Origin of the sequence: Natronosalvus halobius (assembly GCF_024138145.1) — an archaeon.
GTDB lineage: Archaea > Halobacteriota > Halobacteria > Halobacteriales > Natrialbaceae > Natronosalvus > Natronosalvus halobius.
In genome coordinates this window covers 3218219-3275889 of the sequence record NZ_CP099997.1, presented here as the reverse complement: position 1 = coordinate 3275889, position 57671 = coordinate 3218219, and the positions used below count along the sequence as shown (strand labels likewise).

General features: G+C 58.3%; 46 protein-coding genes and 4 pseudogenes (2 of these 50 running past the window's edge). 21 read left to right on the top strand and 29 right to left on the bottom strand.

Annotated features, from left to right (window positions below; genetic code table 11):
• From NGM15_RS15860 to NGM15_RS15850, 4 genes and pseudogenes are all read left to right on the top strand, one after another.
• A protein-coding gene (locus NGM15_RS15860; RefSeq protein WP_253433034.1) for a polysaccharide deacetylase family protein crosses the window boundary here: on the top strand, positions 1-1098 show its 3' portion. 189 nt of this gene lie to the left of the window's left edge; 1098 of the gene's 1287 nt are visible here — the last part of the coding sequence; the start codon falls outside the window, past its left edge; its stop codon occupies positions 1096-1098.
• A gap of 246 nt (positions 1099-1344) precedes the next feature.
• On the top strand, positions 1345-2049 hold the full coding sequence (locus NGM15_RS15855; RefSeq protein WP_253433031.1) for a DUF7847 domain-containing protein: 705 nt from the start codon (positions 1345-1347) through the stop codon (positions 2047-2049).
• A gap of 263 nt (positions 2050-2312) precedes the next feature.
• The gene (locus NGM15_RS18770) at positions 2313-2435 is read left to right on the top strand and encodes a hypothetical protein (RefSeq protein WP_256498878.1); all 123 of its coding nucleotides are present in this window, start codon (positions 2313-2315) and stop codon (positions 2433-2435) included.
• Positions 2435-2932: pseudogene (locus tag NGM15_RS15850) on the top strand (RNA-guided endonuclease InsQ/TnpB family protein); the annotation flags it as partial. The gene NGM15_RS18770 and the pseudogene NGM15_RS15850, both read left to right, overlap by 1 nt.
• Positions 2933-2976: 44 nt before the next feature.
• On the opposite strand, the gene NGM15_RS15845 reads toward NGM15_RS15850, so the two are convergent.
• The 15 genes and pseudogenes from NGM15_RS15845 to NGM15_RS15770 all read right to left on the bottom strand — a co-directional run bounded on the left by NGM15_RS15845 (position 2977) and on the right by NGM15_RS15770 (position 14217).
• Positions 2977-3474 carry a type II toxin-antitoxin system VapC family toxin gene (locus NGM15_RS15845; protein ID WP_253433029.1) on the bottom strand — a complete coding sequence of 166 codons (498 nt, stop codon included), beginning with the start codon at positions 3472-3474 and terminating at the stop codon, positions 2977-2979.
• Positions 3475-3480: 6 nt separating this feature from the next.
• Complete coding sequence (locus NGM15_RS15840) at positions 3481-3792, bottom strand: hypothetical protein (RefSeq protein WP_253433026.1); 312 nt, start codon at positions 3790-3792, stop codon at positions 3481-3483.
• A gap of 381 nt (positions 3793-4173) precedes the next feature.
• Positions 4174-4683, bottom strand: a complete 510-nt coding sequence (locus NGM15_RS15835) for a helix-turn-helix domain-containing protein (protein WP_253433023.1) — start codon at positions 4681-4683, stop codon at positions 4174-4176.
• Positions 4684-5066: 383 nt separating this feature from the next.
• The gene (locus tag NGM15_RS15830; protein WP_253438157.1) at positions 5067-6734 is read right to left on the bottom strand and encodes a bifunctional N(6)-L-threonylcarbamoyladenine synthase/serine/threonine protein kinase; all 1668 of its coding nucleotides are present in this window, start codon (positions 6732-6734) and stop codon (positions 5067-5069) included.
• Between the two features lie 199 nt (positions 6735-6933).
• Positions 6934-7068, bottom strand: coding sequence for a 30S ribosomal protein S27ae (locus NGM15_RS15825; RefSeq protein ID WP_253433020.1), 135 nt, complete (start codon positions 7066-7068; stop codon positions 6934-6936).
• Position 7069: 1 nt separating this feature from the next.
• Complete coding sequence (locus NGM15_RS15820; RefSeq protein ID WP_253433017.1) at positions 7070-7381, bottom strand: 30S ribosomal protein S24e; 312 nt, start codon at positions 7379-7381, stop codon at positions 7070-7072.
• 439 nt (positions 7382-7820) lie between these two features.
• Entirely contained in the window at positions 7821-8855 is a 1035-nt protein-coding gene (locus tag NGM15_RS15815) for a WD40/YVTN/BNR-like repeat-containing protein (RefSeq protein WP_253433015.1), read from the bottom strand.
• Positions 8856-8956: 101 nt separating this feature from the next.
• The gene (locus NGM15_RS15810; protein WP_253433012.1) at positions 8957-9865 is read right to left on the bottom strand and encodes a hypothetical protein; all 909 of its coding nucleotides are present in this window, start codon (positions 9863-9865) and stop codon (positions 8957-8959) included.
• Positions 9866-9880: 15 nt separating this feature from the next.
• The gene (locus tag NGM15_RS15805; RefSeq protein ID WP_253433010.1) at positions 9881-11011 is read right to left on the bottom strand and encodes a DUF4330 family protein; all 1131 of its coding nucleotides are present in this window, start codon (positions 11009-11011) and stop codon (positions 9881-9883) included.
• Positions 11012-11210: 199 nt separating this feature from the next.
• Positions 11211-11948: a UTP--glucose-1-phosphate uridylyltransferase AglF gene (gene aglF, locus NGM15_RS15800; RefSeq protein ID WP_253433007.1), complete on the bottom strand. Its 738-nt coding sequence runs from the start codon at positions 11946-11948 to the stop codon at positions 11211-11213.
• An 88-nt stretch (positions 11949-12036) separates the two neighbouring features.
• The gene (locus NGM15_RS15795) at positions 12037-12237 is read right to left on the bottom strand and encodes a hypothetical protein (protein WP_253433004.1); all 201 of its coding nucleotides are present in this window, start codon (positions 12235-12237) and stop codon (positions 12037-12039) included.
• Positions 12234-12537 (bottom strand): annotated as a pseudogene (locus tag NGM15_RS18965) (UPF0175 family protein). The gene NGM15_RS15795 and the pseudogene NGM15_RS18965 overlap by 4 nt, the downstream one beginning before the upstream one ends.
• 101 nt (positions 12538-12638) lie before the next feature.
• Complete coding sequence (locus tag NGM15_RS15780; protein ID WP_253433001.1) at positions 12639-13124, bottom strand: metal-dependent hydrolase; 486 nt, start codon at positions 13122-13124, stop codon at positions 12639-12641.
• Complete coding sequence (locus NGM15_RS15775; protein WP_253432998.1) at positions 13117-13626, bottom strand: OB-like fold-containing membrane protein; 510 nt, start codon at positions 13624-13626, stop codon at positions 13117-13119. The genes NGM15_RS15780 and NGM15_RS15775 overlap by 8 nt, the downstream gene beginning before the upstream one ends.
• A gap of 87 nt (positions 13627-13713) precedes the next feature.
• Positions 13714-14217: a methyltransferase family protein gene (locus NGM15_RS15770; protein ID WP_253432995.1), complete on the bottom strand. Its 504-nt coding sequence runs from the start codon at positions 14215-14217 to the stop codon at positions 13714-13716.
• Positions 14218-14425: 208 nt separating this feature from the next.
• Between NGM15_RS15770 and NGM15_RS15765 the strand changes: the two genes are divergently transcribed.
• Entirely contained in the window at positions 14426-15259 is an 834-nt protein-coding gene (locus NGM15_RS15765; RefSeq protein WP_253432992.1) for an SDR family NAD(P)-dependent oxidoreductase, read from the top strand.
• A 53-nt stretch (positions 15260-15312) separates the two neighbouring features.
• Here the strand turns inward: NGM15_RS15765 and NGM15_RS15760 are convergent, their stop codons facing one another.
• Together NGM15_RS15760 and NGM15_RS18765 are read right to left on the bottom strand one after the other, a co-directional pair.
• On the bottom strand, positions 15313-16533 hold the full coding sequence (locus tag NGM15_RS15760) for an RNA-guided endonuclease InsQ/TnpB family protein (protein WP_253432989.1): 1221 nt from the start codon (positions 16531-16533) through the stop codon (positions 15313-15315).
• The gene (locus NGM15_RS18765; RefSeq protein ID WP_256498877.1) at positions 16530-16652 is read right to left on the bottom strand and encodes a hypothetical protein; all 123 of its coding nucleotides are present in this window, start codon (positions 16650-16652) and stop codon (positions 16530-16532) included. The genes NGM15_RS15760 and NGM15_RS18765 overlap by 4 nt, the downstream gene beginning before the upstream one ends.
• Before the next feature lie 215 nt (positions 16653-16867).
• Here NGM15_RS18765 and NGM15_RS15755 point away from each other — a divergent pair, with 215 nt between their 5' ends.
• The 6 genes and pseudogenes from NGM15_RS15755 to NGM15_RS15730 all read left to right on the top strand — a co-directional run bounded on the left by NGM15_RS15755 (position 16868) and on the right by NGM15_RS15730 (position 21477).
• Positions 16868-17719: an undecaprenyl-diphosphate phosphatase gene (locus NGM15_RS15755; protein ID WP_253432986.1), complete on the top strand. Its 852-nt coding sequence runs from the start codon at positions 16868-16870 to the stop codon at positions 17717-17719.
• Positions 17720-17818: 99 nt separating this feature from the next.
• Positions 17819-18334: a winged helix-turn-helix domain-containing protein gene (locus NGM15_RS15750; RefSeq protein WP_253432983.1), complete on the top strand. Its 516-nt coding sequence runs from the start codon at positions 17819-17821 to the stop codon at positions 18332-18334.
• Entirely contained in the window at positions 18331-18777 is a 447-nt protein-coding gene (locus NGM15_RS15745) for a toxin-antitoxin system TumE family protein (protein WP_253432980.1), read from the top strand. Before NGM15_RS15750 ends, NGM15_RS15745 begins: the two co-directional genes overlap by 4 nt.
• Positions 18778-18926: 149 nt before the next feature.
• On the top strand, positions 18927-19253 hold the full coding sequence (locus NGM15_RS15740; RefSeq protein WP_253432978.1) for a TRAM domain-containing protein: 327 nt from the start codon (positions 18927-18929) through the stop codon (positions 19251-19253).
• Positions 19254-19397: 144 nt separating this feature from the next.
• Positions 19398-20924 carry a DUF7289 family protein gene (locus NGM15_RS15735; RefSeq protein ID WP_253432975.1) on the top strand — a complete coding sequence of 509 codons (1527 nt, stop codon included), beginning with the start codon at positions 19398-19400 and terminating at the stop codon, positions 20922-20924.
• Between the two features lie 181 nt (positions 20925-21105).
• Positions 21106-21477 (top strand): annotated as a pseudogene (locus NGM15_RS15730) (MarR family transcriptional regulator).
• A gap of 285 nt (positions 21478-21762) precedes the next feature.
• Here NGM15_RS15730 and NGM15_RS15725 read toward each other — a convergent pair.
• A pseudogene (locus NGM15_RS15725) lies at positions 21763-22193 on the bottom strand (zinc ribbon domain-containing protein); the annotation flags it as partial.
• A 105-nt stretch (positions 22194-22298) separates the two neighbouring features.
• Between NGM15_RS15725 and glmM the strand changes: the two are divergent.
• Positions 22299-23648: a phosphoglucosamine mutase gene (gene glmM, locus NGM15_RS15720; protein WP_253432972.1), complete on the top strand. Its 1350-nt coding sequence runs from the start codon at positions 22299-22301 to the stop codon at positions 23646-23648.
• A gap of 16 nt (positions 23649-23664) precedes the next feature.
• On the opposite strand, the gene NGM15_RS15715 is transcribed toward glmM, so the two are convergent.
• A complete protein-coding gene (locus NGM15_RS15715; protein ID WP_253432969.1) occupies positions 23665-24414 on the bottom strand; it encodes an SDR family NAD(P)-dependent oxidoreductase in 750 nt (249 codons plus the stop codon).
• Complete coding sequence (locus NGM15_RS15710; protein ID WP_253432966.1) at positions 24411-25292, bottom strand: hypothetical protein; 882 nt, start codon at positions 25290-25292, stop codon at positions 24411-24413. The genes NGM15_RS15715 and NGM15_RS15710 overlap by 4 nt, the downstream gene beginning before the upstream one ends.
• 83 nt (positions 25293-25375) lie before the next feature.
• Here NGM15_RS15710 and NGM15_RS15705 point away from each other — a divergent pair, with 83 nt between their 5' ends.
• Positions 25376-25771 (top strand): MarR family winged helix-turn-helix transcriptional regulator, encoded by a 396-nt coding sequence (locus NGM15_RS15705; RefSeq protein WP_253432964.1) that lies wholly within the window; start codon positions 25376-25378, stop codon positions 25769-25771.
• Positions 25772-25942: 171 nt separating this feature from the next.
• On the opposite strand, the gene aglF (NGM15_RS15700) is transcribed toward NGM15_RS15705, so the two are convergent.
• Both aglF (NGM15_RS15700) and NGM15_RS15695 read right to left on the bottom strand, forming a co-directional pair.
• Positions 25943-26674, bottom strand: coding sequence for a UTP--glucose-1-phosphate uridylyltransferase AglF (gene aglF, locus NGM15_RS15700; protein ID WP_253432961.1), 732 nt, complete (start codon positions 26672-26674; stop codon positions 25943-25945).
• 131 nt (positions 26675-26805) lie between these two features.
• Positions 26806-27933, bottom strand: a complete 1128-nt coding sequence (locus NGM15_RS15695; RefSeq protein ID WP_253432959.1) for an ATP-binding response regulator — start codon at positions 27931-27933, stop codon at positions 26806-26808.
• A 175-nt stretch (positions 27934-28108) separates the two neighbouring features.
• Between NGM15_RS15695 and NGM15_RS15690 the strand changes: the two genes are divergently transcribed.
• The 3 genes from NGM15_RS15690 (at position 28109) to NGM15_RS15680 (ending at position 42943) form a co-directional block, all read left to right on the top strand.
• Positions 28109-28918, top strand: coding sequence for a winged helix-turn-helix transcriptional regulator (locus NGM15_RS15690; protein WP_253432957.1), 810 nt, complete (start codon positions 28109-28111; stop codon positions 28916-28918).
• A gap of 199 nt (positions 28919-29117) precedes the next feature.
• The gene (locus NGM15_RS15685; protein ID WP_253432954.1) at positions 29118-40760 is read left to right on the top strand and encodes a right-handed parallel beta-helix repeat-containing protein; all 11643 of its coding nucleotides are present in this window, start codon (positions 29118-29120) and stop codon (positions 40758-40760) included.
• A 176-nt stretch (positions 40761-40936) separates the two neighbouring features.
• Positions 40937-42943 (top strand): histidine kinase N-terminal 7TM domain-containing protein, encoded by a 2007-nt coding sequence (locus tag NGM15_RS15680; RefSeq protein WP_253432952.1) that lies wholly within the window; start codon positions 40937-40939, stop codon positions 42941-42943.
• Between the two features lie 127 nt (positions 42944-43070).
• Here the strand turns inward: NGM15_RS15680 and NGM15_RS15675 are convergent, their stop codons facing one another.
• Positions 43071-45653, bottom strand: coding sequence for a DUF6259 domain-containing protein (locus tag NGM15_RS15675; RefSeq protein ID WP_253432949.1), 2583 nt, complete (start codon positions 45651-45653; stop codon positions 43071-43073).
• Between the two features lie 227 nt (positions 45654-45880).
• Positions 45881-46870: a sulfatase-like hydrolase/transferase gene (locus NGM15_RS15670; RefSeq protein ID WP_253432947.1), complete on the bottom strand. Its 990-nt coding sequence runs from the start codon at positions 46868-46870 to the stop codon at positions 45881-45883.
• A gap of 311 nt (positions 46871-47181) precedes the next feature.
• Here NGM15_RS15670 and NGM15_RS15665 point away from each other — a divergent pair, with 311 nt between their 5' ends.
• The 4 genes from NGM15_RS15665 (at position 47182) to NGM15_RS15650 (ending at position 52200) form a co-directional block, all read left to right on the top strand.
• Positions 47182-48639, top strand: coding sequence for a sugar transferase (locus tag NGM15_RS15665; RefSeq protein ID WP_253432944.1), 1458 nt, complete (start codon positions 47182-47184; stop codon positions 48637-48639).
• A gap of 416 nt (positions 48640-49055) precedes the next feature.
• A complete protein-coding gene (locus NGM15_RS15660) occupies positions 49056-49721 on the top strand; it encodes a hypothetical protein (RefSeq protein ID WP_253432941.1) in 666 nt (221 codons plus the stop codon).
• A 295-nt stretch (positions 49722-50016) separates the two neighbouring features.
• A complete protein-coding gene (locus NGM15_RS15655) occupies positions 50017-50811 on the top strand; it encodes a hypothetical protein (RefSeq protein ID WP_253432938.1) in 795 nt (264 codons plus the stop codon).
• 225 nt (positions 50812-51036) lie between these two features.
• Positions 51037-52200: a glycosyltransferase family 2 protein gene (locus NGM15_RS15650; RefSeq protein WP_253432935.1), complete on the top strand. Its 1164-nt coding sequence runs from the start codon at positions 51037-51039 to the stop codon at positions 52198-52200.
• A 78-nt stretch (positions 52201-52278) separates the two neighbouring features.
• Here NGM15_RS15650 and NGM15_RS15645 read toward each other — a convergent pair whose 3' ends face one another.
• Genes NGM15_RS15645 through NGM15_RS15630 form a run of 4 tightly spaced genes read right to left on the bottom strand, consistent with a single transcriptional unit; the run spans position 52279 to position 56245 of the window.
• Positions 52279-53667, bottom strand: coding sequence for a nucleotide sugar dehydrogenase (locus NGM15_RS15645; RefSeq protein ID WP_253432932.1), 1389 nt, complete (start codon positions 53665-53667; stop codon positions 52279-52281).
• Positions 53660-54637, bottom strand: coding sequence for a Gfo/Idh/MocA family protein (locus NGM15_RS15640; protein WP_253432929.1), 978 nt, complete (start codon positions 54635-54637; stop codon positions 53660-53662). The genes NGM15_RS15645 and NGM15_RS15640 overlap by 8 nt, the downstream gene beginning before the upstream one ends.
• Entirely contained in the window at positions 54627-55700 is a 1074-nt protein-coding gene (locus NGM15_RS15635) for a DegT/DnrJ/EryC1/StrS family aminotransferase (protein ID WP_253432926.1), read from the bottom strand. The genes NGM15_RS15640 and NGM15_RS15635 overlap by 11 nt, the downstream gene beginning before the upstream one ends.
• Entirely contained in the window at positions 55697-56245 is a 549-nt protein-coding gene (locus tag NGM15_RS15630) for an acyltransferase (protein ID WP_253432923.1), read from the bottom strand. Before NGM15_RS15630 ends, NGM15_RS15635 begins: the two co-directional genes overlap by 4 nt.
• Before the next feature lie 148 nt (positions 56246-56393).
• On the opposite strand from NGM15_RS15630, the gene wecB reads away from it, so the two are divergent.
• Positions 56394-57458: a non-hydrolyzing UDP-N-acetylglucosamine 2-epimerase gene (wecB, locus tag NGM15_RS15625; protein ID WP_253432920.1), complete on the top strand. Its 1065-nt coding sequence runs from the start codon at positions 56394-56396 to the stop codon at positions 57456-57458.
• A 2-nt stretch (positions 57459-57460) separates the two neighbouring features.
• On the opposite strand, the gene NGM15_RS15620 is transcribed toward wecB, so the two are convergent.
• Positions 57461-57671: the 3' portion of a hypothetical protein gene (locus NGM15_RS15620; protein ID WP_253432918.1), read on the bottom strand. The gene runs 1256 nt beyond the window's last position; only the last 211 of its 1467 coding nucleotides appear in the window; its start codon lies beyond the right edge, outside the window; the stop codon is at positions 57461-57463.

The window sequence follows — 57671 nt, the reverse complement described above, 5'->3', positions numbered from 1 at the left end:
AACGGTGACGGCGACGTGCCGACGGAAGCCGAAACCTTCGACGACTTCGAAGACCTCTCCGACTGGCAGGTCGTCTCCGGGTCGGCAAGCCCCTACACCGACTACTCGGTCGTCGGCTCCCAGTCCGTCCTTCTCGAGGCGAGCGAAGAAGAGTCCCAGGTTCGCATCGCGCGCGAACTCGACGAACCCCTCGACGTGACCCAGATCACGCCCGGACTGGCCGTGGCCTCCCACTCGACGGTCAACGTCGGCATCCAGCTCTACGACGAGACCCGCGACAAGGTGGTCTACCGCCAGCGGACCCACGGTATGTCCATTCGTCACGTGAACTTCGGCGTCGAGTACATCAACGGCGACCCCGACCTGAGCGCGATCACTGAGATCCACATCTCGATCTGGGTCGGCGACGGCACGGCCGAGGCCTGGATCGACGACCTCCACTTCGTTCCCAAGCCCGATCCGACCGTCCTCCTCCAGTTCGACGGCGGCTACGAATCTCACCTCACCGAGGCCATGCCCCTCCTCGAGGAGTACGGCTACTCCGCGACGGCGTTCGTCCCCCCATCCCGCCTCCGTGCCTCCGAGGACGACGAGGGCGACCGCCTCACCGCAGATCAGGTCGCCGAACTCGCCGACGCCGGCTGGACCATCGGAAGCTACGGCGCTCACGGCAACGACCTGACGGCCCTCGAGGGCGATCGGACGCCCGCGAGCGAAATAGAAGACGCGGCCGCCTGGCTCGAGGACGAGGGCTACGACGCCGAGTACGTCGCCTACCCGGGCGGGGCGTACAACGACGAGGCAATCGAAGCTGTCGAAGCGAACCACGAACTCGGCTTCACGGGCGGCTACCCCGTCAACGGCTACCTCACGAACGCCGCACTGTGCCCGCGTCTGGTCCACCCCGACGGCGACGAGGCTCGCGAGGCCCTCGAGACGACGGCCGAACTAGGCGGCATCACCGCCATCTCGTTCGTCCGATTCGACGGCGGCGTCGGCGAACTCGAGGCCACCCTGGGACACGTCCAGGAACTCGAAGAAGCCGGCGAGATAGAGGTCGTCACGCCCCAGGACGTCGCCGGCGAGTACGTGCTCTAGGCCGGATTCGGTTGCGTTTCTTTTGTGAAGGGCTCGAGTGTCGAGCGACCGTCGAGCGATGGGTTCGACCGATCGAGCAGCGCTCCGTTCGTTTGGCCGAATCCTCGTCGAATGAGAGCGCCACCCGACGATCGGGGAGAGGAACCAATCCCGCGAGAACTGTCCGACTTTCAGACACATGTCTGCGTACTAGTATATGCTGCTCGGACGCCTACTAGTGGTATGGGAATTCCTATTATCGATACAATGACTGATGGGTTCGAGCGAGCCACGACTCGAAACGGACTACGGTTCGTCGCCGTCTTCGCCATTCTCTCGATCGCGAGCGTCCTTCTATCGCCGATGCGACTCGACACTGGCGAGCCAGTAGCGCCGACCGTCGGGATCGCCGGCGCGTTCGCCGGATTGCTCTCGATCGTCGTCGCTATCGCCACCGTCGTCGCCGCAATCGTCGCCCTGCGCACGTTCGCCGCGGGCGAAACGGAGACGATTCCGGACGCGTTCGTGCGTCGGAACGTCGGCTGGGCGACGCTCAACGTAATCCTCGGCGGGATCGCGTTCGCCCTGATCGTCGCCTTCGGAACCGTCCTGTTCGTCGTTCCAGGACTGTTCTTGCTCGTCAGCCTCTACTACTGGAGCGTCTTCGTCGCCGTCGAGGACCAGAACGCGCTCGAGGGCTTTCGCAGCAGTTGGCAGCTCACCCGCGGCAACCGGCTTCAGCTGTTCGGCCTCGGCGTCGCCGTCTTCGTGACCGGCGCCGTCGTCACGGCGGCGTTCGCCCTTCCGGTCGCCCTTCTTGGCATCGTCGGGGGCATCCTGGCTCAGGTCGTCAGCGCAGCCATCACGGTGTACGTGCTCGCGACGACCGTCAGCGCGTACGAGCAGCTTCGTGACGGCGGGCCTGGCGAGCACCCCGACACTCAGCCGACCGTTCCAGGAACGCCGGCCTGAGCGATTCGTCGACGCTCTCCCTTCAGAAACACTAGTCGTGTTCAGAAGGTGGTAGAGGAATTGAGACGCTAAGCCCCCTTCCTCAGCGAGCGAAGCGAGCAGGGAGGGGATACAGCGTCCCTAGAAATCGAAGATTTCTGGTGTACGAACGAGACGCGAAACGTCTCGTCAACGCCGCTCGTTTTTCATACACTCTACTACGGCAGACCCACAGGCCCACGTTGCGCAAGAGTTATGCGCATAAGTGCACATAATGCGCATATATGAGACGGAAGAACATCACCATTCGAGAGGACCAAGCCGAGTGGGTAGAGAATAACCATCTGAACCTCTCGTCGTTCGTCCGTGGCCAACTCGACGAACTCATTGAGGAACGTGAGACCTGATGTACTACGCCTACAAGTATCGCCTCGAGCCGTCCGACGCCCAATGCGAGGAGTTGGACCGCCACCGCGATATCTGTAGGCAACTGTACAATCATGCGCTTTACCGCTTCGAGCAAATCCCCGAGAGCGCAGGCACACTCAATCAGCGTGTTCGGTCCATCCGTGACGAAATTCCGTCTCTGAAAGACTGGTGGGATGGCCTCTCGGACGTATACTCAACAGTCCTGCAAACAGCGGTCATGCGAATCGAGTAGAACGTCACATCTCTTGGGGGACTCAAGCAGAACGGCTACGGCGTCGGGATGCTCAAGTGGAAGCCACCGCGCGAGTTCCGCAGTTTCACGTACACCCAGTCTGGCTTCAAGCTCGACAAGAAGGGCGGTCAGACTGTGCTGTCACTTTCGAAACTCGCGGACATACCAATCCGGCTCCACCGAGAGATTCCCGACGACGTCGCACTCAAGCAGGTCACGCTCAAAAAGGAGCCGTCAGGCGAGCGGGAGGGTGGGGTAGTTCACAGGAATCGGCCGCGAGGCGCTGCTCAGTTCTGGTTTCGATAGGGGAGTGTCGTCACATCGAACGCATCGTAGTGCTGGTCGTACGTAAGAATGTGATCGACCTCCAGTGCGTCCATGTGTGCTGCAACGACGAAATCAGTGAATGACGCATCTAGATCCGTCCACTCGACGAACGTTGCTTTGGCGGCATCGAAGACGGCCTCGGAGACATCTTCGAACTGGTAGAGCGTACTCTCGTCAAGTGTCGTGAGAAACGAGACCGCGTTCCGCATTGATGACTGCTTTTTCAACCGCGTTGCCGCCTTGTCAACGATGTGGTCGTTAACGATGAGCCGACGATAGGGAAGGTCACCATCGCGAACGAACGCCATGAACGCCCGCGAGACCGGATGCATCCGATCGCGGGGGTTGAACAGTGCATAGAGGAACTTCGGGCCAACGACGGCCTGGTGTCGAACGTGGCCAGGTCGGAAATGCTCGGCCGTGACCGTCCCAATCGGTGTGTCGACTGGCTCTGCCATGTGACGTCAGGATCGCGCGGATGGGTCGTCGGCGAGCGTGAACGATTCCTCGCTACCGTCCCACTTCTCAAGGAGATCATCTTCGTCGCGAGCGTCAGTTTCCGCCGACGTTGGAAGTGAGTCTTCCTCGAGTTCGTCGAGGACGGTGAACGCTCGGTCGTTTGGATCCGCTCGCTGTTGTCGTTCGACCCACTCGATGAGCGCCTCGTGCCCGGCCTCTTTGAGCGACAGCCCGTGTTCTCGAGCGAACTCACGAAACTGTTCGTATTCGTCCCCGGTCAACTCCGTCTGGACGTGCTTAGTGTCGTTGCTGCTCATAGGGATCACAGTTGTTACTCATCTCTACCCGCCCATGGAACAAAAGATGTTTGCATGTCTGGTCTCATGAGACCGGCTACAGATAGAAGGCAAGATAGCGCATTATCCACTAGAAGTTGAAATACGAAGCCAGAGCAGGCCACGAGTCGATCGATGAGTGCTCGATATCTGGGCCTCGAGGTGCTGTGCCTAACTGGGGGAAACGTCACAGTTCCCAGACGAACGCCGCAGCGAGTGCAGTGACGGCAACACAACGGTAACACATTGTAACGAGAACTAGCGGCTACCAGATAAGCGATGGAAACTCCCTGAAAACGTCGTTCCTGTGGCGTGTCGACGATAATCGGCAGATCGCTATCGCAGTCGCAGCGGTTGTGGGAGTTATAGTGAGTTGAGTCGAGGGAGGAACGCAGAAAGCAGTAAACCGAACGCGAGGTGTTGAACCATCGTCGCCTCGAGCGTCGCGCGTACGTGGTCCTCGTTCGAAATCGAGTATTCCTTCGTGCGGACCATTGGGTGCATCTCCAGGAAGGCCTCGTCCTCGAGATCGTGAAGCGCTGGATAGACGATGCCCGGGCTCAACTGGACGTCGAAATAGGTGGCTAGCGTAGAGAGGAGTTCCTTGCCGTTGGCCCCGTCGTGGAGGGTGACGAGCATCAGGAGGACCTCGTCGAGATTTTCTTTGAGAAGCGCGTCCTCGAACCGAACGTCGTCGGCAGGGAGGACGCTAACGACCTGCGCCATCATCTCCTCGAGGTCACGTTCGACCGCGGACTGGTGGCTTTCGTTACGGTCGACAGAGAGGGTGTTCGGTTCTGCCGCGGTATTCATCGATCCCTCGTTCGCCAATTTGCTGAGAATCGCGCCCGTGTGTTTCGTGTGATTACTCATGGGTGATCGCTCCTCGAGACTCGTGACCGGAAATCAAACCGTTGTTCGTTAATTGATTCATGAAATACAAGAATACATATACGTTGTACGCCAAAAGACAGACTAGCTTGCCTTGAAGGTATGCGAAGTGTACTCAATGGCTAGCATAGCAAAATCGAGTTGGCACAGCCACTGTTGGTGACAGACGGTTTGGGGGCGTATTCGCTGTACGGTACGGTGATAGTCAGCAGTGCGGGATACGGTTCTTCCCAGGCCGTTGGAAGGCTGACTCATCTCGAGTACAGAAAAGGACAATCTGACCGGTCGTGAACTACCCAATCCGCCTCAGCCTCGACTTCGGACTTGCGGCTCCGCTGTAGCCAGGGACCCCAGAACAATCTGAATCACTCCTTTTCGACGTACCGACCCCGGCGCTCGATCTCGCGGAGACGCTCGAGGACCGCCTCGTCCCCGGCCTCGCGGTAGCCCACCCGGAGTGCCTCCCTGAGCGGCTCGGGCTCGTCGGCCGTCCCGACCAGGCTCTGGTCGAAGACGTGGAGGTCCATCGCGTAGTCCTCCAGGTGGTCGGAGTGATAGCCCAGCCCGAAGTCGATCAGGTAGGTTCGGTCGGCGTCGACGCGCACGTTTCGCGTCGTCGGATCGCCGTGGACGAACCCCGCCTCGTGGATGGTTGCGAGCGACCGTCCAACGGATTCGACCCGGTCGATCGTCAGCGCTTTCTGTAAATCCTCGTCGCCGACGTACTCGAACTCGAGGGTCGCTTCCTGGTGGTCGACGTCGTGAACCACCGGCGTCGGGACGCCCGCCCGTCGAGCGTGGCTCGTCAGGCGTGCCTCGAGGGTGGTCCGCTCGCGTCGCAGGCGCGCATCGAGATCGGGGTGGCGGTAGCGTTTGGGGCGGCGACGCTTGCGGACGCGACCGGCCTCGGGCTCGAGAGTGACGACGGCTTCGGCGCCGCGAATCGTCGTCTCGCTCGCGGCTTCGTCGTCACTCTCGCTCGCGTCTCTGTATTCACCCTCGCTGTCCTCTTCATCTCTACTCTCGCCGCCATCGACTCCCCCGGCGACGGCCCGATCCGGTTCGTCGCTCCGCCAGGTGACCGGCACCTGGTCGGGTCGGAAGTCGGGATCGACGCGGGAGTCCGGAATCTCCAGGGTGTCGCCCGCGGCGTACATCTTCGCGCCGAGAACGGCGATCATCCCGGCGTTGTCGCCCAGGAATCGGGGCTGGGGGGCGTAGAACTCGGCACCACGGTCGGCACACATCGTCTCGAGCATCTCGCGGAGGCGGGCGTTGTGGCCGACGCCGCCCCCGAGGACGAGTTCGTCGCTGCCGGTGAGCGAGAGCGCGCGTTCGGCGACTTCGGTGAGCATCGCGAAGATGTGCTCCTGGAGGGAGAAACAGACGTCCTCGACGGCGTGGCCCTCGTCGACGGCGGCTTTCGCCGCGGACATGATCCCCGAAAAGGAGAAGTCCATCCCCTTGACGACGTACGGCAGGTCGACGTACTCGCCATCTTTCGCGGCTTCCTCGACCTTCGGGCCGCCGGGGTGAGACCAGCCGACGTGTCTGGTGAACTTGTCGATGGCGTTGCCGACGCCGGTGTCCATCGTCTCGCCCAGGACGCGGTAGCGCCCGTTGCGATAGGCGAGCAGGTGGGCGTTGGCCCCGCTAGCGTTCAGACACACGGGGTCGTCGAAGTCAGCCGCGTGGCGCCCGATTTCGAGGTGGGCGACCATGTGGTTGACGCCGACCAGGGGTACCTCGAGGGTGCCCGCGAGCGCCCGTGCAGCGGTGCCGACGACGCGCAGGCAGGGGCCGAGGCCGGGACCACGAGAGAAGGCGACGGCGTCGATCGGCGGCCGTTCGTCCGTCGTCTCGGCGGCGTGCTCGAGCACCGTCTCGACGACTCGCGGAATCGCGTCGTGCATGTGCTCGGCGGCCTCGCGGGGGTGGATGCCGCCGCTGTCGGGTTCGTAGGCGTCGGTCTCGATCACCACGTCGTCGCCGTCGTACAGGGCTGCACTCGCCGCCCACGCCGTGCCCTCGATGCCGAGGACCCGGGGTGGTCGGTCGTCAGTGAGTCCGGGGTCGGGGTCGGGGACGGAGTTGGTACTGGCGTCAGTGGCCGTCCTGGAGTCAGTGTCCGACTCGCTGGGGGCGTTCTGACTCACAGTCTGTGCTCCTCCCCTGTGAAAAATCGTGGTCGAGTACGGTTCGACACGGCGACGAGAGGCGACGCGAGCCGGCTTACGCCCACTCGGTGTAGCCGCACTTGCCACAGTGCTGGCGGTCGCCGTGGTCGGCGAGGAACGAGTCACCACAGCGCGGGCACTGTTCGCGTTCGACTTCGCCCTCGTCGTTGTAGAGTTCGTAGTGTGCCATCTCAGGCCTCCTCCGCTTCGACGTCGTTCTCGTCGGTGACGATCTTGTTGCGTTCGAGCATGTGATCCTGCTCGACCTCGGTAGCGTGGGCGGAGGTCTCGTAGACCTTCGCGTGGCCGACGGTCTTTCGCATGCCGAACTTGGTGTCGAGTTTGCGGATGACGACCTCGTCGGCGTCCTTGTTCATCTTCGCCGCGAGGCTGTCACGGACCTGCAGACGCGAGGGCGTCGCCTCATCGTGGGTCAGTTCGAACGTGACGTTCGTGCGGTGCAACATGGGATTTTCCTCCTCGGAGATGATGTCGACGTCCATGATATCACTCAGTTACTCTACTATGCCCGGGTAGCGCCTAAAAGGATTTCGAACCCGGGGGCGTGTCGGGCGGGCACACACTCGGCTCGAGCGACTACCCCCGACGAATCCGTTCCCAGACCCCGAAGTATCCCGTCGACTGATTGGATGGGATCGCTGGTCGCTTCGACGTTGATCGGATGAAGTCCCACCAGTTGTCCTCAGGTGATCGCAAAGAATCCTGAAATAGCCAATTTTGAAATAGCCTATTTCAGGATAGGCTAGCCGGAAGTATTGATTACCATCGAGAGTAGGTAGATGTATAGAAGACTTCGTTGGTAGGGAAGCCGAACTCTCACGTTTTCGAGGATGTTACGAGCCCGAAGATGCCGAAATGGTCGTCATCGCTGAGTGGCGCCGGTTGATCTGTAACCAATGCCGTAAGAGCTAGCAATCGCCGTTACGCGACGACAGCCAGCCCGCGCGGCGTTTTGGACTCCTCGCCATCCCAGTCGGTCTCGAGCACCGACCAGGAATCGCCGAAGTCCCGTGAGACGAAGCAGCCGGCGTTGCTGACGGCGTAGATCGACCCCGAACACTCGTCGAAGATCGTCCGAACGACCCCCTTTCCCATCGGGAGACCGCGGTCGTCGAGGCGCTCCCAGTCGGCATCCGGGCCCGGTTTGCGGTAGGCGTAGGCCTTCGCCTGCGAGGCCGTGTGCGCGCTCGAGGCGCCGCTGGCACTCGAGAGGAGCACCCGGTCGGGATCCTCGGGATGGGGGACGACCGACCAGCAGTAGCGATGCTCGAGGCCCGACTGCGGGTGACTCCAGGTCTCGCCGCCGTCGTCGCTCTGGGCGTAGCCGTCGCCCGCCGCGGTGTACACCCGACCCGCCATATCGGGATGGGTCGCGAGGCTGTGATTGTCAATCCGCGAGCCTTCGGGGCGCTCCTGCCAGCTATCCCGGGCTTCGTCGCGGATGACGAACGCCCCCGCTTCGATCCCCACGTAGAGCCGGTCGGAATCGTGGGGGTCGACTTCGAGCCAGCGCACGTGGTGGGTGTGCGGGCGCGGAGGGAAGTACCACTCCTCCTCGGAGGGGAGGTCGACCAGCCCCTCGAGGTGCGTCCAGGTGTCGCCGCCATCGTCGGAGCGATAGACGCGGCTGGGTTCGGTGCCCGCGTAGACGACGTCGGGATCGTGGGGACTGACCGTCGCCGCCATGACCGCGTCGCTAGCGAAGTCCGTCTCGAGTGCGTCGAAGGAGTCCCCGCCGTCGGTCGAGCGAAAGAGGCCGTCCTCGAACGTGCCGACGAAGACCCGGTCCGGGGCGTCGGGCGAGACGGCGACGCATTCGAGATCGTAGCCCTCTAGGCGAGTCGACTGTGCCCACTCGCCATCGCCGCCGTCCTCGCCGTCGTCGTCGCCAGTGCCACCGGAATCGTCTCGAGAGACCAGCAGTCGATTCGGGAGCGCCGTGTAGACGGTCGTCATGTGGTGGAATACGACCTCGAGAGACACAAACGTTCCCGTCGGCGCGCATTCCGTGACCGCCGAAGCGGCCAAGAAGCCGATCCCGTCGCGATACCGGCGAGTTACTCGAGGCGACGACTTTCGCGCTCGTCCTCGCGCTCGTCCGACATCCTGGACGACGAGTCGTCAGCTGACCGTTCGGGTGGTTCCGGCGGCTCGAACGCCGCGCGAAGGAGGGCGGCGGTTCGCGTCGAGCGCAGGTCCTCGAGGGTCGTGGTCGAACGCGTGCCAATGGTCGCGGCGAGGGCGAGCAGTCCGTGCACGACGGCGAGTGGTGCGGTGATCGCGCCGGTCGCCGTCAACAGGAGGAGACTCGAGAGCAACGCTGGAAGGAGACACAGACTCAGGATACGGATCGGACGAGCGCTGAATCGGTTGGTTGTCGAGCGGACACTCGACGCGACACTCGACGTCGGGAGTCCGGCGGTGGCCAGCACAATGACACGGTCGAGGACCACAAAAACGGGCCCGACCGTCCTGGTCTCGCGCAGGTCGATGACGATCACCTCGGGGTCGGGTTCGGCCGTGAGCCAGCGATAGATTCCCGAGGAGGTCGCGTACCCCGCCGAAACGGTTGCCGCGGCCACGACGCGAGCGGAGCGACCAGCGCGAGTGAAAACGCCCTGTATTGCTCGAGCGCGGGACGCGACGACCGACGTCTCGGTGGCCCGGGTGACGGCCGAGCGGGGTTCGTTCGTCGTCACGGGTTCGTTTGCCGTTCGGGGTTCCGCGGCTTCGAGCGACTCGTCGACGCCAGTCGAGGTGTCCGCCGTAGTGTCGCGTTCGTTCTGTCGGCTAACGGGTTCGACGGGGGAGGCCTGTTCGTCTAGACTCGAAGACGACGAACCGAGACGGCCGCCTATCGAGGCGAGCGACGAGTGGGCGAACGCCGTCTCGAGCGTCCGGCGACTCCGCTCGAGGATGGACGCGACGTGCGAACGTTCGCGGGCGGTTCGAAGTGAGTCGAGCATCGGCCTGGGAGAGCGTTATCGATCGAGGTCCGTAACCTCGGCGGTGACGATGACGGTGCCGAAGTCGAGGACGATCGTCTCGCCCTCCCGGAGCGGTTCGCCGTGGAACCGGAGTCCGGATTCGGTTTCCCGTCCCTCGAGGGTGAGTTCGAGCGTGAGATCGAGGTTCCGTGGATGGTCGCGTTCGTAGATGTTGCCGTCCTCGCTCTCGAGGATGACTGACGCGGGTTCGGATCCGACGGCATCGATCGTCGCGACCGTCTCGCCGCGTTCGGTTTCGGTCATGCCAGCCTCGAGGCCGTTGGCGACCTCGGGCCTGACGTTGTCGATCTTTGCCGTGACGCTCACGGTCGTCTCCTCGCCGGACTCGTCGAGTGCCCCTCGTCGCGTGACGTTCCCCGTGATCTCGTAGGCGTCGGTTCGGACGGGGATCGTCGAGCCGAGCACGACCCGCTGACTGCCGAGCGTCGGTCCGGAGCCGGTGTCGATCGTCCTGGCGGTGAGCCCGACGACCACGCGGCGCTGATCGTCGCTCGCGACGTGGGTCTGGACCGTTTCGACGGTCGCAACCGTGTCCCCAGCGACGCGATAGGTGTCGCCTTCGGCGATCTCGTCGGCGGTCGCGGTCGGAACGATCGTCTCCAGGACGAGTTGCGTCTCGTTCACCGGAAGGCTCGTCTCCTCGCCACCCACCGATCGGACCTCGCCCTCGGTCGTGTAGTCGAGCGTGTCGATCGTCACGGTCTGGCCCACGTGCAGGCGCTCACCGTCGAATTGGAAGACGCGGTCGTCCCGCTGGTCGTCCTCGACGAGTTGCCCGTTGAGTTCGGCCCGGATCACGACGGACGCGCCACCGGCGCGGTCCTCGCCGCCACCGGGTGCTGACCGATAGACGTCGGTCACGGTGAGGTTGTCGCTACTCCCTTCGAGGTACATGACGTCGCCCTCCGAGATCTGTTCGGCGACGTGTTCGGATTGAGTACCGAGGTCGATCGTCGCATAGCGGGTTTCCGGTTCGGCATCGCCCGTGAGCACGCCGACAACGGCGAGGCCGGCCACGACGACGGCCAGCAAGACCAGGACGACGAGTGCGTCGACGACGTTGACGCGGCCAAAGAGGTTGCCCTCGTCGTCGATCAACTCCATACGTCAGCCACCACGATCATATTTCTGGCAAGGCCGACGCTGGACTATAGCTGTTGTCATGTAGCGGTCGATGCAGGACGTGGAGAGTGCGTTCTTGACCCAGCGGTCGCGGTAGCGTTTGCTGGCGTCTCGAGGCGAAGGCGAGGAACGTTGATCACTGGCTGCCGGCGACTCGGAACGGGGTCGAGTAGCGCTGCTCTCAGGCGGCTGGCGTCTCGAGGTCGTCTTCCTCGCGAATCCGTTCCTCCGCGGCGTCCCGGTCCTCGGGGTAGCCGATGTCGGCCCGCCAACCGTCCAATCGGATGGCGTCGATGGTCCGTCCGGACTGGATCAGCAGGTCGATGGCCTCGCTAATTTCGTACTCGTCGCGGGCCGAGGGCTGGACGAGGTGACAGGCGTGGAAGATCGCCGGCGTAAACGTATAGAAGCCCGTCATCACGAGGTTCGACGGCGGCTCCTCCGGCTTTTCGATCACGTCGGTGATCTCACCGTACTTGTTGGTGTCACAGACCCCGTAGCGAGAAGCTTTCTCCCAGGGAACTTCCTCGACGAGAAACGCGGCATCGGCACGCTGTTCGCGCTGTCGATTGACGACGTCGCTGAGGTTCGCCCGGAAGATGTTGTCCCCGAGGATCAACATGAAGTCGCCGTCGACGTGTTCCTCGACGGTGAGGAGGGCGTGGGCCAGCCCCTTCTGTTCGCGCTGGTGGGTGTACGTGATCGGGACGTCCTGGAAGTCGTCGCCGTAGTGTTCGATGATCTGCTCTTTCTCGTAGCCGACGACGACGATCAGTTCGTCGGCACCGAGGTCGACGACCTGCTCGAGGCAATGAGTGAGAATCGGTTTGCCAGCGACCTCGACCATACCCTTCGGTTTGTCGTCGGTTAGTGGCCGCAAACGAGTGCCTTTCCCGGCCGCGAGAACGACTGCTTGCATGACATCAATGAATTAGGTCCGGTCACAAATACTTTCTTGCTCGACCTGGCGATGGGCGTGCTGTAGAAGAACGATGCCGATTCCGTGTTTACTCCCTGTTGGCAGTATTTTCGATGCGTTCGTTCGCCGTGTCCCGAAGTTCGGCAGTCATGTGAAGGCCGTGTTCGTCGACACGTTCGACGATTCGTTTGGCCTCGCTTTCGGTCAATCCCTCATCGACCGCGGTGACGACCACGCCGATCGTCCCGAGGGAGATGAGCGTCGTCGCATCGAGATAGATGACGGTCATAACTCCCGTGCACTATCGATGTCGGAAACGAGATCATCTGGTGAAAGGTGTGACGTGAGATTCCGGTCACGAGCGATTTCGAGCCATCGTGCAACGGTCACGCCGGCAACCCTGTCAGCCTGATTCGTCGAGAGTTCTCCGGTCTGGTACTGTTCTACTGCGAGACGAATTCGAATGTCAGAGAGCCCCCTCTCGAAGCGCCTTTCGAATAACGGGGCTCTTGTCCTCGTCGAGAAGTGCCGCCACTTCCTCCAGGTTTTCCTCGTCCTCGTCGGGAATTCGGGCGCTGATCGACGACATCGTATACATAGTACTACGTCGTAGTACAACATTGCTCCGACGGTCTCTCGGGGGCTTTTTCATCGATTTCGCGACGACGGAGACACACGTCAGGCCCGTTCTCAAAACCCGAACGAGCGGTCCATCCACCAGACGGCCGTGGCCACGACGATCGCCGAAAAGAGAACGATCGGCTCCGAGGAGACGTACAGGTTCGGCGACGGATGACGGTACCAGCTGAGCGGATACAGCCAGACCCCCGAGAATCCGTCGGCGTACACTTTCAGCGCGTCGAGAGCGAGGTGAGAGAGCGCCCCCGCGAACAGCATACCGAACGCGCGCCGGTGGTCGTGACGGAAGCAAAGTGTGCCTGCTACAGCGAGGAGGACGACACCACCCAGAGTGTGGATCGCGTCGAACTCGAGGGGGACGCCGAGCGCGGCTTCGGTGGCGGTGTCGGAGACGATCAGTTCGATCCGGTTGAGATCGGGCAAGAGCGAGCCGACGAGGCCGACGGCGAGCCAGCGCCGCGTGAGCCACTCGAGGCGCCACCCCAGGACGGTGAAACACGCGTAGGCGACGAGGACGTGTGCGAGGAGGTCAGCCATCGTCGGTCACCCCCTGGCTCTCGCGGTCGCGATGACGGGGCTCGAAGCCGACGCGAGCGACGTCCACCCGCCAGTGTCGGAGGAAGTAGCCGGCGACGAGGAGACCGCCGAGAAGGGAGACGAGGTGTTTGTACCGCGTCCTGGACGGGTTCGCGTTGACGACGACGACCTCGTCCGGCGTCATCGTTTGATCGGCCTCCAGGACGCCGTAGACCTGGACGACGCCGCCAGGTTCGACGGGGGTAGAGCCGTGGACCGTCAGTTCGAGGACGACGTCGTCGGCGTCGTTGGTCACGTGGACGACGAGCGCGTCGTCCTCGACCGCGTGGACCTCTCCGAAGAGGAGGATCCGCTCACCGGTGTAGTCGTCGACGTTCCCCTCGAGTTGGTCGCCCGTCGGGTGGGGCCAGTTCTCGTCGTACGTCGCCCCGTAGTGGACCGCGAGTCCGACGGCTGCGAGGAGACAGACGGTGAGGAGCCCGAGGCGGACCGCGGTGTGCATCGTCTCGGTCGAGTCGTGGCCGATACTTCGTCGTTTCGCTCCTGGCCGGTGTCCTGCGGGTCACTCGAGTGCCTGCCGTGGAGGCAGCTAGTCGTTCTCGAGCGAGCGGGGATCAGGAAACCACCGGGGGACGCGTTCGCAGTACTCCGCGTAGGCGTCGCCGTGCTTCTCGAGCAGGTGGGGCTCTTCGTACTCGAGGATTCGACGGTGAAAGCCGAGCCAGCAGACGAGCGTCCACCAGAGGACGTGGAGCGATTTGAACCGAACGGCCTGGCCGCCCAGAAGGAGGACCACGCCGACGTACATGGGATTTCGTGTGTACGCGTAGACGCCGCCCGTAACGAGGGTCGCCGGTTCGTCATTCGGTGCGGGCGTTCCGTCACCCTCGGTCGAGAACTGCAGCGCCGTGTAGAGGTACAGGAGCCCTCCGGCGATGAGAGACAGCTTGCCGACGGTTCGGGCGGCCGGCGAGTCGAGCGTCGGGGACTCTCTGTCGTATCGGGCGAGCACTCGGGGTACGAGTTCGACGACCGTTCCGGGGACGACAACGGTGAAGACGGCGGTTTTCAGGAGTGTATACGGTGACGTCATTACCTGGAACTACGGGTGCTTCGGGGAAAACGATGGAGGCAGACGGCGCGAACACTGTGAACAGATGTTGGGAACGATCGAGCAGAGGGTCCGGCTCGGCAGTGCGAGTGGCGACGGATTCCGTGGCGGCCTTCGTTCGTACGCGGAACGAACCGAATCACCCAAATCACTATACACGTCTCGATGGACAGTATCGACCGAGACAACCATGAAAGGGTTAGCCGGGAAGACGGCACTCGTCACCGGAGCGGGATCGGGAATCGGGCGGGCGTCTGCACGGCGTTTCGCCGACGAAGGCGCCAACGTCGTCGTCGCCGATATCGTCGAATCGAGCGCCCGCGAGACCGTCGACCTGATCGAAGCCGCCGGTGGCGACGCGACCTTCGTCGAGGTGGACGTCTCCGACCTCGCGTCGGTCCAGCGGATGGTCGACGTCGCAGTCGACACCTACGGGAGCCTCGACTTCGCGCACAACAACGCGGGGATCCTCACCGGCTTCTCTGGAGCAGCGGAGTTGACCGAGGAGAAATGGGACAAACTGTTAGACATCAACCTGAAGGGGGTCTGGGCGTGTATGCGAGCCGAACTCCCCGTCATGGAAGCACAGGGCCACGGCGCGATCGTCAACACGACCTCCGAGGCGGGCCTGGTCGGGATGGGTGGCCTCGCCAGCTATTCGGCCAGCAAACACGGCGTCGTCGGTCTCACGAAGTCGGTCGCGCTCGAGTACGCCAGCCGCGGCATCCGGGTCAACGCCATCGCCCCCGGGCCGACGAAGACGAACATCCAGTCGGGGATGCTGGGCATCGCCGCCGGTTCGCAGTCGCTGCTGGATCGAGTCCGGATGGCGATCGGGATGGTGCGAATGGCGATCTGGACGCTTCGGGCCGAGTTCGATACCTCGGCGATGCGGGACGTCCCGATGGACCGCATCGCCGAACCCGAGGAGATGGCGGGTGCGGTCGCCTTCCTCTGTTCGTCCGACGCGTCGTACATCACGGGACACACGATCCCCATCGACGGTGGGCAGGCGGCCGACTGATTTCGGGTCACTGGAATGTGGTCGTCCGAACGGAGAATGTGAACTACTCCACCCTACCGCTCGCCTGACGGCTCGCGCTTGAGGGTGGGGCTTCCTGTTTCCACGACGCGCTTTGCAGATACGGGCGTATCCACAGGGAGCGCAGTCTCCACAGGCGTTGGTTCGGAGCGTCCCACTCCTAATTTCTTGATACCGCGAGAAAGGATGTTCCACGCCGCGTTCGCGTCTCTATCCGCCTCGAACCCACACGCCAGACACGAGTGTTCGCGCACCCACAGCGGCTTCTCCGTCGAAACGCCGCAGGACGCACACTCTTTCGTCGTTCCGCGCGGATTCACCGCGACGAAGTGCGTTCCTTCGCGTTCGCACTTGTATTCGAGCATCCGCAGGAACGTCCCCCACGCCGCGCCAGCGCGGTTTCGAGAGTTGCCCGGCAGTTCGACCAACCCAGCGGCGTCCAAGTCCTCCACCGCCACGAGGTCGTACTCCTGAGCGTAGTAGTTCGAGAGTTTATGAAGGAAGTCACGGCGCTTGCGTTTCAGGTCGGCGTGACATTCAGCCACGACGCGGCGCTGTTCCTCCCAATTCGCGGAGCCGTGTTCCTTCCGTGAGAGGTCGCGCTGGGCGCGTTCCAACCGCTCGCGTTCATCGGATAAGTCGAGAGATTCGACGGCGATCCCGTCAGTGTCGTGGGTGTACTTGAGAATCCCCACGTCGATACCGACGCACTTCTCGGGTTTCTCCGGCTTCTCCGGCGGGTCATCCGGTGTCTCGACGCCGAGGATGGCGTACCACTTCCCGATGGGTTCCTGCTTGACCGTGACGGTCTTGATTTCGGCGTCGTCGGGAAGATCACGGTGGAAGGTGAGCGGGATTTCTCCGAGTTTCGAGAGCCACAGTCGGGTCCGACCGCTCGTGGTCTTGAGCTTGAAGCCGGATTGACTGTAGGTGAAACTGCGGTACTCGCCCGGTGCCTTCCAGTTGAGCGTCCCGACGCGGTGGCCGTTCTCTTTCCGTCCGCGAAGCGTCGAGAGGTTGTCGTACAACCGCTGAACGACCTTCTGAAGCACTTTCGAGTGAACGCTTTTCAGGTCGTTCCACCACTTCTTGAGGCTCGGCAAGAGTTTCTGTTCGCTGTATATCGAGGTTTCGTCGGTGCGGTTGAGTCGGTGGAGGAAGTGGTTGTAGACCTGTCTACAGGTATCGACAGTCCACGCTAACTGCGCTTCGAGAGCGTCGGACGGTCGGAGTCGATACCTGTAATTGTAGTTCACGAGCGTTCTTCGATGAGTTCGTCAAGTTTCTCCTGGACGAACGACGAGAGGTTGAGGTGGTTCTCCTCGACCCACTCAGCTTGGTCGTCGCGGAGAGAGATGTTCTTGCGCGTGGCCACACCACAATATACACAAACTACACAAATAAGGGTTGTGATTGCATGGGCCTGTGGGCCGAGCGGTGGACGTGTTTGATACTCGTGCGGCGCTGTATCCCCTCCCTACTCGCTCCCTTCGGTCGCTCCTTGAGGAAGGGGCCTTAGCGCCTCAATTCAGGTAAACGGAACAGAGAATGTAAACGGTCTTGTGTGTCCACTCGAGAGTCAGCCACGACATGGGGGCGTTCGTTGCCGTCGCGGAGTCGGACCTCGAGTTGCTCGTCGCGATTCTCGCCGGGATCGTCCAGGGCGTCGTCGAGTGGCTGCCGGTCTCCAGTCAGGGCAACCTCTCGCTCTTTCTGACCCTCGTCGGCACCGACCCCGGCGTGGCGCTCCAGCTGGCGCTGTTCTTGCAGGTCGGGACGACCCTCTCGGCGGCGACGTACTATCGCGAGGAGATTTGGGTGGCGCTCGAGTCGGTGCCCGGGTGGCGACCCGACCAGGCCTACGAGGGCGAGAACGCGCTCGCCTCCTACATCGTGCTTGCTTCGATGATGACCGGCCTGGTAGGGATTCCGCTGTATATCTTCGCCGTCGATTTTGCGGGCCAGCTGACGGGTGGGGTGTTCATCGGCCTGATCGGCGTCCTCCTGATTCTGACTGGGGTAATTCAGTTGCGCCTCGAGTCCGTCTCGATGGGCACCCGCGAGGAGCCGACGCTGGTGGATTCGATCCTGGTGGGCGCCGTCCAGGGCCTCGCCATCCTGCCCGGGATTTCACGTTCGGGGATGACCACGAGCGCCCTGTTGTTCCGGAGTTACGAGCCGCCTGCGGCGTTTCGGCTGTCGTTTTTGTTGTCGATTCCGGCGAGTCTCGGCGCGGCGGCGCTGACGATGGTCGGCGCTGGTGGGCTGCCCGGGATTGCGCCCGTGCCAGCTGTAGTCGCGCTGGTGGTGAGCGGGATCGTGGGGTACCTGACCATCGACGCCCTCATGCGAGTCGTCGAGCGAGTGCCCTTCTGGGCGGTCTGTTTCGGTCTCGGCGGATTGGCGATTGTCGGCGGGACGGTCGTTTCCGTGATAGTCTAGATACGATCCCGCGATCGCGTGAACGCAGCTGCTCGAGGCCACGGAAAAAGAATTATTTTCTGAGGAAACTATTTGTCCTCCCGAGTCGTACGTGAGACTATGACTGAGGAGACGTGGAACGACCTCAACAAGCACGTCAAAGCGAAGTGGAAGGCCGAGACGACGCCGTTCGAACGCGTCTACGAGGTCGTCGAACAGACCCACGACGGACAGTCAGCGGCCGACATCGCCGAGCGAGCGCTCGTTAGCGAGCCGACGGCGCGTCGCCACTGTAAGGCGCTCGTCAACACTGGCTTTGCCGAAGCCGAGCAGGAGGGGCGATCGACGATCTACAAACGGAACGCCGACCGTGTACTCATGACCCGTATTCGCGAGCTTCGACGCGAAACGACTCGTGAGGAGTTGCTCGACGGCATCAAACGGATGAAACGGGAGATTCGCCGGTACGAAGACCAGTACGACGTCGTTTCGCCCGAGGAACTCGCACGTGAACTCGACGCCGACGATGGGCAGGGATGGGAGGACCTGAGTACGTGGCGCACCACTCGGCAGAACCTCTCTATCGCACAGGCGGCCCTCGCATACAGCGAGGCGAGCCAGCAGCTCACTGCATGACAGGGGCTGATCGCGCCGGCGAGTTCGGTCCGATCTACCTTCCCGCGCTTCGACGGATTCGCGACCTCTGGCGCACGCTCGAGCCGCTCGTCGACGAGACGTCCTACGATGATCCCATCGCTCCGACCGAACTCCACATCGAACTTGGTGACGGGATCGGAGCAGCTGACGGCGCGCGTCTCGATGTCCAGTGGAGCGAGCGCGGAATGTATTCGTTCCACTACGTCGACACCGATGAAGTCAACTGGCGATTCGATCGCCATCCCAATACCCACTCTCCCGAGAAACACTTCCATCCACCTGTTCAGGGTGTGACCGCAGAGCCCTCGTGTATTACCGTCGAGGAGGTGTCACTCGTCACACGGGCAGTCCACGCAATGTGGCGAGCCGCCTACGATCATGGTGACGAAAGTCGATTAAATTCATTTACCAATCCGCCGTGAGCGTAGCAGTGGAATCCGGTTATGGTCTCGATTTGCTCGAGCACCTCGCCGAGAACAGGGATTGGCCAGAAGTACCGATCTACGGGCGAGCACAGAGACGCTTCGAGGAATGAACGACCTTTTTGCTCCTGGCTCTCGACAGTGGTGGCGTGGGACGTTATCTACCAGGCGAACACGAGACGTTCATCAAATGTGATACGCCGAGGTGCGGCGCGAACAACGCGCCTGAAGGCACGCCAGCGTACGATACGGAGTGCTGGCGATGTGGCGAACCCCTCGGTGGAAAGCCCGAACCGGGCGACGAACTAACCGTCGACATCGTCGACGAGAAGCCCGACGGGACGCTCGTGTGCAAGACTGACGGTGGATTCGTTCTCTTTCTCGAGGAAGAAGTGATGGGCATCCAGGCGACCGTCCGCGTGACCGAGGTCGAAGGGACCGCCGGGCAGGCAGAACTCGTCGATCCGGATTCGTAGTTAGGTCGGTGCGTCGCTCGAGCGTCCTGGACAGTCCATTTGGCCGCCTACCCGTGTTACCCCGTCGGTTAGGCAACCCATTCGATTTGCAGAATGTTAAACTCGCCATAATGTGTATGTATACCACCGTTGGGCTGACACGCCATGGGGCGTGCACAGACGGAGGTTCTCGGGGTCGTTCTCCTCTTTGGGATGGTACTGGTGGGAGCAACGGCGATTGCGACGGTGGGAGTCAGCGGGTTAGAGCTAGTGCAAGACGAAGCCGAGACAGAGCGGGATCGCCTCGAGATGCAGACGGTCGCCCACGAGATTGCCTCGCTGGGTGAAGGCGATCGCCAGGCAGTCGGCCTCGAGGAACCGTACGACCGGGTCGAGGGTGGGCGGCTCGTCATCACGGTGGACGGCCAGGAGGCATACAACGAGTCGATGGGGCGACTGGTGACCGACGACCTGGTGTACGAAGGCGGCCTCGTGGTGCAGGATGGTCGAGCAATCGGACAGCCGGCCGTCGAGACGCACGCTCGGTCGACGCAGGTCACGGTGCCGCGACTTGCCGGCGAGCGGTTTTCTGGCGACCTCGAGCGGACGGGGACGACGGCGATTCGGGTCGATGATCCGACCGCCAACGTGACCCTCACCGTTCACAGCGAGTACGCGCCGGCCTGGTACGAGGCGCTCGAAGGGAGCGGTGATGCGCGGCTGGTCGATGCTGAGACCGTCGAGGTGGTCTTCGAAGGGGGGAACGCGCCACGGCCGCCGACCGTTTCCTCGGCGATCGCGTTCGGCGAGACAGGGGGTGTGACGGTCGGCGAGATCGACCGCCTGCAGGTCGACAGCTACGTCTCCTCGGCGGGGGCCTATGGTGGTGGCAATCGCGGGGCCAACGCGACGATTCGCTCGCCGAACGCGCTCGACTTTGCGGCAGGCGGTGGGGGCACAGTCGACCTGCAGATCGAACGTGCCATCTCCAGTGAGTCGATCAATCCCGGCCCCTGGCTCGAGGACGACCAGGTCGTCGAGTACGCCGACAACGTCTCCGTGCCGGTGCCCACGGGCGACGTCATCGCCGCACAGGAGTCGACCCAGGGCGCCCAGCTCGGAACGTCGGACCTGACTCCCCTCGAAGCCGGCGGGTCGTACCACACGAGCGACGACCTCGAGGTTAGGGATGAGACCCTCCGCCTGGCCGATGATACCTCGCTGTTCGTCGCTGGCAATCTCACCCTCGAGAACACGACGATCGTCGCCGAAGAGGATCTCCGGGTGTATGTGACCGGCAATCTCGACCTAGGCGATGACGTCCGGATCGAAACTGCCGGCAACCCCCATCGGGCGTCCGCCGTGCAGGTCTTCGCCGTCGGTGATATCCAGGCGGGCGAAGAACGACGGGGCGAACGCGCCGAGCCCGATACTATCTCACTAACGGGGTACATCCACGCTTCCGAATCGACCCTGTACATGCACGGCGAACTCGAACTGTACGGCGCGCTGGCCATTGGCGACGTCCAGAATACGGGGTCGGCCCAAACGGGCGATCTGATCGTCCACTACGACGAGGAACTCGTCGACACGCACGTGTATGTCCAGGACAGCGCTCCGTCGATGGACGCCGCGTACACCCGTGAGGCCTACTACCTCCGGTTCGTGATCCCCGAGATCGACACGGCGTGAGCACTCCTTTGCAGGTAAATTACTCATGGCTCGATACCCGCCGACGTCATCGCTTTCAGTGGTTACGTGGATTTCAAATCTAACACCCTACATACTAGACATCGTATCCCGTTTACCCCTCTCGTCGGATAGGTACACCACAAGCGACCAGCTTCACGCTGGACATCGTATCCCGTTTACCATGTCCATCGATCAAGCCACCTTCGAGAATGCGAGCGACGGTGAACTCGAGGACGTTTCCACTTCGGATTAGGTTCTTGGGTTTCTTGTGGCACACGAGGACTATGCGTTCAAAGCAAGCGAAATTGCCTCCCAGACTGGCCCTGGAGAAGGCGCAGTCAGTACCGCGCTCTCGCGGTTGAAAGACCGTGTCTTGGTCGAACACAAGGTGACGTACTGGGCGGTTGCCGGCGGCGCCCATCACCTTGACGGTTACACGAGCTACGAATGGGCGACGGCCCTGTTCAACGAGTACTTCGGTGAGGAAGACAGAGACGGCTATCTCAAACACATCCCTAGCGAGCCACATCCGAGCGTGGAGAGCGAGCGGTGATAGCCGAGAGCACCTCCTCTACTCGTCTAGCGGAGTCACATCCGCTTGATTCTACGAGAAGACGCCGATAAATCACTATACATTGCGATTTCAACCATTAGAACGATGCATTTGAAGTGGAGTTTCGAAGGTGGGGAGGGAGGCTACGAGATTGAAAATCAGATGTTAGAGATAGTATCAGTTGAGGGTTTGATATCCCCCTGCGCTGAAGCGCGAGGATCCCGGGTCAAGCGAATCGAAGATTCGCGTCCCTCGCAAATCTCCGATTTGTTCAGTGTTGAGATATTACGGTTTGCAACCGGCCTGTTCGCTCGGTGCGAAATGCCCCGAGGTTTGATTGAACAGGTAGGCTACTGACCGTGCCAACCGACCGTTACCCTATCCTCCGTCGGAGGACTCTGAGTTATCCTGCTTCTGATGTTCACCGCACTGTTTACATCCGCGTTCATTACCACGCCGCACAAATCACAGACGTATAACCTACGCTCTACACGATTCGCATCACGCTTGCGCCCACAACACGAACACGTCTTCGACGTATCTCGCTCCGAAACACAGTCAACGAGGGTGCTGTGTTCCTCGGCCTTGTATTCGAGCAAGTTCGTGAAGCAGTCAAACTCCCACCCGTGGAGTTTCTTGTTTCTACTCCGACCTCAGTTCCGAGACTCGCCATTCTCGTTCTTACGAATCTCGCTCAGGTCGCCAACAGCAATTTTTCGTGGATGCAGAGACAGTGCCATCATCCTCTTGGCCATTCCGAACCGTGCTAGTGGTACTTACCGGCCGAAATGGATTTGATAGTCCCCATAAGAGTGTCTGGCATGACATTTGGTCGAATGGGTGCTCGAGGGATTGCCAATAAGGAGATCTCGCCAGAGTTCATCATGCGTATCAGTAAGGCTACAGCAGCGTATTTAGATACTAACCACATTGCAGTCGGCCGCGATACTCGATTAACAGGAGAGATGCTTGCAGACGCAGCTGTAGTTGGTCTGAGAAGTTCTGGGGTGAACGTCACCCGGCTCGGTGTGGTACCCACCCCTTCTATTCAACGATTTGCCGAAGTGAATACAACCCCGGCGCTACAGATTACGGCATCCCATAATCCGCCAGAGTATAATGGGATAAAACTGATTGGTCCTCGTGGAATGGTTCTTGAACGAAATTCAGTGAAAGCAGTTAGAGAGATGATGGGATCAGATGAGTTATCAGTTCCTGAATGGAATGAGATCGGCCAGGTCTACCGAGTCAAAGATGCAAATACTGAATATATAGAGAGTGTTATTTCAGAAATAGATAGTTCGGTTATAGAGAATCAACGTCCATTAGTGGTCCTTGACGCCGGCCATGGCGCAGGTGCATTAACATCACCAACTCTACTCCAAATGCTGGGTTGTAAGGTTATAACACTCAATACGCACCCTGATGGGAACTTCCCGGGACGGAATCCGGAACCGACCGAAGAGGGCCTTAGTGATTTAATACGAACAGTTCCTGCCATTGGCGCTGACCTGGGAATTGCCCATGATGGTGATGCGGATAGAGTGATTTTCGTGGACGAGAACGGGGATTTCATAGAAGGGGATACGGCACTTGCAGCACTTGCTGACGCTGAGCTCTCTCCAGGTGACACTGTTGTAACTGCATTTAATACCTCACAGAGACTAGCGGATGTCGTCAGGAAGAATGATGCCTCAATTGAATACACACCAATTGGCAATAGCTACATCTTGAGTCGCGTAAAGGCTATTCAAAACGAGGGAGAATCAGTTTCAATAGCAGGTGAAGGGAATGGTGGGATAATTTATCCGAATCACCGTCTGAACCGCGACGGTGGCTATGTGGCGGCAAAATTCCTTCAGTTGATAGCCGGGCGTTCAGCCAGTACGGTCGTTGCTCCGTACGATGGTTATTATCTGCGACGGAAGAACATTCCATACGATACTACAGCAGACCGTGATAAAATTCTTTCACGTGCGTCGACATGGGCAGAAACGGCTGATGGACCGGTTACGACGATGGATGGCTACCGTGTAGACCTCGATGATGGGTGGATTCTTGTTCGGCCAAGTGGTACAGAACCGTTTGTGCGAGTCTATGCTGAAGCAACTTCTGTGAAAGAGGCGTCTGAGCGAGCAGAGCGCGTTCGCACAATAATTGCTACCACCTAGTGGGAGGGGTTAGTCGTCACACCAGACTACGACCGCCATCAACTCTGAGATAACTGCCAGTAACATATTCCGCCGTATCCGACGCTAGAAATGCGACAATATCGGCAACCTCCTCTGGCTTGCCCATCCGGTTCCATGGAGTTTTGGCATTGACCTCTTCGCGTAACTCATCGGATTCCATTATTTCCCTGTTCATTGGAGTTTGGATAGCACCAGGTGCTACTGCGTTCACGTTAATACCGTATTCTGCCAGTTCGAGCGCAATCTCTTGTGTCAACATCCATGCACCGGCTTTTGATGCGTCGTAGTGATTCTTCTCTTTTCTTGGAATATCCTGGTGTATACTAGTGATATTTACAACATTTCCTTCGATACCGTTGTCAATCATCGTAGATGCCACCTGCTGAGTAAGAAGAAACACACCTTTCAAATTGGTATCCAATACCTGATCCCACTCGCTCTCTTTCAGGTCCAAAAATGGTGCAATCGTCTGGACACCAGCATTGTTAACAAGAACATCGATACGGCCGAAAGTGTCAATAACCCTCGATACCAGCTTCTCAACCTCTGACTTAGAAGAGACATCTGCGACTACTGGCATGGTTTCGATAGCGGAGTTGTCGATTCGCTCAGCCACTATTTGTGCTTTATCCGTATCGACATCGTTTACGACTACCGTGTATCCTTCGCTGGAGAGTTTTTCAGCGATTGCCGCACCGATTCCCTGTCCCGCTCCAGTCACAAGTGCTACCTTCTGATCAATCATGCGTGGAGTTCAGCCGTGTTAATTCTATTACCAGACAAAGATTTAACCCAGTTTTCACATCCTTTCTGGTCTACCCATCTACGGAATGCCAATACTGCTTCGCCAGTATATTCTTCATCATTTTCATAGATCTCTTCTAAGGTAGTCGCGTTCTCCCATAAATTGATAAATATTCGGTCAAACAGGTCTTCCATGTATCTGTATTCTTCAGTTTCCTCGGCCGACAATAAAACAGTTGGGTTAGTATGCCCTTTGAGGTGTGTGCCACGTATTTCATCGTACTGATAAGTATACCAGCCACAGTTGATAAGATCGTTATCAAATTTCCTTGCTCGTAAGCCCGCTGGTTGTCTGTAGAATCGAATTTCCATATTTTGATAGCCATTTAAATCAGAATGGAGACTTTTTACCTGGTTGAGTATCTTATCTGGCTGGTTCTTTGGAATCGTGCTATCTGGGTGTTTCAGTAGCAATTTGATTTCTGCGCCTTCGCGGACAGCATCTTCGATGATAGAATCGACCGTTGACGAGCTGTACTCAATCATTTTCACCTCATTTGGTCTGTAAGACGCTATATAATCAGAGAGTGTCCGTTTGAGATTTGATTTGCTCCCCTGGCCCTGGCCAGGAATAATAGAGACGTCGTTTCGAATCTGGTCCGTTGCTCTCGTGAGTTCCGTAGCCATTCCTTCCAAAAACAACAGAATGAAAATACAAATGAGGAGGATGTTCTGCTCAATAGTGAAATTAATATAGGATGCCCTATCTACGAACTGGTAGATAACAAAAAGAAACACCGATCCGAGGACAACCACTAACTCCAATTTTCGGCGGTTTGGCCACAGATACACGCGCGCCCTATCAGCGATCTGTCTCATATTGGGTGCTCTTTCGCGAACATATTAATAATCTTTACCTTTATCAGCGGCAAGACTGTGCAACTTGCCCTCATTATAGCGGGTTGATCATCAATAGATCAAATGTTCCTCGGCAGGGTTATGCCACCCAGCAAACTCAATTTGCGCTCATCAACAGCAGCCACCAGCATCCCGACCAGCTCCCCTCGATGTACGAACTCGAGGCGCTCAACCCCAGCGTCAGCGATGCCACCGTCTATAAGCACATCCAGAAGTTGATCGACTCTGGTATCGTTAAAGAGGTCGTGCTCGACGACGATAAGCGCCCACAGGGCTACCCCTGGAAGTTCTATGGACTCACCGACGAGGGCCGTGAATTCCTCGAGGCCCACAACCTCCTCGCGGCCGAAGAGACGCTCCAACGGATCTACGAATCGATCACCGAAAAGCCCGAGAAAATGGTCAAGTACGAGAACGCGCCGCGTCCGGACGAGCCGTAGTTCTACTCTGCAAACGTACGAACGGTACTATCCGGGTGCATACCCGTTGAGCTAATCAAAGGTTTGTGGCTCCTGTCAGAAGTCCTTGAGTATTGGAGCCGCCGTGAATGACAGGACTCTCTCGCTGCTCAAAGAAAGACAGACGAATACCGCACTGAAGAAGGCGAACCCTTAGGCCGTCGGTGTCTCGAGGTCTTCTTCTATGCGTTCCTCGGCTGCGTCACGATCCTCCGGGTAGCCAATGTCGGCTCGCCAGCCGTCGATAGCGATGGCGTCGATGGTCCGCCCGGACTGGATCAACAGGTCGATGGCCTCGCTGATCTCGTACTCGCCGCGATTGCTGGGCTGGACCAGGTGGCAGGCGTGGAAGATCGCCGGCGTGAACGTGTAGAAGCCGGTCATCACCAGATTGGATGGCGGCTCCTCGGGTTTCTCGACGACGTCGGTGATCTCGCCGTACTTGTTCGTATCACAGACGCCATACCGGGAGGCCTCCTCCCAGGGAACCTCCTCGACGAGGAACGCCGCGTCCGCCCGGTCCTCTCGTTGTCGGTTGATGACATCGCTGAGGTTTGCCTGGAAGATGTTGTCCCCGAGGATCAGCATGAAGTCGTCGTCGATGTGCTCCTCGACGGTGAGTAATGCATGAGCCAGCCCTTTCTGTTCGCGTTGGTGCGTATAGGTGGTCGGGACATCCTGGAAATCATCGCCGTAGTGTTCGATGATCTTCTCTTTCTCGTAGCCGACGACAATGATCAACTCGTCGGCCCCAAGGTCGACGACTTGCTTGAGACAGTGAGTCAAAATTGGCTTTCCGGCGACTTCGACCATCCCCTTCGGTTTGTCGTCAGTCAGTGGTCGCAATCGCGTCCCCTTACCCGCGGCCAGAACAACTGCTTGCATGTCATTTAGGATGAATTTCCAGTCACAAATACTTTCTTGCTCGGGTGTGCAATCGGGACAGGTCCTCAGGCCGTGTCGGATCGACATCTGTTCCGGTAACGGAAAGAAGAATATTGGCGAGTAAGGTATTTTTACTGGTTGTTGACGCGTCTGAGTGAAACGGTAATACTGGTTCCACGGGGGTGGTTATCCGCAATCTCGAGGGTGCCGTCGAAGACGTCGAGCAACGTCGTGACCAGATAGAAACCGACGCCGATCCCCGACCGGATATCGGAGTGTGTGGCCGGATCCACGAGCAGCGCCTTTTGAGCGTCGGCGATACCGATACCATCGTCGGCTATTTCCACGGTCACTCGGTCGGCTGTCGCATCGATGGTTACGGTCACTTGCGGCGTTGTCTGCGGTGAGTGCTCGACAGCGTTCGACAGCAGGTGATCGAAGACCGATTCGAGCATCGGTGAGGCGGAAACGATCAGCGGTGTGTCAGCGAGATAGCGTCGTTCGAAGGTGAGGTCCACGTCGTGCTCGTGCTGCAGGCGTTCAATACTCGTCTCGAGGATCGGGAGGAGGTTACAGGGTTCACGTCCCACCTCAGTTGCCGCGAGAACGTCCATCACCTCCGCTGCTGTGTCGGTGAGGTCGACGGCGTGTTCAGCAGCCTTCAAGAGCGACTCGATCGTCTCTTTTTCCGTCGAATCGACCTGCGTTCGGAGCTGATCACCTAAACCGACGATCATGCTCACGTCGTTTCGGATGTCCTGTCGGACGAGCTGGTTCAACAGCGCGAGTCGGTGGTTTCGATCGACGATTGCGCGCTGGGTGTGCATCCGCTCGATAGCGTATCGTACCGTTCGAACGATGAGTTCTCCCGTCGTCGTCCCCTTAGTCAGGTAATCCTGTGCGCCACGCCGGATAGCCTCGATACCAATCTCGTTCTCATTTTGTCCGGTTAAGACGACTACGGGAATACCTGGTGTGGATTCGACCATCCGTTCGACCGTTTCGATACCCCTGCTATCCGGAAGCATCAGGTCGAGTAAAATAACGTCCGGTGGCTCCGTCTGAACCCGCTCGATTCCTTCGCCGAGCCGATCCACGTGATCGAGCGAACTGATTACGAGCGATTCTTCGCTTTCGCTACCACTGCGCCGCGATTGATACTCGTCGATGAGACGCTCGACGAACCGAGCGTCGTCCAGGTTATCCTCGACGAGCAGCAGGTCGATGTCAGCCTGATCGGGTGAGCGAGCGGTTTCCACACGATCACCTCGGCCTGCGGGCCAGAATTCGAGCTATCCACCCGGTCCGAACGGGCCGAATTCCGGAGATAGCAACGGGTGAACGGCGAAGATAGGCGAGCGATGGCATGGGTGTGCGAACGTCAGTGTCAACTGTGTAGCGAACTGTTATATGGTTTCCGTAGAAACGCACCCCATGAATCGGCACGACGTTGGCGGGTCGGTCGATGGGGAACTCGTGCTCGAGGTCCTTTCGCTGCTCTCGAAAAAGTGGCAACCCGTCGTCCTCGTTCACCTTATTCACCGTGGCCCCATGGGGTTCAACGAACTCCTCGAGGCGATTCCCGAGATCTCCGGAAAAGTTCTGACTGAAACCCTCGGCACACTCCGCGAAACCGGTCTAGTTCGACGAAACGTGTTGAGCGAATCACCGCTTCGAGTCGAGTACGAACTGACGGACACAGGTCACGATATGAAGCCGGTCTTCGAGGCGTTGACTATCTGGGGGAACCGACACCTGAAATCAACGGCACCGGCGGTCGTACTCGCCGGTTCCGATCGACGGATCACGGATATGTACGGCGCATGGCTGAGCGATCAGTACAACGTAATCCAGGCGCACACCGATGCTGATTTGCGCGCCCAGCTCGACAGCGATCCCGATATTCTGCTCGTAGATGAAGGACTGCCCGGTGGCACGTTTCGGCGAATCCACGAGACGGCCGACCCACCGTGTCGGACGGTAGTTCTCGTTGGCGATCGACCCGAGGTCAATTTACTCGACACGAACTGTGACGAGATTCTTCGAAAACCGATCGTCCGTAAGACGATGCTCGAGGTGATTCAGCGCCAACTGGAACGGCGTGACGAACCCCCTCGGGAACGCGAACGGGCCGCGCTGGAAAATCGACTATCGTTCTTTCAGTCACTCTATTCCCACGATCAGTTGGCAACAACTGAGGCGTACACACAGGCCCGAAACCGACTCGACGAACTCGAGGAGTGACGGATCCCGTCTCCTGAGACTCGGCTCAAAATATTGAGGGGTGGCTATCCGGTTTTCAGGTTACCTCGCGGTACCTTACTCACTCACCAGGGCGTTAGCGCGAGTATATACATGATGGGTGAGTGTCTCGTTCATGAATCGAAGAACGTCAAGGAATTGTACACGTTATCGATTATTTGCGATTTTGTGCTCGGTGGTAATGGTCAGTTCGGTGTTCGTCCCGTTCGGTGTCGCGGCGGCCCAGACGACCGATTCGCCGTCTTTGACTGATCTGGATCTCGAGGACTGTACCGTGGTTTCGGAGGAGGACAGTATACAGGATGCGATCGACGAGGCCGCTCCTGGAGAGACGATCTGTATCGAGCCCGGGACGTACAACGAGGAACTGGTGATAACGACCGATGACATCGCCCTCGTCGCAGTCGGAGCCGAAGAAACGGCCGTTTCAGCGCCGTATCAGGCCGACAAGGGAATTCACATCGACGGGGCGACGGGAGTCACGATTCAGAACCTCACCGTCGAATACTTCGACGAGTACGGTGTTCTTCTCGAGAACGCTCATGAAACGCACCTGAAAAACGTCTCCATCGCAGACAACGGCGACGAGGGATTCGCCATTTACGATTCGGATGACGTCCGCCTCTCGGAAAGTGAGATCACTAAACACACCGACTGGAACGGCGAATCGACGCTAACGATCTCGAACGCTTCGAACGTGGAGTTGCTGAACAATACGATCACCGGCAATGGACACGACATCAACGTCTCTCACGCCGATGGACTGCTCGTGACGGGCAACGAGATCAGCGACAATACGAACGGAGACGGAACACGCTTCGTGGTTTCAGATTCGCTCGGCGTTACCATCTCGGACAACGACTTTAGCAATCAACGCGGCGGGATCGTCCTCGAGAACGCAGACGACGCCGTCGTGGTGAACAACCAGATCGCCAACGTCGACGAGTACGGGATCTACGTTCAGTCGACGAATGGCGCGCTCGTCGAGAATAATACCGTTACCGGTAGCGGAGCAGGAATCGACTTCCTCCTCGAGTCGTCAACAAACCTCACGCTCACGGAGAACACGTTCGATTCGGGCGTCGTTTTCGACGGAACCGATCTCGCCCACTTCGATCACTCGGTTACGAACAACGCAGTTGGTGACGGATCGCTCTATTACGTCTCGGGGGCCGCCGATCCGGCTATACCTGAAGATGCCGCTCAGGCCATTATCGTCGACTCGAGCGACGTCTCGATCACGGGCGGCTCGTTCAACGACGTCCCCGTTGGCCTGCAGGTCGCGTTCAGTGACGGGGCGCAGATTACGGACCTCGAGACGACGAATACCCACCATATCGGGCTGTACATCGTCGGCTCTGACGGGGCGCTGGTCGAAAACGTCACGGCGACTGACAGCGCGTCCATAGGGATCCAGATTGCCGAATCGGCGGGAGCAATGCTTACGCGAAACACCGTCTCCAATAATGGAGACGCCGGGATTCACCTCGCACGAGACGATGAGAGCACCGTCGAGAACAATACAGCGACGAACAACGGTGACGGCGTTCGAGTGGTCGATTCAGACGGGACGCTCCTCACGAACACCGACGCGACCGGAAACGATCGACACGGCATCTTCATTTCGAACGGGCTCGACGTGACGGCCTCGACCAATAACGGGGCGAATAACGGGGACGATGGCATCCACGTTTCGGCGTCAAACGGCGTTTCGGTCGTCGAGAACGGACTCAGTGAAAACGGTCATAGCGGTGTCGGTGTATCCGATTCAGTGGGGACCGTCGTCGACAAAAATACCGTATCGAATAACGACGAAACCGGCGTTACGGTCACCAACGCTATCGGCGGGGTGGTGACGAACACCGTCACGACCGGCAGCGAGTACGGCATTCACGTCCTCGGTGCGGATGGGACCAACGTCAGTCACAACGACGTCGCCGACAACACCGAGGGGATCGTCGTCGAGGACTCGAGTTCCGTCGCCGTCGACGGGAACGTGGTGTGGGAGAACGCCGGCGTTCTTTCGGAGGGGACGGGAATCATCGTCCTCGAGTCCGCGGATACGAGGGTAACGAACAACAGCGCGATGAACAACGATTTCGCGGCGATCATCGTCGACCAGTCCGACGGGACGACCGTCGAAAACACCACGGCCTCCGGTCACGAAGCCGATCTGATCCTCAAAGAGTCGACGAACGCGAGCGTGCTCGACAACACACTCGAGACGGGGCTCTTCCTCGATGGCGACGTCCTCGATCACTTTGAACACGAGGTCGATGAAAACTCCGTCGGCGGTAAGGAATTGTTCTACACGAGCGGCGCCGACGCACCAACGGTTCCCGATGGCGTCGGACAGGTGTTTGTCGTCGATTCGACGAACGTCAACGTCTCGGGTCACGAACTCGATGGCGTTGCAACGGGCATCCAGGTTGCGTTCAGCAACGGTGCAGAGATTTCGAACAACACGGTCACCAACAGTACGTTGACCACCCAGCAGAGTGATAGCCAGGCGTATCTGGTGACCCAGCCCGGCGGGGTCACCGTTCGCGGCTCGGATAATGCGTTCCTGCGAGGCAATACGCTCACAGAAAACGCCTACCACGGTATTCGACTCGCCGATTCCAGCGATGTCGAAATCGAATCCAACACCGCATCGGACAATCGACACGGGATCAGCATCGTCGACACCGAACGGGCGCTGCTCGAGACGAACACCGTCCTCGACCACGACGATTCGAACCTGGGTGTCGGTATTTACGTTCGCTCCTCGAGCGCCCCCGAACTGCGTGCTAACGAGCTCCAGGGCAACCGCCACGGTATCGAGCTGTTCGGTACATTTGATGGATTCATCGAGGGGAACAACGCGACAGGGAATAGCGACGGAATCGTCGTCCACGAATCCGATCAGACCCACATCGTTGGGAACGCGGTGACGAATACCGACACCTACGGAATTCGTGTCGGGTCCGACTCCGATGAAGCGGTTATCGAACAAAACGACGTCAACAACAGCGGATGGGGAGGGATTTACCTCTCCGGGACCTCCCACGACGCGATTATCCGGGACAATATCGTCACGAACACCGACGACGGTTCCACTCTCGGTACGGCCGGGATTCAGGTCGGATACCAGGGCGGCTCCTGGAGCGAGCAGCCGCGGCGTGCAATGATCGAGAACAACACCGTGACCCACAGCACGGAACACAACATCTTCGTGATAAATGCACAGGACGTGAGCGTCGCCAACAACACTGTCAGCGGATCGGGTGGTGACGGGATTCGTGTCTCGAGAACCGTACGCATAAATTATCTCCTGGACATCGTCGTCCGGGAGAATACGATCGACGACAGCGGCCAGCACGGCATCTCCGTGACGCGGGCCCCGGAGGTTCTGATCAGCCAAAACGAGATCTCAGGCAGTAAAGACGGCGGTGTTCGCGTCTCGAGATCGGAGTACTCCGGGTTCGACGAAGCCCGGGTGCTCTGGAACGAGATCACGGATACCGACGGGTACGGGATCATCATTTCGGAGCAATCGGTGACTCGAGTCGAGCACAACTACGCCGCCGGAAACCGGGCCGATCTGCTGCTGAACGAGGCACCCAACAGCCGTGTACTATCCAACGAGTTCCAGAGGGGTGTGCTCATCGACGGTGAGGACAGTGAATACTACGCACACAATTTCACCGCCACTACGGTAAACGGAGGGCACATCACGACCGTAGCCGGTGATAACGCGACTATCGACGCCGAGGCGACCCAGCTCATCTTCGTCGAGACTGACGGCCTGGAGGTTACAGGCGACGACGTCAGCGAGAACCTCACGTCGATGCAAGTCGCGCTGGCCGACAACGTCTCGCTAACCGACCTGGAGGTTTCGGACGGGCTTGGCGTTCACGCAACACGCTCGAGTAACGTCACCGTCGACGGCGTCACCGTTTCGAACGCCAGCTACGGTGGAGTCACCTTCGACCAGGCCGATTCGAGCTCGATCGCCAACAGTACGCTCACGGCCAACCGCGATCACGGACTCATTCTCGAGGACTCGGCCAATGCCGTCGTGGACAGGAACACGATTTCGAACAACGCCGGGGCCGGAATCTACGGGCTCATCCACGAGGACGCCGACGAAACCGAGATCACGGCTAACACGGTCGACGCGAATCGCGTCGGGATCGAACTCGAGGGGCTGAAGGACGGGTACGGAATTGCGTACATCCGAGACGTGACCGCTCACGACAACGCCGTCACGAACAACGACGTCGGGATATACGCCCACTACCGGGTCGACAACGTCGACGTTCGGTTCAACGACATTGTGGATAACGCCGAGGGCATTGTCTACGACCTCAGTCACCCCTCCTGGCCGATGGACGCCCGACACACCTGGTGGGGCGAGACGAGCGGACCGAGCGGCGACGTCGAGGATCCGGACACCGGGCGACTAGCGGATGGAACCGGTGACTCGATCGATCAGAACGTCCTGTTCGATCCGTGGAGCGAACTGCCCCCGGGACCGACGTTCGAAGTGGGAATCGAGAGCACGAACGCTCCCGTAATCGCCGGCGAGGTACTGACGGTCACCGTCACCGTCGAAAACCTCGACGACGAAGCGGACACCCAGACGATCGAACTGGTCGACTTCAACGACACCGTCGTAGACGCCGTCGAGGATCTGACCCTCGAGGGTGGGGAGACCGAGTCGGTAAGCCTGTCGTGGCAGACGGCAGCCGACACGATCGGAACCGACGAGATCGCCGTTCGGAGTGCGAGTCACTCGGTTGTGGAGACGGTCGAAATCGAGCAGCCACCCGAAGAAGCGTTCTTCGACGTGTCGATCGATGGGACCAACGCGCCTGTGAACGCGGGCGAGGACCTCGAGGTCACCGTCACGATCGAGAACACGGGCGACGAGGCCGGCACCCAGACGATCGAGCTCGAGGGCTTCGACGGGACGGTCGTCGACTCCCAGGAGCTGACGCTTGGCGGCGGAGAGACTGAAACGGTCGCGCTCACGTGGGCGACCGACGAAGCCGACCACGGCCAGGGCGAGGTGACCGTTCGAAGCGCGGACGACGCGGCCACTGATCGGGTGACGCTGCTCTCTGATCAGGTGATTGAAATAGAGACCTGTACGGTGCTCGACGCCGCCGGAAACTACGTGCTGACCGACGACCTCGCGGGTGGCGCAACTTGCCTCGAGATCACTGCAGACGACGTCGTTCTCGACGGAATGGGGTACGCCATCCAGGGCGGGAGCCTCGACGACGGAACCCAGTACGGGATCGCCGTCACCGGGGCCGACCGCGTCACGGTCCGCAACGTGACGGTCTCCGGTTGGGATGTCGGCCTGTACTACAACGAGGCCACCAACGGGACTGTCACGGACGTCGTCACCGAGCACAACGGCGCTGGGTTCAACCTCCGTTCAGCAAATGACAACGACGTCTCGAACCTTACGATCCGGTACAACGACAATCGTGGACTCCAGGTTGGCTGGGCTGGCGGGCCGAGTCACGGCAACGCGTTCACGGACGTTCACGCCTACGGCAACGAAGACGAACTGAGCGGGTTGTCCAGTCCTGGTGCCGTGAGCGTCCAATCGGGCTCTACCGGGAACTCGTTCGTGGGACTAAATTCCTCAATGAACCAGGCCGGTGTCCTCACGTTCGGGTCGTCGAATACGTTCACCGACGTTGTCGCCAACGACAACACGATGTACGGGCTGAACCTCGAGAGCAACCAGGGCAACGCCTTCGAGAACGTCAGCGTCGCCAGGAACGGCTGGAACGGCATCATCGTCGACGACAGTAACGGTAACCAGCTGACGAACGTTACCGCCGTCGAGAACGATGGCGCTGGGATCCTCCTCATAGGCGACACCCGGTGGAACACGCCGGTAACCGGGAACGTCTTCCACTCGGTGACCGCCGCCGACAACGACGGCAGCGGGGTGCAACTAAGCGTCGCCGACAACAGCGAGTTCCACGGCCTCGAGTTGCACAACAACAGCGGCAGTTCACTCAACCTCGCCAGCCGATCGAGCGAGAACACGTTCACCGACGTCGTGATCACCGACAGCGGCTGGCACGGCTTCGTCGCTGGATCGGACAGTCACAACAACACCGTCACCGACCTCTCGGTGTCGAACAGCGAGGCCGCAGGAATCGCCTTCTCGTGGGGTGCCTCGGGGAATAAGATCATTGATGCAACGGTCACCGAGAGCGCCTCCGGGTTCCAGTCGTTCCAGGGCGCGACGAACAACCCTGTCTCGAACCTCGAACTGGACGGTGTCACCCTCTCGTTCGAGGCACAGGACGTCCAAATTGACGTCGCCGACGAACCGAACACTCTACCGGCGGACGTCTACTCACTCGAGAGATACGTCAACGTCAGCCCGACGGGCGAGGAACCACACGTAGACACCTTGTTCGCCCACTACGACGCGGCCGACCTGACCGGTATCGACGACACGACACTTGACCTCTGGCGGCTGAACGACACCTGGTCGCCACCAGGTGACGAATCGTACGATTCGGGAGTGAACACATCCGAAAAGTACGTCTATGCCACGAATGTCGACGAGTTTGGCACCTTCGGCGTGTTCAGTGAGGAACCGAACGCTATTCCGGACGTGATCGACGCTACGCTAGACACCGACGAACTCGTCGAAGGCGAGTCCACCAAGATCACGGCGACCGTCGAAAACGCGGGGACCGTCGACGGTGATGTCACCGTTGCACTCGAGGTCGACGGCGACGTCGTAGCTACGGAGACGGTCTGGCTCGAGGCGGGCAACACCGACCAGGTCGCGTTCACACACGTGTTCGCCACCGCGGGGACGTTCGACGTGAGCGTGAGCGGGACCCACGCGGGCGACCTAACCGTCCTCGAGGACGCGGACATCGTCGTCTACGGCGGCTCCGTGAGTCATGCCGACGTAGCCATCGACGACGTCGTGACGATTACTGGTGATCTCTACAACACCGGCGACGTCGAGGGCGACGTCACCGTCGTGATGACGATCAGCGGCGACCACGTCGACGAGGAGATGAGCCAGACGGTCACGGTCGAACCCGGTCTCGAACGAGATGGCGTCGAGTTCTCGTGGACGCCGACCGAAGATACGCTTCCCGGGGGTGTCGACAGCGACGAGGTCACGATTATGCTCAACAGTCTCGTCGTCGACACCGTCTCACTCGAGCATCAGTACTCGGACATTCAGGTGATCGCCGCCTCCTCAACGGACGACGAAGTCGTCGGCGGCAAGGCGTTCTCCGTCACTGGAAGCATCTATCAGAACGGCACAATCGAGGGACCCGAAGCGATCACGTTAACCGCCACCCCGACAGATGGCGGCGACTCGATCGAACTCGGGAGCCAGGCGGTGACGCTCCAGCCGGGCTGGTACCACCTCGGCGGGCTCAACATCACCGCCTCGTTCGAACCGGACGACGCCGGTTCCTACGACCTCAAACTCGGCGACAGAAACGCCGGAACGATCGAAGTCGAACCCGCGAAATCGGACATTCAGGTGATCGCTGCCGCCCCCTCCGAGATCGAACTGGTCGAAGGTGAGGTGTTGTACGTCACTGGCAGCATTTACCAGAACGGCACCATCGAGGGGCCTGAAGAGGTTGAACTGACTGCGACGAACACCGAGACCGGCGAGACGACCGTCGTGGGATCTCAGGAGGTAACACTGAATCCAGGCTGGTACCACCTCGGTATGCTCAACGTCACGTACGTCCCCGACGAAGCCGGCACCTTCGACCTCGAACTCGGCGACCACCACGCCGGCACCATCGAGGTTCTTCCCGCCGAATCGGACATCCAGGTCATCGCCGCCGGCGTTTCGGAGGTCGAACTGGTCGAGGGCGAAGACCTCTACGTCACCGGAAGCATCTACCAGAACGGCACTATCGAGGGGCCCCAGGAGATCGAAGTCACCGCCATTGATCAGGAGACCGGCGAGTCTACGGTCCTCGGAACCCAGGTGGAGACACTGAATCCCGGCTGGTACCACCTCGGCGGGCTCAACGTCACGGTCGTCCCAGATCCAGGCACATACGATATCGAACTCGGCGACCACCACGCCGGCACCATCGAGGTTCTTCCCGCAGAATCGGACGTCCAGGTCATCGCCGCCGGCGTTTCGAAGGTCGAACTGGTCGAGGGCGAAGATCTCTACGTCACCGGGAGCATCTACCAGAACGGTACTATCGAGGGGCCTGAAGAGATCGAGGTCACCGCTATTAATCAGGAGACTGGGGAGACGACCATCGTGGGATCCCAGGAGGTGACGCTTCAGCCCGGCTGGTACCACCTCGGCGGGCTCAACGTCACTGTTGTCCCAGATCCGGGCACGTACGAACTCCAACTTGGTGATCGCAACGCCGGAACCATCGAAGTCGAGCCCGGCGAATCAGACATTCAGGTGATTGGCGCTGGCGTCTCAGAGGTGGAGGTCAATGTCGGCGAGGAACTGTCCGTCACTGGCAGCATCTACCAGGCCGGTAATATCGACGGACCACAGGAGATCGAACTGACCGCGACGAACACCGAGACCGGCGAGACGACCGTCGTGGAATCCCAGGAGGTAACCCTCCAGCCCGGTTTCTACCACCTCGGCGCGCTCAACGTTACGTACGTCCCCGACGAAGCCGGTACCTACGACCTCGAACTGGGTGATCGAGAGGTCGCGACCATCGCCGTCAACGAGATCGCCACCGACATTCAGGTGATCGCGTCGTCGCTCTCGGAAGCGGAAGTGATCGAAGGCGAACCAGTCCACGTGACCGGCAGCGTCTACCAGAACGGGAGCGACGAAGCGACGGAAACGATCGAACTCATCGCGATCGACCAGGAAACCGGGGAGGGTGCAGTGGTCGACAGTCAGGAGGTGACGCTCCAGCCCGGTTACTACCACCTCGGCGCGCTCAACCTCACGTACGTCCCCGACGAAGCCGGTACCTACGACCTGGTTCTCGGCGATCGAGACGTCGGGACAGTCGAGGTCGGACCTGCCGTATCGGACGTTCAGGTGATTGCCGCCTCCGCCTCGGAGATCGAACTGGTCGAGGGCGAAGACCTCTACGTCACCGGAAGCGTCTACCAGAACGGCACCATCGAGGGGCCAGAGGAGATCGAACTGACCGCGACGAACACCGAGACCGGCGAAAAGATCGTCGTGGGATCCCAGGAGGTAACACTGAAACCGGGCTGGTACCACCTTGGCGGGTTCAACGTTACGTACATCCCCGACGAACCGGGCGAGTACGACCTCGAACTCGGCGATCGCCACGCCGGCACTATCGAGGTTCTTCCCGCCGAATCGGACATCCAGGTCATCGCTGCCGGCGTTTCGGAGGTCGAACTGGTCGAGGGCGAAGATCTCTACGTCACCGGAAGCGTCTACCAGAACGGCACTATCGAGGGGCCTGAAGAGATTGAACTGACCGCAACGAACACCGAGACCGGCGAAACGGCTGTCGTGGGATCACAGGAAGTGACGCTCCAGCCTGGCTGGTATCACCTTGGCGGACTCAACGTCACGTACGTTCCCGAGGAACCGGGCACGTACGACCTCGAACTCGGCGATCGCCACGCCGGTACCATCGAAGTTCTTCCCGCCGAATCGGACATCCAGGTCATCGCCGCCACCGCCTCCGCGCTCGAGATCGCTGAAGGTCAGGAGTTCTCCGTCACCGGGGGCATCTATCAGAACGGCACCATCGAGGGGCCCGAAACGATCACGTTAACCGCCATCCCGGCCGACGGCGGCGAACCGATCGAACTCGGTAGTCAGGAAGTGACCCTCCAGCCGGGCTGGTACCACCTCGGGGGGCTCAACGTCAGCGCAACCCTCGAGCAGCCGGGAACTTACGACCTCGAGTTGGGTGACCAATCGACTGGCCAACTCGTCGTGACTCAGGCAACCGTCGAACCGACCATCGTCGCCGTTGAAGGTCACTCGAGTGCGAACGACTTCATCTCGGCCGACGACGCCCTCGAGACCGATGGCCCAGTCGTGTACGCGAGCGACGATGCCACTGTCGAGGTGGCCGTCGACGCCGATCATCCGGTCGAGGAGGTGACGGTGCTCATCAGTTCACTCGAGACGACCTACAGCGTCTCGACGGAAGCGAGCCGCCAGGGCGACACCTGGGTTGCGTCGATTCCGTTCGAGCGGCTTCCCGACGATGGCCGCTACGAGCTGTCGGCGTTCGCCGCCGACGACCGCGACAACGGTGGGATGGATCAGGCTGAGAAAACGCTGGTTATCGACCGGCAGTCGCCGTCGCTCGCGGTCAGCATCGAGGACGTCGACCACGAGGATGCAACGATCGTCATCGAGAGCGACGAACCACTTGCGGAGCTACCCACGGTGGACGTCAGCTTCGACGGCACAACGGGGCAGACAACCGCGGCGACCGCTCCGACGGTCACCGATCTCGAGGCGGATCCCTCGAACACCACATTCACAGGTACACTCACGTTCGACGATTCCGGGGAATACGCCGTCGACGTGACGGGCGTCGATCGCGCCGGCAACGAGGGCGACGACAGTGCTTCCGCCGTCGTCCACACCGGGTTCGTCCTGGACGATGGCGTCATCGAAATCGAGGCAACTGGTACGACCATCGCGTTCGAACTCGCCGACGACGCTGATGAGGCCTTACAGACGCAGGAACTGTTCCTCGCGCTCTCGGAAACGGCCGTGAATGCGAATCTCGACGACGACGCTATCGGCGTCACCTTCCTGACAGCCGACCTCGATGACTTCCTCGATTACCACCTCGAGACGGGAACCATCGAGGGCGCAACCATCACGACGCCGATCGACGAATCGACGTTGCCGGCGGGAACCGACGTGACCGACGTCGGCTTGCACTACTACGACGAGGGCAGCCAGACGTGGGATCCGGTCGCCTCGTCCATCGTCTCCGTCGACGATGAGCCACACCTCACGGCCACCGTGGACGGCTTCTCGACGTACGGCGTGTTGATCGTCGACGAGGACGCGCCGACGCTGACGAGCGTAACGCCCGCTGATGGGGGCGAACTCGCGGCAGGCACCGACGAAACGACCGTTCACTTCACCTACGAGGATGCGCTCTCAGGCGTCGACGTCAACTCGATCAGTCTCGAAGTCGACGGCGTCACCGTGACGACCGACGACCGAACGCAGATCACGTCCACGGAGACCACCCTCGACCTCGAGCTCGAGGATGGCGATTCACACACCGTCGTGCTCACGGTTGCCGATGAGGGTGGAAACGCGGCTCCGTTCGAAACCACGTTCGAAGTCGCGACGCCTGCTGACGACTCCGACGACGATGGCTCGAGCGACGGATCGGACGATAGTTCGGATGATGACTCGAGCGACGATGACTCGAGTGATGACGACTCGAGTGACGATAGCTCGGATGACGACGAGTCGGACAGTGACGATTCAGACGACGGTGACAATTGCACGTGTGATGAAGAGTTACCTGAAGACGAATCCGACGACGGCGATTCGAGTGGTGACGATTCAGACGAGGACGCCTCGAACGAAGACGAATCGAACGAAAACGACTCCGGGGAAGACGACTCCACCGACGACAGCACACCCGACGACAGCACATCCGACGACACCGGATCGGACGACGCCGAATCCGACACCAGTGACGGAGACGGCGACGACCGCTCGGTCGGTGAGGACGAACCGTCCGACGACACGGACGACGACTCCATTCCCGGATTCGGTGTCGGACTCACTCTCGTGGCGCTCCTCTTCGTCGGCCTCCTGGGGCGTCGAGTCGACACCAACCGTCGCTGAGCGGGAGTCTCCGGCCTGCGTTCGGCCGCGGGATTCGTTCACTGATTCTCTCTCGAGTTCGTGTCTCTGACGACGGTGAGCGCGTCCTTCTGCTTCCAGCAGTGTCTAATGGGTCTATCTCCACATTGAATTTCACTCCACGCAACATATTTTATCCCGGCCTTCGTGCAGAGGGCATGGTACAGGAATTCACTGCCGTCCACGTGGTCTCACTCGCGGCCGTTGGATTCTTGAATCTCGCCCTCGCCATCATCATCCCTCGTCAGCGACCGAAAGAGGACGTCCTCCCGCTGGCCGTGTTCTTCGCCGGAATCGCCTTCTGGACGCTCCCGCAGAGTCTCCTCCTCGTCGAAACGGACCCCACGATCGGCTTCGTCCTGGCAAAGACCGTTGATTCGGCGGCGATCATCATGTCGACCGGCCTGTTTCATTTCGCCATAGTGTACACCAACCGGACGAGCTGGCTCGAGCCCCGGCGTCTGGGCGCCGTGTACCTCGTGACCGCGGGCTGGGTCGTGTTGACCTGGACGAATCCCGCACACGGATTGATGCACGATCCGGTGCAGTTCACCGAGGTCCTCCTCCCGATTGAAGCCTACCAAAACCCAATCTATTGGCTCTACGTCCTCTACAATTGGGCGCTGTCGGGGGCCGGTATCTACGTCTTCTTTCTCGAGTACCTCGATGCCAGGGGGAGCGGCGTCTATCACAAACAGGCGCGACTCGTCGTGTTGGCTCCATTGATCCCAGGGGTGGCGAACGTCCTCGCCCATAACGGAATCACCGCGATCAACTACTCGGTCTGGGGCTTCGGGGCGACCGGTGTCCTGATCGCCGTCGCCTTATCCCGATATCGCTGGCTCGATCTCGTTCCGATTGCCCGCGACAGCGTCATCGAGGACATGCACGACGGCTATCTCGTCGTCGATACGGAGCGACGAATCGTCGATCTGAACCCGGCTGCTCGAACGCTGCTCGGTCGGGAGCAAGTGGTCGGAAAGCCGATCGAAACCGTCCTGCCGGCGTCTCAGCCGCTTCTCGACGGGACGACACAGGAACTCAACATCACTCGAAACGGGACGATCGTCGAGACGACCGTCTCCCCAGTCCGCGACGAACGCACCGATGGGCTGGTGTTGATGTTCAGAGACATCACCGACCAGCGCCGGGCCGAAAAGCGGTTTCAGGCGCTCATCGAGAACGTTTCCGACGTCGTGACGGTCGTCGATGCCGATGGCAACGTTTCCTACGTCAGCCCCTCTATCCGATCGGCTCTCGGGTACCGTCCGAGCGAACTCGTCGGAAAGCGCCTCCTCGATCTCGTTCACGAAGACGATCTATCGGACGCCACCGGAGAATTCACCGCCTTGCTCGACGACCCGGAGGCGGAAACGCGGTTCGGATACCGCATCCGGCATCGCGACGGGTCCTGGGTGGCCTTCGAGGGAGTCGCCGTGAACCTCCTCTACAACGACATCGTCGGCGGCGTCGTCATCAACTCCCGCAACGTCACCGAACGAAACGCCCGTGAACGAGAACTTGAGCGAACCAACCAGCGCCTCGATGAGTTCGCGGGCGTGATCAGCCACGACCTACAAACCCCGCTCAGACACGCCCAGACCTACACGCGATTTGCCGAGGAGTCCGCACGCCAGGCGGACTTCCAGGCTATCCACGACGCTCACGAGCGCATGGAAACGATGATCACTAACCTCCTGACCATGGCGCGGGCTGGGGCGACTCTCGAGGAGCCAGAACCCGTGGTGATCGAGTCCGTCGCCGAAGACGCCTGGCGGGCCATGCGAACCGATGGGGCCACTCTCGAGTGCGACCTCGAGGCGGGGTGGACGATCAACGGCGACCGGGGGCAACTGCTCCACGTCTTCGAGAACCTGTTTCGCAACGCGATCGAACACAACGATCCTCCGGTCGCCATCCGGGTCGGACACCTGGATTCGGACCCTGCACGCGGGGTCGTCGTCTTCGACGACGGTGACGGAATCGACGCTGCCTATCGAGGGCTGGTGTTCGAGCGCGGGCACACGACGAAGGGTGACGGAACCGGGTTCGGCCTGGCGATCGTGAGCGACGTGATCGAGGCCCACGGCTGGCGCATCGACGTCTGTGAGGGGGTTACCGGTGGCGCCCGATTCGAAATCGATACCGAAGCTCAGATGCACTAGATGGTGACGCCAGATACGGTGCACCCGGGTGCTTTGGAGTCGTTCGAAAAGAGTCCGGTATCTGTGACGACGAGCCACAAAATGGCCCGAGCAACGTGACTTTGAGAGCGATAAAAGGAGGAGAGAGCTATTCGCTTCTACGACTATCCGTCAGTAGCTTGGTCCCCATAGCACCGATTACGCCTATTACACCGGCAACCACACCGAACCCAGGGATCGCCTCACTACTCTTGCTCTCAGATCCAGGTTCGTTACCCTCGCTCTCGGGCTCGGGCTCATCACCCGTGCGTTCAGGATCTGGTTCGGTACTCTCGTTCCCAGATCCCTCTTCTTCGGACGATTGGGTGGCCATTGACAGGGCCGATTCCGCACGCTCAAGTGCGTCAGCGTAGTCTCCGGATTCGAACGCTCGCTTGGCTTCGATGAACGCCTCATCGTTGCGTTCGTCCTCAGGCGTTTCCTGGACCGTCACAATCGCCTCGAGCGCCGATTCGTAGTCGTCGTTCTGGGGCGCGACGACGACAAGAACCACGTCATCGGGAGCTACCTCGATCGATATTTCGGAAGCGGATTTGGCCTCGACGCGCTCATAGTCCCCGTTGCGAACCGCATACGTGATCGACTCCCCCTCCGGAATAGTAAACGGCTGATCGTCGAATGCGAGGTCGACGTGTGCTGTTCGTGGCGTGTCACCGCTGCTGACGTTCGTCAGTATCACGCCCGTTTCACCGGCGTCGGATTCCCAGGCACTCGCCTGGATCGCGTCGGTCGGCCGTTCGAGGCCGCTCTCGGTCGTGAGAACCACCTCGTCGCTGTCGACGATCGGTGGCGGAAGCATCGTGCCACGCGCGAGAAACCGGTTCGCGTAGTAGGCCCGTGCTCGAGCGGCCCGTCTCACGTACTCGAGCGAGGCAGACGGATCGTTGAATCCCGACGTTTCGGGATCGGCTTCCGGATCACCGTGTCGAAACACTGGGAGGGCGCCCCACAACAGCGAACGGGCGGTGTGCAACCACGTGATCGTCGGCCTGTAATCGGGGCCGCCGTGGTTCTGGTTTCTGGAGACCACCACGTCGCCGAAGGCGTATTCGAACAGCGGGATCATCTCGATCCAGCCGGCGTCGTAATCCTGGATGTACGTCTCGCCGAATACGTCCCGTGTGTTGAACACGTCCAGATACGGGAGGTAGAAGTCACAGATGCCCTCACCACTCAAGACGCCATCGTCGAACTGTCTGAGCATGGTCCGTAACTCGCGCGTGTCCTCACGGGCAGCAGTTGCGTACCAGTTGCCACCCTGTCCCGGTGGATGGTCGTGGTTCGAGGCGTGACAGTCGGGCAAGACGTACGGGAATCCGTCGAACTGGATCTCCGTTACCCCACGCTCGAGGAGGTTCTCGATGTAGGATCGAATGTACTGTTGCCATCCGTCCTGGGTGGTTTCTACCAGGTACAACTCTTCCTGGTCGTCGAGCCAATCGCGCTCACCGGATTCGTCGCGAACGACCCAATCTGTTGCGTCGTCGTTCTCTTCGAAGACGGAGAAGTCACGGTTAATAATATTCCCGCCGACGAACGAGTTCGTCCGAATTCCAGCGGATGTCGCCGTTTCTACGGTCTTGCCGAACTCCTCCCAGCCTTCGACGGGTGAATCGTCCGGGCCGTGTTGCCACTGTCCGAACTGGAACTGGAGCGGGACATCGAGATACGACTGCATCTCCTGGACGAGTTCACCGGCTCGCTCGAATTCGATCTTCGTCCCTTCCGGATGGTACGTTTCGATGCGATACGTTGCGCCGAGGTCGCGAAGCCAGTCCGGCTGGTTCTGTTTGTACCCGCTAAGCCACCCCTCGGAATCCATCCACGAGCGGTACCGGTCGGCCGCATCGTACCAGCGGCCGTCCAGTGCACCGAGCGTGACAGTATACGGGACGCTGACGTTTTCACCGGGTAGGTTCGGTGAAAAGTACGCCGCCTCGAATCTGAGTTTTCCCGGATCCTCCCAGCTCTGACCCCACCGCCATCGTTTGACGTGGCCGTCGGTGTCGCGTGCATCGGAGTAGAATCCACCGTTGGGTCCGGTGTAGGCGGTAAACTGCATCGTCCCGAAGCCAGAGGGATAGGTCATGCCCACCTCCTCGCCGAGTTCCTCGAATTTGTGCGTTGGATTCACGAAGCGACGGCCCATCTGGGACGGGAGCGTGATCCCGTCCGTTCCGTCCTCGGCGACGGCCTCGATATCCATGATCTTCGGACACTGGACCGACTTGATCGCTAGCTCGTCGTTGTTCTCGACGTGAATGTCCCAGTAGGACAGCGGATCGTTTTCCTTGATCGTAACGTCGACCGTGACCTCGCCGTCGAATCGAGGGCCCTCCTCTACGGCTGGATACAGACGGGGATTCGCCCACGTCATCGTTACGCCGACCGAATCATCGTCGGCTCGCGTCTCTATCGCGGTCAATTCTGCACCGTACGATGGTGCGGACAGCCTGGGCGTTTCGGCATGGAAAAAGGTGAGTTCCCACGCCATCTCCGGTCCCTTTCCCGATTCACTTCGCAAATCGAGGTCCAGATCGACGGCGCGCACTTGCTCAATGCTCCCTCTCACTTTGTCGAACGTGATTTCGATCAGGCCGTTCCCGAGCTGTACTGTCGAATCGTCCTCGGTAACGAACACGTCGCTCGTCTTCGCTGCCGTATTCGACACCAGGCCGAGAAACGGAAGCGCCGATGCGAGAGTGAGTACTCGTCGACGTGAGAACGGTAAACGACCCAGAGAAGACATACCAACGATATTGAATTACAGGTAAAACAAACTTTCGGCTGTGGTGAATCGCCGACAGGACCCCTAGAAATTCACCGCGGACCGTCGTTCTCGAGTCCTCCTGGACAGTCCACTGGGAGTGAGCCATGCGGTGTTCGCCACTCGAGGCGTCACAGGTACCCGAGGTCGCGGAGGTACTCTTCGACGTCGGTTTCGGGGCCAGCCTCGCGTTCGATGTCCGGCTGTCGCGTCCCCGTGTCCGTCGCGCTCGTCTCCACCCACGGGACCTTCTTGACCACCGGATGGGGGAATCCCTCCGGGTGGCCGTAGGCACCGAACTCGCCGAACGCCTCGCCGTGGTCGGCCGTGATGACGACCTTGTCGGCATCAACGTTCTCGAGTAACTCCGCGACGTCGTCGAGGACCAGTCGAAGGTTGTCCAGGTAGAGGTCCCAGATGGTTTCGAACGAGGCCTTCCCGTCCCGGAGGGCCCGCCACGCTTCGCGTTCGATGTCGCTCGGGTCGCGGTTCTCGGTCACCGGGCCGTGGAGGTACGGCCCGTGGGGTTGCATGTAGTGAACCAGCAGTCGCTCTGGACGCTGGGTTCGCGCGATGTCGATCGCGTAGTCGGTGAGGATTCCGGGTGGGACGCCTTTCAGGTCCTCGTCCCGGTGATGTTTCCACACCTCGATGAGTCGCTCGAGCTGGGACTCCTGGACGACGTCCCAGTTCGTCCAGGTGAACGGCACCGTGATCTTCGAGGGTGGGAACGTTTGCGTCTCGAATATCCGCTTCGTGAAGCCGTTTCCGGTCACGTAGGTCGTATCCGTGATTTCCGCCTCGTACTCGCTCGTGAACGTCTGGGCGATCCACTCGTGGGAGTTGCTGCCGACCGACCAGATTTCGTCGATTCCGTCGATTTCATCGATGAAGTCGTACTCGGGAGCAACTGCCTGGAGGGCATCGACCCGACAGGCATCCAGGACGAGCAAGACGTCCCAGTCCCGCTCGAAGATATTCGTACCCAGTTGATGTCTCGAGGTCAGCGTGTACCACAGACCCTGGTAGACGCGTAACGAGCCCCCTTTGAGGGATTTTACCGGGTCTTCTAGCCCGTGTCGTACGTCCCCGATGGCTGGTAGATTGAGCTGCAATCCCATATGTTCGCTCTCCTCACTTGCTCCCGGATTCCACGAACCAGTATATAGAAAGTGGGACGGGTATCAACGGCGTGGAAACTGACGATACGAGAGATGTCCCGGCCAATACTCGTATCGATGATCACGGTGATCGAGCACAATTGGTAGCTAGCTTAATATATCCAGGGAGAAGTTAATGGTTCCAAGGAGAATAGCGATCTAGTACGACCCATGACGCCTCAGGCGATTGGCCACAATCGTTATATCCGATGGTGTTAGACATTCGTCAATTTCCAAAGACATATATATTCAGGACACAGGAAGTGTTGTAGATGTTGAAGGGATGGCAGTACCGGATCGTGAGCGCTGGCGGGATACTCGCGCTAACGATTACTGCCGTTCTTATCGCGAACCACCCGATCCCACAGCGCCTGTTCACGACGCACGTGCCGCTGTTCGATCGCCTCGAGCCGACGGTCCTTGACGGGGCGTCACTACGCTGGGCGCTAGCGCTGAGCGCGGTGGCCGTAGTCGGGGCACTGTTGCCGCTGTACAAGCCACAGCCCCGGCGAGCGCTCGATACGATCTTCATCGCCGAGAAGCGCGTGATCGTAGCCGGATTGGCGATGGCGACGCTGGGGTACTTCAAGTGGTCTCACCGACTGCCCCGCCAGACGCTCACGATGACCGTCGTAATCCTGGCCGTCACGGTACCGATCTGGTTCTTCCAGGTGCGCCGGCGACCGGCCGGCGAGTCAGGTCGAACGCTGATCGTCGGCGACGACCTCCACCAGATCAAACGGGTCGCGCCATCCATCGATGCACCCGTAATCGGCTACCTGTGTCCGACCCGGCCCACGATGGATGGACACTCCGGTGCGGAAGTCGACGGCGTCTTGACCGACGGAGGGACGGTCGAGGAGGACCGCCTCGCGGATCTCGAAGCGGCCATCGACGAGTACGGCCGCCTGGGGGCGATGACCAGACTCGGCGGACTTTCTCGGCTGGAGGACGTCCTGGTCGAGTACGACGTCGACACGGTTGTTCTAGCGTTCTTCCGGGCCGACCGTGCGGAGTTCTTCGGTGCCCTGGATGCGTGTCACGAACACGGCGTCGCCGCGAAAGTCCACCGGGAGTACGCCTCGAGCGTGCTCGTGAACACCGACGACGTCGGGGAGCTGGTGGACGTGGACCTCGAGCCGTGGGACCCGCTCGATCACGTGTTCAAGCGGCTGTTCGACGTGGTGTTCGCTGCTGTGGGTCTGATCATCTTCGGGCCGTTGATGACGCTGATCGCCGCGGCTGTCAAACTCGACAGCCCGGGACCAGTACTGTACAAACAGCATCGAACCGCCGGCTTCGGCGAAACGTTCCCCGTCTACAAGTTCCGGTCGATGGTCCCCGAAGGGGACTCCGCCGAGCCCGTCGACGACGAGTCGAACGACCGGATCACGCGTGTTGGGCGCGTGTTACGGAAGACGCACCTGGACGAACTTCCACAGCTATGGTCGATCCTCGTCGGGAAGATGAGCGTCGTCGGCCCGCGGGCCGCCTGGACCGAAGAGGAGATCCTGCTCGAGGAAGATACGCCCGCCTGGCGCAAACGCTGGTTCGTGAAGCCAGGGCTGACGGGACTGGCGCAAATTAACGACGCGAAGAGCACCGATCCCGGGATGAAGCTGCGCTACGACCTCGAGTACATCCGGCGGCAGTCTTTCTGGTTCGACGTGAAGATCGTGATTCGGCAGGTGTGGAAGGTCGTCGAGGACGTGTGGGAGACAGTGCGATAGGCGCTACATTGTGAATTATTTTATGCAGGAGGTTAGACCGGAGAGCGTACGTTTTCGGCCCTCATTGTGCTCTATAACTCCTCGATGTTGGCGTATAGTTTGACAATGTTGCGTGGATGTTAGCGAGAGCGATGGACCGCCTCGGGGTCAGGATCGAGGCACTCTCGCTGTATCTCTGTAGATCAACTCTGTCAATACTGCATCTGGCTCAAGAGAGCCTGGCTGACCCCACTTAAATTTCTAGCGGGAGTTAATAAATGGTGGTGGTCAATCGACGATGATCGATTGACCGCGCCGATTAGTCTCCCCTCTCCTCCCAGCCCGCAAGTACAACAAGGAACGCACACACCGCACTCCGACCATCGCATCGATCACAACTACTGGCCGCGGAGACAGGCACCTCTGCACTGGAAAACATGACAACACCAGAAGTCACAGACGACACCCATCATCACGAAGGGGTGTATGAGAGACTGATCAGATATGTCGAGGCCAACAGCGACACCGATATCTCTCACAATGAGCAGACGGTTGAAACGGTCAAGCCGGGGACGATTCTGTACCGAACGGACGGAATCGTCCAGCAGATAGATCTGACATGGACTTCCGCCCCCGACCTGGTGTCGGCACTCACGACGGAAATCGACGATTATGTAGACACCGTCAACGTCTACGTCAACACTCGAGACGAGGCAGCCCAGCTCATCGAAACAGTGTACAGTTCAGACGTGTTCCGCCGAACGGTTGTCCGGATCTACGTCGAAGACCAGGGAACGAACAAGCGGTACATTCCCTTAGACGACGACTTGCCACGAGCGAGCACTACCTCCACGGCAGCACTGCAGCTGTTTATCGACGAGTTCCTCGAAGAGGCGGCCGACGAGACAAATGCCGTCACACGCGATGAGCTCTATGAACAGTTCAGTTGCTGGTGTCGAAACGTCACCGGAACCGCTGGACCGTCCCGACCCGGCTTCGGTCAGCTCTTAGCAGCCAAAGGGATCGAACCCGCCTCACGAGAGGAGGCCGGTAGCGGCTACGTGCTGAATCACACGAGCGACGCCACGGCCGGCTACGAATAGCGACAGTACCAGATGATGACAAACAACATCCGATCAGAACGAATCGAATATCTGCTCCGGAACGGCCACGAGATCGTCGCCGTCGACCAAGACGGCCTCGACGTGGATAACTCGGGTTACGACCCGATGACGCAGTATCTTGACGGGCAGCTAGACCGAGTATCGTGAGTAAGAACGACGGTGTATCTACGTCCACGAAATCGAGTCGAGAACAAGACAAAGCCGGCAACGCTTATTACGAACCTCGCATGGGCCGCCTATCACGGCCACCAGTTACACGTCGTTACTGAGACGCGTGAGGAGGCACAGAGTAAGCTGTGGACGAAACATCCCGAAGCCAAAGCGGCCTGTCAGTATGGCGTTTAAGGATACGGATACGGTGGGAACGATCCTGTACAACCAGCGTAAGCTCGTTCGTCGAGAAGATAGCGATGTCTGGTATCTGCTTCCCCGCGAGCTGTCTGAAGCCACGTGGCGATTGACGCCCGACGATGTGTTGCAGTTGGTCAGCCCTGACGGCTCGATACTCGCTGAAGGTGACGCGAAGCAACCGATTAATGGGTTCGACTTTACGACGCCATGGGTCCGGAAATCGGGTGGTGAATGGGTACTCGAGTCGGCCTCGGGGGAAGTGCTTCGACAACGACGGACAAAAGAGGCGGGCACGAGCGGTTATTCGTTCATCCGAAAGCCACTCGTCCCGACGCAATTTGAGTACCTCGAGAACACGGTCGTCGAATTCCAGTCAGCGGATGGCTTTACGATCTTCGACAAGCCGCCGGTGTGGGAGCGACCTCAGCAAAGCGCCTCGATTCGGTATGAGGAGGCTGCTAAGGTGTTCGTCGAGTTGGTCACAGTTGAATCTGGAGAGGCCGAGATTCCGATCCCACTGTTGCGACGGGGATTCAAGCCGTGGTATACGGAACAGACAGATCTCAAAGAGCCTAACGAAACGTGGTTCGGGCGGGCGCTGAGAGCCTATTTCGAGGTCGATGACTCCGACGATCACAACAAGACACTCGTTGGACGGTGGTTCCGATTCTTGGAAGGGCTGGTGTCGCCGGCGCTGTCGTTTGCTGGGGATGATTAGTGGAGTGGGAGGTAGGGCTTTCTCGAATTCATTGATTCTTATTATTATATAATTCTATGATTTTACCAAATATCAAATATAACCTAGAAAAGGTCACTGTAGATGTGGAGCGGCATTAGATAGACATATTCTTGATGAAGGACTGGAATTATGAGATATGGATATCAGACAAATTTCTCAGCATCTATTCAGGACCGATCAATTTGGACGTATCCGATCTAGTCAATGATTTTGAGATTATTGACAATTTTGTTCTGGGGAACTGCTCTGGGATTAGTTCATACATTCTTTTTATATCCAATATCTCTTAAGTTCTGGACTCTATTCCAAGAGGGAGTTCAATCAAACGAAGGAACAAGTCTTCCGAGCGTTGCGCTAATTATCGCAGCATATAATGAAGAGGACGTCATTGCCGAAAAAATTGAAAACAGTCTTCAATTGGACTACCCATCAGAGTTACTCAATATTATCGTATTTTCTGATGAGTCAGACGACAGAACAGACGAAATAGTTGCAGGATATCAAGAGCAAGGGGTCACTCTGATTCGAATTGAAGGGCGGGTTGGGAAAACGGAATGTCAAAACCGCGTTGCAAATGAGGTTGATGCGGATCTACTCGTCTTTTCAGATGCCAATAGCATCTACGAACCCGACGCAATAGCTGAACTTGTGCAAGGTTTTTCCTCAAATGTGGGTTGTGTCGTTGGCGAATTACGATATCAAGACTCAAGTGCCGTCGAAGGCGAGTCATTCTACTGGAAATACGAGTCCTGGATTAAGCGACTTGAATCGCGAATTCATTCGCCTGTCAGCGGGAACGGCTCAATTTATGCGGTTAGATCAGAATCGTACGTACCTCAATCACCCGCTGCAATAAGTGATTTTACTGAACCACTTTCAATTATCCGAAACGGAGAGTTCGTCAAGTATGCTCCAGATGCCGTCGCCTGGGAAGAAACAAGTGATTCAACCAGAACAGAACTTCAGCGTCGAATACGAATTGTTACTAGAAGTTGGAACAGTATAGCTGATTTTCCCGAATTGTTGAATCCATTTCGAGACATAAAGTTCGCATATCAACTTTGGTCACACAAGATATTACGATGGCTCTCCCCTATACTCTTAGTCATAGTTTTCATCGCAAACATTGGTTTGGCAGCAAGAGATGACTCGGTTATGTATCAATTGCTACTAAGTGGGCAGTTTTTGTTCTATCTGTTTGCTGCATTTGGTTGGCTTGCGGATCGGTTCGATATTGAAAGCCCATTAACTATTCACGTCCCGTACTATTTCCTTCAGGCGAACTATGGTATGCTTCTCGGGTTGATGAATTTCCTACGTGGAAAGAACATTGTCGTCTGGGAAACAGTTGACCGGACCCAGGAGTAAATTGTTTGTGAACTCTAAAGACGTCTTCAGTTTCGAAAAATGAGCTGACAAATAATACTTACCGAATATGGCTACTAACTAATTGTTCGCCCCTGATCCAATTGTGTAGCACCAGAGATTCATATCATCAAGCGTTGCTCGCCCATCAATGACGACAAAAGGTCCATTCTCGCTGGTTTCTAATTCGTTCCATCGAATCAATTCAAATTCATTATGTGGTGTAACGAGTACTACAGCATCGATATCTAGTTGATACATGTCTTCAATCGTAATCGGTTCAACGCTGAATGCCTCAAACGTCTCAAGTACCGGATCAACTCCATAGACATCTGCCCCGAGCTGAGTTAGCTCACGTGAAATTGGAATTGAGGGAGAGGCTCGTATTTCCTCGACACCGGGTCGATATGTCAATCCAAAAATTACTACAGTTGCATTTTCAACATCAATACCCCCTGTTTGTAGTCCCTCGCATACTTTCGAGACGGTGAATTCCGGCATTGAATCGTTCACTGACCGGGCAGTAGAGAGAAGCGGCGAAGGAGCGTCAAACGGCTTGATCAGGAAGTATGGATAATACGGAATGCAATGACCACCCACTCCTGGACCGGGATCGTGGATATTACAGAACGGCTGGGTATTTGCAACCTCAATTGCTTCACGAACATCAATTCCCAGTTCATCGGTGAATTGTGCCAACTCGTTCGCTAAAGCGATGTTGACGTCTCGATATACTCCCTCGAACACTTTTATTGCTTCAGCAGTTGTCGCATCTGAAACCTCGAGTACCCCCTCAGAATTCACTTCGCTATAGATAATTGATGCTGCTCGCGTACTTTCAGCATCAACACCTCCAACAACTTTCGGATACGCACCTCGAATATCCTTCAAGGCTCGACCCGAGGAGGTGCGCTCAGGGCAGAACGCGACCCCAAACTCCCCCTCAGAGAGTGAAGACTCGGATTTTAGCTGTTCAAACACGCGCTCTTCTGTCGTTTTGGGCGGAACGGTACACTCGATTAGCACCAAATCGCCCTCGTCTAGCCCCGTTGCGATATCCGAAACAACGGCGTCTAAGATAGCTAAATCGGGCTCTTTTTCATCAGTGATCGGCGTTGGAACGATAACTACGTGAACTGACGCTGACTGTACGGCCTCACGGGGCTCCTTAGTCGCTCGGAGATCGTTGGATGTAACAAGTTTCTCAACGAGATCTCCAAGACCGGGCTCTCGTTTAATATGACTATTTCCACTCTGTATAGTCGCCACCACCTCTGGATTGATATCTGCGCCGATGACGTTTCCACAGGTTTCAGCGAATACTGAAGCCAGGGGAAGGCCCATTTTCCCTAAACCGTAGACAGCAACCGGGATTTCACCGTTCAAGAATGCCTCTCGTTGAAGCGTTTCATTGCTGTCCGACCCATAGAGTTTCGTGACACCGGCCTGTGACGTGTTGCTCTCACTCATCAAAATTCACCTCCTGTATTTCGGAGTTGGCTATTCCTTCAATCTCTAAAGCTACTGCGAGTGCATCAATTCCATCCTGGACGGTGACTTCTGGTGGTGAGTTAGACCTTGTCGCCTCAATGAACGATTCAAGTTCTTTGCGTAGCGGTTCGTTAGTTTGAATGGTCGGCCGTTCGATGATACTCTCGTGTTTGAACCGAACGTCCCCGTTCTTTTCGATGTATTCTGGGACCGAATTCCGGTGGATCTCTATCGATTGATCGATGTAATCCAGTTCGATGAAACATTCTTCTGCGGTGATTTCGAGTGTCCGGACTTTCTGCTGTGTCTTTCGACTCGCAGTGAGTGATGCCATTCGATCCCCACTAAATCCCAAAAGTGCCGCAGCATGTCGGTTCTCATTGACACCATTTGCTGTGACCGAGGAGGGTCTTTCTCCGAAGAGGGACAGAACGATATCGATATCGTGGATCATTAGATCCAAGACTGCGCTATCCTTTATTTTTCGGTCAGGCGACGGGCCGAGCCGCTGAGCTCGAATACTGACGATTGACAGATCATCAATAATCTCTTTTAGTGCGGTTATCGCTGGATTGAATCGTTCAATATGACCAACCTGTACGGGAACATCTACAGATTTAACCCGTGATCGAAGGTCTTCAGCACGATCGAGATTATCCAAGACAGGTTTTTCCACGAACGTCGCAACATCTGCATCGAGACACGTCGTTACCATATCGTAGTGAAATTGGGTTGGAACGACTACTGAGACAGCATCAACAGTAGCCAAAAGTTCGTCGCTATCCATCACCACTGTATCGTGCTTTTGGGCGACTGTGCTTGCGCGTTCCTCGTTGAGATCAGAGATTCCGACAAGATTTACGTTCGGAATTTCACTATACACCCGCGCATGGTGCTGGCCCATTGATCCAACACCCATAACACCAACGTCGATTTCCTTACGACTCATAGGTAGTGATCACATCAATCATGTGTTTAATATCGTTCGTCGAGACTGCTGGGTGGACGGGTAGTGAGAAAACGGTGTCAGCGGCAGCCTCTGCGTTCGGTGCCGTCGCCTCCAAATTATCATATGCCGGTTGGTTATGGATACACGTTGGATAGTAGATGCCCGAGCCGATATCTTGGCTCGAAAGATACGACTTGAACTCTTCTCGGTCGTTGCTACGGACCGTGTACTGATGGTAAACGTGTTTCATTTGACTCGGTTCAGATGGTGTTTCAAGTGACGTCGATTCGAGTCCGTCAGTTAGCTGTTCCGCGTTCTTCCTGCGCGTTTCGATGAAGCCCGGAAGTTGCTGTAGTTGTGCTCGACCAATTGCAGCTGCGATACTTGTCATACGGAAATTGTGCCCGATCGTTTCGTGTTCATACGACCCCGTCCGGCCGTGGTTAATGAACTGACGAAGTGACGATGCAATATCGTCCCGATCAGTAACGATCATTCCGCCTTCACCTGTCGTCATATTCTTCGTCGGATAGAACGAGAAGCAGGCGACGTCTCCGATCGAGCCAACCCTATCGCCCTGGTACTTTGCTCCATGTGCCTGTGCCGCGTCTTCAATTACTGGAATGTCGAGTTCAGTGGCAAGCTTACAAATGGGTTCCATCTCTGCAGGGAGACCGTAGAGATGAACTGGAACAATCGCGTCGATATCTCGCTCGTATGCGACTTTCCGTACTGAATCTGGGTCAAGATTGTAGGTATCTGGGTCAATGTCTGCAAAAACCGGTTCGGCCCCACTAAAGCGGATTGCATTCGTCGTTGCGATAAACGAAAACGGAGTCGTCAATACGAGATCGCCTTCGCCAATATCGAGCGCTTCAAGAGCGGCGTGTAAGGCAGTCGTTCCGTTTGCAGTGCCCACTGCGTGTTCAACCCCACAGTAATCAGCGAATTCGCGCTCAAATTCTCGGACTTCCGGCCCATCAGCGAGCATTCCACTGTCGAGAACTGCCTGAACACGTTCCTTTGCTTCGTCGCTGATCGTTGGGTTTGCAATCGGGATCAAATGTCGTTTCCTCCTTGGAGATTTTTTGGTAGTGATCGATGTTCTGCTGGGATTCCAACGGCAAGCGTCTGCGGCGGTACATCATCAACGACAACTGAGCCAGCTGCGACGAACGAACCTTCACCAATTGTGACGTTCGGGAGAATTGTTGAGTTCGCCCCAATAGAAACATGGTCCTCAATTGTTGGGCCAGATAGTTCAGTATCTTGTCGAACCGGATACTGGTCATTCGTCAGTACTGCGTGTGGGCCGATGAATACCTGGCTACCAATCGTCGTATTCGAGGGGATGTAGACGCCCGTCTGCAGGCTGACGTTCGAGCCAATAACTGATCGGCCGTCTATGACGGTGTTTGTTCCGATTAGTACATTGTCGCCAATTTCGGTTAGCTCTCGCACGAGAGCATAATGCCCTGTAGAAAAGTGGTCACCAATTACGACGTCATTGTAGATTATCGTTCCTGACCTGATCGTTGAGTCAGACCCAATACGTGGCTCATGTGAGTCCTCCGTATACTCAAATCCAATCGTAGCTTTTTCGTTCATCTCATTCACTTGTTGTTTCTGTCTATTTAGATTGTGGTCAGTGCCTGATAATCTTCCGATTCATATGGATCCCAGTAATCAATGAAGCGGCCACAACAACGGTATCGAATGACATAAGAAAATGCCGTGGTAGGTTTTGTGTACGATTATGAACGTACTTACCGTAGTCGGTGCACGACCACAATTCGTTAAAGCCTTTATTGTCTCTCGAGAACTCCGGCCACAACATAACGAAGTGCTCGTTCATACTGGACAACATTACGATGAGGAGCTTTCGGATATCTTTTTCGACGAACTCGGTATTCCTGAGCCAGATCATAACTTGGGTGTTGGATCTGAGAGCCACGCAAAGCAAACTGCCCAAATGATGGTTGATCTTGAGGAACTCATAAGTGAGTACCAATCGGATCTAGTACTCTGCTATGGAGATACGAACTCAACACTTGCAGCAGCTATAGCCGCCTCAAAGATGGACGTGCAACTTGCACACGTTGAAGCCGGACTCAGAAGTTTTAATCGTAATATGCCAGAAGAGGTAAACCGAGTTCTAACTGACCACGCATCGAATATTCTATTCACGCCGAGTGAACGTGCTCTGGAACAATTAAAGAAAGAAGATATCACAGACAACGTTCGCAATGTAGGTGATGTTATGTATGACTCATTATTGTGGGCACATGAAAAGGCCTCAAAACAATCAACGATTCTTGAAGATCTCAATCTCATAAACACAGATTATCTCCTTGCGACAGTTCATCGACCTCGAAACACGGATAACCGAGACCGACTGGGCGCCATCCTTTCGCCCTTAATAGAAGATCGACGCCCTGTTGTCTTTCCCGCCCACCCAAGGACAAGAGAACAGCTTTCCCACTACGATCTACTGAAGAAAGCCAAAGACGAACTTATACTCGTTGACCCGCTTGGCTATCTTGATTTCGTAAAGCTCCAAGCAAAGGCAAACGTAATTGTGACTGATTCAGGAGGTGTTCAAAAAGAGGCATTTTTCCTCAGCACTCCCTGCATCACACTACGAGAAGAAACTGAATGGCCAGAAACAGTTGAAGCTAGGGGCAATATCTTGGTCGGAGCAAATTCTGAACTGATTAGAGAGGCACTATTAGACCCCCCTTATCCAGAATCAGATGCGCAACCATATGGCGATGGTGCAGCAGCAAGCAAAATCGTCCAAGCCTTAGAGGATTTACAATGAAGTTAATACTTTGCAGTATAATAGGCCTCTTTGATCTTGTAATGTAGTAAGTTTGTTTGAGACCTTGATTTAATGTAGCTCATCATTTTGTCCGTCAATGTCTTATTTGGGTTGATTGGGACTTCCAAACATTCAGGCCAGCAGTTTTGGATTATCCTCCGAGAAGTAGTATACTTCGGTGGACGACGATCCTCTCGAGGCGTCTGCAAAATC

What these genes read in the sequence shown, in the direction of transcription:
- NGM15_RS15855 (WP_253433031.1), top strand. Translation starts at nt 1,345, where the DNA reads ATGACTGATGGGTTCGAGCGAGCCACGACTCGAAACGGACTACGGTTC.
- NGM15_RS18770 (WP_256498878.1), top strand. Translation starts at nt 2,313, where the DNA reads ATGAGACGGAAGAACATCACCATTCGAGAGGACCAAGCCGAGTGGGTA.
- NGM15_RS15845 (WP_253433029.1), bottom strand. Translation starts at nt 3,474, where the DNA reads ATGGCAGAGCCAGTCGACACACCGATTGGGACGGTCACGGCCGAGCAT.
- NGM15_RS15840 (WP_253433026.1), bottom strand. Translation starts at nt 3,792, where the DNA reads ATGAGCAGCAACGACACTAAGCACGTCCAGACGGAGTTGACCGGGGAC.
- NGM15_RS15835 (WP_253433023.1), bottom strand. Translation starts at nt 4,683, where the DNA reads ATGAGTAATCACACGAAACACACGGGCGCGATTCTCAGCAAATTGGCG.
- NGM15_RS15825 (WP_253433020.1), bottom strand. Translation starts at nt 7,068, where the DNA reads ATGGCACACTACGAACTCTACAACGACGAGGGCGAAGTCGAACGCGAA.
- NGM15_RS15820 (WP_253433017.1), bottom strand. Translation starts at nt 7,381, where the DNA reads ATGGACGTCGACATCATCTCCGAGGAGGAAAATCCCATGTTGCACCGC.
- NGM15_RS15815 (WP_253433015.1), bottom strand. Translation starts at nt 8,855, where the DNA reads ATGACGACCGTCTACACGGCGCTCCCGAATCGACTGCTGGTCTCTCGA.
- NGM15_RS15810 (WP_253433012.1), bottom strand. Translation starts at nt 9,865, where the DNA reads ATGCTCGACTCACTTCGAACCGCCCGCGAACGTTCGCACGTCGCGTCC.
- NGM15_RS15805 (WP_253433010.1), bottom strand. Translation starts at nt 11,011, where the DNA reads ATGGAGTTGATCGACGACGAGGGCAACCTCTTTGGCCGCGTCAACGTC.
- aglF (WP_253433007.1), bottom strand. Translation starts at nt 11,948, where the DNA reads ATGCAAGCAGTCGTTCTCGCGGCCGGGAAAGGCACTCGTTTGCGGCCA.
- NGM15_RS15795 (WP_253433004.1), bottom strand. Translation starts at nt 12,237, where the DNA reads ATGACCGTCATCTATCTCGATGCGACGACGCTCATCTCCCTCGGGACG.
- NGM15_RS15780 (WP_253433001.1), bottom strand. Translation starts at nt 13,124, where the DNA reads ATGGCTGACCTCCTCGCACACGTCCTCGTCGCCTACGCGTGTTTCACC.
- NGM15_RS15775 (WP_253432998.1), bottom strand. Translation starts at nt 13,626, where the DNA reads ATGCACACCGCGGTCCGCCTCGGGCTCCTCACCGTCTGTCTCCTCGCA.
- NGM15_RS15770 (WP_253432995.1), bottom strand. Translation starts at nt 14,217, where the DNA reads ATGACGTCACCGTATACACTCCTGAAAACCGCCGTCTTCACCGTTGTC.
- NGM15_RS15765 (WP_253432992.1), top strand. Translation starts at nt 14,426, where the DNA reads ATGAAAGGGTTAGCCGGGAAGACGGCACTCGTCACCGGAGCGGGATCG.
- NGM15_RS15755 (WP_253432986.1), top strand. Translation starts at nt 16,868, where the DNA reads ATGGGGGCGTTCGTTGCCGTCGCGGAGTCGGACCTCGAGTTGCTCGTC.
- NGM15_RS15750 (WP_253432983.1), top strand. Translation starts at nt 17,819, where the DNA reads ATGACTGAGGAGACGTGGAACGACCTCAACAAGCACGTCAAAGCGAAG.
- NGM15_RS15745 (WP_253432980.1), top strand. Translation starts at nt 18,331, where the DNA reads ATGACAGGGGCTGATCGCGCCGGCGAGTTCGGTCCGATCTACCTTCCC.
- NGM15_RS15735 (WP_253432975.1), top strand. Translation starts at nt 19,398, where the DNA reads ATGGGGCGTGCACAGACGGAGGTTCTCGGGGTCGTTCTCCTCTTTGGG.
- glmM (WP_253432972.1), top strand. Translation starts at nt 22,299, where the DNA reads ATGACATTTGGTCGAATGGGTGCTCGAGGGATTGCCAATAAGGAGATC.
- NGM15_RS15715 (WP_253432969.1), bottom strand. Translation starts at nt 24,414, where the DNA reads ATGATTGATCAGAAGGTAGCACTTGTGACTGGAGCGGGACAGGGAATC.
- NGM15_RS15710 (WP_253432966.1), bottom strand. Translation starts at nt 25,292, where the DNA reads ATGAGACAGATCGCTGATAGGGCGCGCGTGTATCTGTGGCCAAACCGC.
- aglF (WP_253432961.1), bottom strand. Translation starts at nt 26,674, where the DNA reads ATGCAAGCAGTTGTTCTGGCCGCGGGTAAGGGGACGCGATTGCGACCA.
- NGM15_RS15690 (WP_253432957.1), top strand. Translation starts at nt 28,109, where the DNA reads ATGAATCGGCACGACGTTGGCGGGTCGGTCGATGGGGAACTCGTGCTC.
- NGM15_RS15685 (WP_253432954.1), top strand. Translation starts at nt 29,118, where the DNA reads ATGGTCAGTTCGGTGTTCGTCCCGTTCGGTGTCGCGGCGGCCCAGACG.
- NGM15_RS15680 (WP_253432952.1), top strand. Translation starts at nt 40,937, where the DNA reads ATGGTACAGGAATTCACTGCCGTCCACGTGGTCTCACTCGCGGCCGTT.
- NGM15_RS15670 (WP_253432947.1), bottom strand. Translation starts at nt 46,870, where the DNA reads ATGGGATTGCAGCTCAATCTACCAGCCATCGGGGACGTACGACACGGG.
- NGM15_RS15665 (WP_253432944.1), top strand. Translation starts at nt 47,182, where the DNA reads ATGTTGAAGGGATGGCAGTACCGGATCGTGAGCGCTGGCGGGATACTC.
- NGM15_RS15660 (WP_253432941.1), top strand. Translation starts at nt 49,056, where the DNA reads ATGACAACACCAGAAGTCACAGACGACACCCATCATCACGAAGGGGTG.
- NGM15_RS15650 (WP_253432935.1), top strand. Translation starts at nt 51,037, where the DNA reads ATGATTTTGAGATTATTGACAATTTTGTTCTGGGGAACTGCTCTGGGA.
- NGM15_RS15645 (WP_253432932.1), bottom strand. Translation starts at nt 53,667, where the DNA reads ATGAGTGAGAGCAACACGTCACAGGCCGGTGTCACGAAACTCTATGGG.
- NGM15_RS15640 (WP_253432929.1), bottom strand. Translation starts at nt 54,637, where the DNA reads ATGAGTCGTAAGGAAATCGACGTTGGTGTTATGGGTGTTGGATCAATG.
- NGM15_RS15630 (WP_253432923.1), bottom strand. Translation starts at nt 56,245, where the DNA reads ATGAACGAAAAAGCTACGATTGGATTTGAGTATACGGAGGACTCACAT.
- wecB (WP_253432920.1), top strand. Translation starts at nt 56,394, where the DNA reads ATGAACGTACTTACCGTAGTCGGTGCACGACCACAATTCGTTAAAGCC.